47 protein-coding genes are annotated in these 41,037 nt (G+C 69.6%); 20 read left to right on the top strand and 27 right to left on the bottom strand.

From position 1 onward, the window contains the following. Nucleotides 1-1,142: DUF222 domain-containing protein (locus ABZU72_RS09950; RefSeq protein ID WP_355018694.1), on the bottom strand; the 1,142-nt coding region annotated here is incomplete at its 3' end. A 421-nt stretch (nt 1,143-1,563) separates the two neighbouring features. Here ABZU72_RS09950 and ABZU72_RS09945 point away from each other — a divergent pair. Then, nucleotides 1,564-2,802, top strand: coding sequence for an inositol monophosphatase family protein (locus ABZU72_RS09945; RefSeq protein WP_355018693.1), 1,239 nt, complete (start codon nt 1,564-1,566; stop codon nt 2,800-2,802). A 10-nt stretch (nt 2,803-2,812) separates the two neighbouring features. Here ABZU72_RS09945 and ABZU72_RS09940 read toward each other — a convergent pair whose 3' ends face one another. The 3 genes from ABZU72_RS09940 to ABZU72_RS09930 are packed head-to-tail and all read right to left on the bottom strand — an operon-like array spanning nt 2,813 to nt 4,923. Then, a complete protein-coding gene (locus ABZU72_RS09940) occupies nt 2,813-3,385 on the bottom strand; it encodes a hypothetical protein (RefSeq protein ID WP_355018692.1) in 573 nt (190 codons plus the stop codon). An 18-nt stretch (nt 3,386-3,403) separates the two neighbouring features. Further along, nucleotides 3,404-4,048 (bottom strand): methyltransferase domain-containing protein, encoded by a 645-nt coding sequence (locus tag ABZU72_RS09935; RefSeq protein WP_355018691.1) that lies wholly within the window; start codon nt 4,046-4,048, stop codon nt 3,404-3,406. Next, nucleotides 4,045-4,923: an alpha/beta hydrolase gene (locus ABZU72_RS09930; protein ID WP_355018690.1), complete on the bottom strand. Its 879-nt coding sequence runs from the start codon at nt 4,921-4,923 to the stop codon at nt 4,045-4,047. The genes ABZU72_RS09935 and ABZU72_RS09930 overlap by 4 nt, the downstream gene beginning before the upstream one ends. Nucleotides 4,924-4,968: 45 nt before the next feature. Between ABZU72_RS09930 and cls the strand changes: the two genes are divergently transcribed. From cls to ABZU72_RS09915, 3 genes are read left to right on the top strand one after another with little or no spacing between them, the layout of a single operon-like run. Further along, a complete protein-coding gene (cls, locus tag ABZU72_RS09925; RefSeq protein ID WP_355018689.1) occupies nt 4,969-6,417 on the top strand; it encodes a cardiolipin synthase in 1,449 nt (482 codons plus the stop codon). Between the two features lie 44 nt (nt 6,418-6,461). Beyond that, entirely contained in the window at nt 6,462-6,941 is a 480-nt protein-coding gene (locus ABZU72_RS09920; RefSeq protein ID WP_355018688.1) for a thioredoxin family protein, read from the top strand. Continuing rightward, a complete protein-coding gene (locus tag ABZU72_RS09915) occupies nt 6,938-7,672 on the top strand; it encodes a cytochrome c biogenesis protein CcdA (RefSeq protein ID WP_355018687.1) in 735 nt (244 codons plus the stop codon). The genes ABZU72_RS09920 and ABZU72_RS09915 overlap by 4 nt, the downstream gene beginning before the upstream one ends. Here ABZU72_RS09915 and ABZU72_RS09910 read toward each other — a convergent pair. From ABZU72_RS09910 to ABZU72_RS09885, 6 genes are all read right to left on the bottom strand, one after another. After that, entirely contained in the window at nt 7,656-8,423 is a 768-nt protein-coding gene (locus ABZU72_RS09910) for a 2-phosphosulfolactate phosphatase (RefSeq protein ID WP_355018686.1), read from the bottom strand. The genes ABZU72_RS09915 and ABZU72_RS09910 overlap by 17 nt on opposite strands. Nucleotides 8,424-8,442: 19 nt before the next feature. Next, nucleotides 8,443-9,057, bottom strand: a complete 615-nt coding sequence (rdgB, locus tag ABZU72_RS09905; protein ID WP_355018685.1) for an RdgB/HAM1 family non-canonical purine NTP pyrophosphatase — start codon at nt 9,055-9,057, stop codon at nt 8,443-8,445. Further along, nucleotides 9,047-9,754 carry a ribonuclease PH gene (gene rph / locus ABZU72_RS09900; RefSeq protein ID WP_355018684.1) on the bottom strand — a complete coding sequence of 236 codons (708 nt, stop codon included), beginning with the start codon at nt 9,752-9,754 and terminating at the stop codon, nt 9,047-9,049. Before rph ends, rdgB begins: the two co-directional genes overlap by 11 nt. A 9-nt stretch (nt 9,755-9,763) precedes the next feature. Beyond that, nucleotides 9,764-10,552, bottom strand: coding sequence for an SGNH/GDSL hydrolase family protein (locus ABZU72_RS09895; RefSeq protein ID WP_355018683.1), 789 nt, complete (start codon nt 10,550-10,552; stop codon nt 9,764-9,766). A gap of 73 nt (nt 10,553-10,625) precedes the next feature. Next, complete coding sequence (locus ABZU72_RS09890) at nt 10,626-11,462, bottom strand: hypothetical protein (RefSeq protein ID WP_355018682.1); 837 nt, start codon at nt 11,460-11,462, stop codon at nt 10,626-10,628. After that, on the bottom strand, nt 11,459-12,388 hold the full coding sequence (locus ABZU72_RS09885; protein ID WP_355018681.1) for an ATP-binding cassette domain-containing protein: 930 nt from the start codon (nt 12,386-12,388) through the stop codon (nt 11,459-11,461). The genes ABZU72_RS09890 and ABZU72_RS09885 overlap by 4 nt, the downstream gene beginning before the upstream one ends. 132 nt (nt 12,389-12,520) lie before the next feature. On the opposite strand from ABZU72_RS09885, the gene ABZU72_RS09880 reads away from it, so the two are divergent. Both ABZU72_RS09880 and ABZU72_RS09875 read left to right on the top strand, forming a co-directional pair. After that, nucleotides 12,521-13,681, top strand: coding sequence for a histidine kinase (locus ABZU72_RS09880; protein ID WP_355018680.1), 1,161 nt, complete (start codon nt 12,521-12,523; stop codon nt 13,679-13,681). Next, complete coding sequence (locus ABZU72_RS09875; protein WP_355018679.1) at nt 13,678-14,364, top strand: response regulator transcription factor; 687 nt, start codon at nt 13,678-13,680, stop codon at nt 14,362-14,364. Before ABZU72_RS09880 ends, ABZU72_RS09875 begins: the two co-directional genes overlap by 4 nt. Nucleotides 14,365-14,481: 117 nt before the next feature. Here ABZU72_RS09875 and ABZU72_RS09870 read toward each other — a convergent pair whose 3' ends face one another. Together ABZU72_RS09870 and murI are read right to left on the bottom strand one after the other, a co-directional pair. Continuing rightward, nucleotides 14,482-15,252 (bottom strand): MBL fold metallo-hydrolase, encoded by a 771-nt coding sequence (locus ABZU72_RS09870; protein WP_355018678.1) that lies wholly within the window; start codon nt 15,250-15,252, stop codon nt 14,482-14,484. Beyond that, entirely contained in the window at nt 15,249-16,106 is an 858-nt protein-coding gene (gene murI, locus ABZU72_RS09865; protein ID WP_160024693.1) for a glutamate racemase, read from the bottom strand. The genes ABZU72_RS09870 and murI overlap by 4 nt, the downstream gene beginning before the upstream one ends. A gap of 118 nt (nt 16,107-16,224) precedes the next feature. On the opposite strand from murI, the gene ABZU72_RS09860 reads away from it, so the two are divergent. The 4 genes from ABZU72_RS09860 (at nt 16,225) to ABZU72_RS09845 (ending at nt 19,986) form a co-directional block, all read left to right on the top strand. After that, nucleotides 16,225-17,223, top strand: a complete 999-nt coding sequence (locus ABZU72_RS09860) for an alkaline phosphatase family protein (protein WP_355018677.1) — start codon at nt 16,225-16,227, stop codon at nt 17,221-17,223. A 42-nt stretch (nt 17,224-17,265) separates the two neighbouring features. Further along, complete coding sequence (locus tag ABZU72_RS09855; RefSeq protein ID WP_355018676.1) at nt 17,266-18,312, top strand: alkaline phosphatase family protein; 1,047 nt, start codon at nt 17,266-17,268, stop codon at nt 18,310-18,312. A gap of 75 nt (nt 18,313-18,387) precedes the next feature. Continuing rightward, complete coding sequence (locus tag ABZU72_RS09850; RefSeq protein WP_355018675.1) at nt 18,388-19,611, top strand: FAD-dependent monooxygenase; 1,224 nt, start codon at nt 18,388-18,390, stop codon at nt 19,609-19,611. Nucleotides 19,612-19,641: 30 nt separating this feature from the next. Continuing rightward, nucleotides 19,642-19,986 carry a hypothetical protein gene (locus ABZU72_RS09845; RefSeq protein WP_355018674.1) on the top strand — a complete coding sequence of 115 codons (345 nt, stop codon included), beginning with the start codon at nt 19,642-19,644 and terminating at the stop codon, nt 19,984-19,986. Between the two features lie 138 nt (nt 19,987-20,124). On the opposite strand, the gene ABZU72_RS09840 is transcribed toward ABZU72_RS09845, so the two are convergent. After that, nucleotides 20,125-21,072 (bottom strand): pyridoxal-phosphate dependent enzyme, encoded by a 948-nt coding sequence (locus tag ABZU72_RS09840; RefSeq protein WP_355018673.1) that lies wholly within the window; start codon nt 21,070-21,072, stop codon nt 20,125-20,127. 90 nt (nt 21,073-21,162) lie between these two features. Between ABZU72_RS09840 and ABZU72_RS09835 the strand changes: the two genes are divergently transcribed. Genes ABZU72_RS09835 through ABZU72_RS09820 form a run of 4 tightly spaced genes read left to right on the top strand, consistent with a single transcriptional unit; the run spans nt 21,163 to nt 24,704 of the window. Next, nucleotides 21,163-22,110, top strand: a complete 948-nt coding sequence (locus tag ABZU72_RS09835; protein ID WP_355018672.1) for an ABC transporter ATP-binding protein — start codon at nt 21,163-21,165, stop codon at nt 22,108-22,110. Further along, nucleotides 22,107-22,850, top strand: a complete 744-nt coding sequence (locus ABZU72_RS09830; protein WP_355018671.1) for an ABC transporter permease — start codon at nt 22,107-22,109, stop codon at nt 22,848-22,850. The genes ABZU72_RS09835 and ABZU72_RS09830 overlap by 4 nt, the downstream gene beginning before the upstream one ends. 13 nt (nt 22,851-22,863) lie before the next feature. Further along, nucleotides 22,864-24,078, top strand: a complete 1,215-nt coding sequence (locus tag ABZU72_RS09825) for a sensor histidine kinase (protein WP_355018670.1) — start codon at nt 22,864-22,866, stop codon at nt 24,076-24,078. After that, complete coding sequence (locus ABZU72_RS09820) at nt 24,075-24,704, top strand: response regulator transcription factor (RefSeq protein WP_355018669.1); 630 nt, start codon at nt 24,075-24,077, stop codon at nt 24,702-24,704. Before ABZU72_RS09825 ends, ABZU72_RS09820 begins: the two co-directional genes overlap by 4 nt. Before the next feature lie 5 nt (nt 24,705-24,709). Here ABZU72_RS09820 and ABZU72_RS09815 read toward each other — a convergent pair whose 3' ends face one another. From ABZU72_RS09815 to clpS, 4 genes are all read right to left on the bottom strand, one after another. Beyond that, the gene (locus tag ABZU72_RS09815) at nt 24,710-24,985 is read right to left on the bottom strand and encodes a MoaD family protein (RefSeq protein WP_008358635.1); all 276 of its coding nucleotides are present in this window, start codon (nt 24,983-24,985) and stop codon (nt 24,710-24,712) included. A gap of 32 nt (nt 24,986-25,017) precedes the next feature. Then, complete coding sequence (locus tag ABZU72_RS09810) at nt 25,018-25,446, bottom strand: M67 family metallopeptidase (RefSeq protein ID WP_355018668.1); 429 nt, start codon at nt 25,444-25,446, stop codon at nt 25,018-25,020. 85 nt (nt 25,447-25,531) lie between these two features. Beyond that, the gene (locus ABZU72_RS09805; RefSeq protein ID WP_355018667.1) at nt 25,532-26,122 is read right to left on the bottom strand and encodes a DUF2017 domain-containing protein; all 591 of its coding nucleotides are present in this window, start codon (nt 26,120-26,122) and stop codon (nt 25,532-25,534) included. Then, nucleotides 26,122-26,415, bottom strand: coding sequence for an ATP-dependent Clp protease adapter ClpS (clpS, locus tag ABZU72_RS09800; RefSeq protein ID WP_040755277.1), 294 nt, complete (start codon nt 26,413-26,415; stop codon nt 26,122-26,124). The genes ABZU72_RS09805 and clpS overlap by 1 nt, the downstream gene beginning before the upstream one ends. 26 nt (nt 26,416-26,441) lie before the next feature. On the opposite strand from clpS, the gene ABZU72_RS09795 reads away from it, so the two are divergent. Genes ABZU72_RS09795 through ABZU72_RS09785 form a run of 3 tightly spaced genes read left to right on the top strand, consistent with a single transcriptional unit; the run spans nt 26,442 to nt 29,637 of the window. Next, on the top strand, nt 26,442-27,734 hold the full coding sequence (locus tag ABZU72_RS09795; protein WP_355018666.1) for a nicotinate phosphoribosyltransferase: 1,293 nt from the start codon (nt 26,442-26,444) through the stop codon (nt 27,732-27,734). Between the two features lie 27 nt (nt 27,735-27,761). Then, a complete protein-coding gene (locus tag ABZU72_RS09790) occupies nt 27,762-28,337 on the top strand; it encodes an isochorismatase family protein (protein ID WP_355018665.1) in 576 nt (191 codons plus the stop codon). 55 nt (nt 28,338-28,392) lie between these two features. Beyond that, entirely contained in the window at nt 28,393-29,637 is a 1,245-nt protein-coding gene (locus ABZU72_RS09785) for an MFS transporter (RefSeq protein ID WP_355018664.1), read from the top strand. Between the two features lie 10 nt (nt 29,638-29,647). Here ABZU72_RS09785 and ABZU72_RS09780 read toward each other — a convergent pair whose 3' ends face one another. Further along, the gene (locus ABZU72_RS09780) at nt 29,648-30,250 is read right to left on the bottom strand and encodes a TetR/AcrR family transcriptional regulator (protein WP_355018663.1); all 603 of its coding nucleotides are present in this window, start codon (nt 30,248-30,250) and stop codon (nt 29,648-29,650) included. A gap of 85 nt (nt 30,251-30,335) precedes the next feature. Here ABZU72_RS09780 and ABZU72_RS09775 point away from each other — a divergent pair, with 85 nt between their 5' ends. Further along, nucleotides 30,336-31,817: an NAD(P)/FAD-dependent oxidoreductase gene (locus ABZU72_RS09775; RefSeq protein ID WP_355018662.1), complete on the top strand. Its 1,482-nt coding sequence runs from the start codon at nt 30,336-30,338 to the stop codon at nt 31,815-31,817. Between the two features lie 25 nt (nt 31,818-31,842). Here the strand turns inward: ABZU72_RS09775 and ABZU72_RS09770 are convergent, their stop codons facing one another. After that, a complete protein-coding gene (locus tag ABZU72_RS09770; RefSeq protein ID WP_355018661.1) occupies nt 31,843-32,382 on the bottom strand; it encodes a DUF1697 domain-containing protein in 540 nt (179 codons plus the stop codon). 58 nt (nt 32,383-32,440) lie between these two features. On the opposite strand from ABZU72_RS09770, the gene ABZU72_RS09765 reads away from it, so the two are divergent. Beyond that, nucleotides 32,441-32,905, top strand: a complete 465-nt coding sequence (locus tag ABZU72_RS09765) for a MarR family transcriptional regulator (RefSeq protein WP_355018660.1) — start codon at nt 32,441-32,443, stop codon at nt 32,903-32,905. Here ABZU72_RS09765 and ABZU72_RS09760 read toward each other — a convergent pair. From ABZU72_RS09760 to ABZU72_RS09740, 5 genes are all read right to left on the bottom strand, one after another. Next, nucleotides 32,902-33,633, bottom strand: coding sequence for a copper homeostasis protein CutC (locus ABZU72_RS09760; protein ID WP_355018659.1), 732 nt, complete (start codon nt 33,631-33,633; stop codon nt 32,902-32,904). The genes ABZU72_RS09765 and ABZU72_RS09760 overlap by 4 nt on opposite strands. Nucleotides 33,634-33,680: 47 nt before the next feature. Next, entirely contained in the window at nt 33,681-35,462 is a 1,782-nt protein-coding gene (locus tag ABZU72_RS09755; protein ID WP_355018658.1) for a DEAD/DEAH box helicase, read from the bottom strand. Then, entirely contained in the window at nt 35,459-35,737 is a 279-nt protein-coding gene (locus ABZU72_RS09750; protein ID WP_160024715.1) for a DUF3039 domain-containing protein, read from the bottom strand. Before ABZU72_RS09750 ends, ABZU72_RS09755 begins: the two co-directional genes overlap by 4 nt. 21 nt (nt 35,738-35,758) lie before the next feature. Then, the gene (locus ABZU72_RS09745) at nt 35,759-36,325 is read right to left on the bottom strand and encodes a YqgE/AlgH family protein (RefSeq protein ID WP_355018657.1); all 567 of its coding nucleotides are present in this window, start codon (nt 36,323-36,325) and stop codon (nt 35,759-35,761) included. 154 nt (nt 36,326-36,479) lie between these two features. Further along, complete coding sequence (locus ABZU72_RS09740; RefSeq protein WP_355018656.1) at nt 36,480-37,010, bottom strand: hypothetical protein; 531 nt, start codon at nt 37,008-37,010, stop codon at nt 36,480-36,482. 124 nt (nt 37,011-37,134) lie between these two features. Here ABZU72_RS09740 and ABZU72_RS09735 point away from each other — a divergent pair, with 124 nt between their 5' ends. Further along, entirely contained in the window at nt 37,135-37,824 is a 690-nt protein-coding gene (locus ABZU72_RS09735; RefSeq protein WP_355018655.1) for a TetR/AcrR family transcriptional regulator, read from the top strand. A gap of 18 nt (nt 37,825-37,842) precedes the next feature. Here the strand turns inward: ABZU72_RS09735 and ABZU72_RS09730 are convergent, their stop codons facing one another. The 3 genes from ABZU72_RS09730 to ABZU72_RS09720 all read right to left on the bottom strand — a co-directional run bounded on the left by ABZU72_RS09730 (nt 37,843) and on the right by ABZU72_RS09720 (nt 40,992). After that, complete coding sequence (locus ABZU72_RS09730; RefSeq protein ID WP_355018654.1) at nt 37,843-38,883, bottom strand: DUF3048 domain-containing protein; 1,041 nt, start codon at nt 38,881-38,883, stop codon at nt 37,843-37,845. Between the two features lie 99 nt (nt 38,884-38,982). Continuing rightward, the gene (gene fabG, locus ABZU72_RS09725; RefSeq protein ID WP_355018653.1) at nt 38,983-39,750 is read right to left on the bottom strand and encodes a 3-oxoacyl-ACP reductase FabG; all 768 of its coding nucleotides are present in this window, start codon (nt 39,748-39,750) and stop codon (nt 38,983-38,985) included. A gap of 90 nt (nt 39,751-39,840) precedes the next feature. Continuing rightward, nucleotides 39,841-40,992: a glycerophosphodiester phosphodiesterase gene (locus tag ABZU72_RS09720; protein ID WP_355018652.1), complete on the bottom strand. Its 1,152-nt coding sequence runs from the start codon at nt 40,990-40,992 to the stop codon at nt 39,841-39,843. Nucleotides 40,993-41,037: the final 45 nt, after the last annotated feature.

The following is a 41,037-nucleotide window of genomic DNA, read 5'->3' as shown; positions in this document are numbered from 1 at the left end:
CCGCCTTCGGACCAGGGTTTGAGGTGGTGGGCTTCGGTCCAGGCTGCTGGGGCGTCGCAGTCTTCGGCTTGGCAGCACTTGTCTCGTAGCCGGAGTGCGCGGTGTTGGATCGGATACGCCAACCGAGCCGTCCTGCCGAAGTCGAGGATCTCGGAGTCCGTGCCCAACACCACCGGGACGAGGTCTGCGTTGCAGGCCATCCGGCGGGCCTCGGCGGCGGTGATCTGCTCGCCGTCGAAGCCTAGGGCTGCGGTGCCGAGGTCGTTGCGGAGGTCCTCGACGTTCATGGTGATGAACATCGTGGTCCCGTGGCCGCCGTGCCTGGGGAGTTGGTCGACGTCGTAGGTCTCGATGACGCGGGCGAAGGCCTGACCCAACAGCCGGTCGTAGGGGGCTTTGCGGCCCTTGTCCTCGGCGGACAGCTTCCGGGGCTGGGCCAGGGAGTCCAACTGGGTGCGCAGCCGCATTCCGACGGCACGGGAGACGCGGGCGTGGATGTCGATGGTGCCGTCGCCGTTGTCGCGGGAGGAGAAGAAGGTGCGCCGTTGGGCGCGCTCTTCTTCCTGATGGAGGGCTTTGGCCTCAGCAGCCTCGAACCGCTCAGGGTCGATCTCGGCGAGGATCCGGCGCCCCACGATCTTCAACTCGTTCGCCGTCAACCGGGTCGCGTAGTCGACCAACAGCTTCTCGGCCAGGACCAGGTCCTCGGCGCTGGCGGCGGGGTCGGTCTCGATGGCATCGAGGGCTCGGGTGATCACCCGTGCCTTGTCCTGGGACACGACACCCTCGGCAAGGCCGGTGGCGACGAGGTCGTACTTCGCGACCCCGGCGGCAAGCTTGACCTGGGAACGAGCGACGCCCTTGTCGACCAAGAGCTCGGTCCGCATCCACCCCGAGGCGTCCTTCGCGCCAGTCTCTTCGGCGATATCACCAGCCGTGGCCAGCACGCGAAGTTTCAACGCAGCCTGCTGAGCCTGCAGCTTCTCCAGCCGTGCCAGCAGGTCCTTCTTCTGCCCGGTGCGCCAGTAGGCGGGGTCGGTGGCCAACAGGTCTTGGAGGGCGGTCTCGATGGCCTTCAAGGCAGCGTCGATCAAGTCGCCGAGGTTGGTGCCCCACGGGTCGATCTCGCGGCCGAGACTCATCGCCGTCCCTCCACTTCAAAGAGGTGTTGTGATGGGGCTGATTCTACGCCTCCAGCCCTTCTCTGGCCATCTATTTCCCCAGGTCAACCACTGTTTTCGCGGTGAGCGAACGGCCTAGCATCTGTGGATGATAAGTGGCCCGAAGGGCCACCCTCCCGCCCCATCAACCTCACCTCACCCAAGCAAGATTCCGCTGCGCCACACCCCGGCCGCCGCCCCGATAGCCAGCCAATATTTTCTCGATCTGGTCCGGAGTCCAGGACCGCGAAGCGGCCGGCGAAGCCGGCGCCCGAAGGGCGTCCTTGACGCCGGTCCAGATCGAGAGACCCTCAAAGAACGGGTCGGCGGCCCACCCCAACCCCGAAGCAACAGCCGAAAAGCACTCCCCCAAGAGACAACCGCACCGATAGATTCCCCCAGCGTGGACCAGTGGACAACGATGGACGAGATCCTCGCGGCAAGATCAAGGTTCGAGTCAGCGATCGACGGCTGGACGCCCCCGAACGCCCACGGCGTCGGCCTCCGCCCATCGACAGCACCCGACCACAAGCCAGAGCATTTCCCCCTGGTCAACGCCTACGGCCACCGCCTCCCGGCGGTGGTGATCGCGACAGTCGTCGGACACAAGCGCGGAACCGCGGCGTACCGGCTGACCCGAGAGGAGCTCGAGCAGGCAATCGAGCTGATCTCGCCGGCGGAGGCGTACCTCGACTATGACCACCCCAACGTACGGAGCTGGCGCGACAGGATCCTGCCGGCGCTGACCGAGGATCCCGAGGCCGAGGTGGTGGCGGTGTTCATCGGCGACGAGCCGGAGGAGTCCCCCGATCCGGCGATCGACGCGTTCCGGGCGGCGTTCCCAGACCAGGCCGTCGCTATCGCGGCGGCTACGGCAGGGGCGGCGGTCGTCAGGGAGATGTACGGCACCGACCTGAGCCACTTCGACAAGTCCCCTACAGACTTCGCGACCGAGGCGGACATCGCCTCGGAGAAGGCGATCCGGGAGACGATCGCGACGTACCGGCCGGAGGATGCCTTCGAGGGCGAGGAGACCGGGCGCAGCGGCGACAGCGAGCGGCGATGGTTGGTCGACCCGCTCTGCGGGACCCTCAACTACGCCGCGCAGACCCCGCTCGCCGCGGTGAACGTCGCGCTCGTGACACCCGACGGCGTGAAGACGGCGGTCTCGGCGGACCCGATCAGCGAGGAGATCTTCTGGACCGACGCCACTTCCGCCTGGTTACGCCAGGGAGGCGGCGACACCGTCCTGACCCCGAGCCCGCGCACCCGGCTCGTCGACATCCAGTGCGACGGCCCGCTCGACCGGCCGTTCGTCGGCGGGCAGCTCGTCGCCGACCCGCGCCTGCGGGCCCAGTTCGGCCCGCGCGTGATGTCCTCCACCCTCGCGGTCGCCTGGGTGGCGGCCGGGCGGCGGGCGGCGTACGTCACCGATGGCCACCTCGAGGGAAGCGTTCACTTCACCGCCGGCATCGCGCTGTGCCAGGCCGCCGGCTGCGTCGTCACCGACCTCAACGGCGACCCGATCCACACCGGCCGCGGGATGATCGCCGCGGCCGACGCGGCGACCCACCAACTGCTGCTGGACCTGGTCCGCCCGCACCTGGCAGCGGCGGACCCGGACCGGACGAGCCCAGCCTGAGCCGAGCGGCTCAGCGCTGCATCAGCGCATCCATCGCGACCGCGAGGGCTGCGGCGACCCGGAAGTCGACGCGCGGGTCGTGGACGGTGACCGTGTACTTGTCACGGAAGGCGAAGCGGCGCTCGATCGAGATCAGCGGCTGGCCCTCGGAGGACACGTAGTCGAAGTGGATCGGCATGAAGTCGAACTCGGTGAAGCGGCGCAGGATGGCGACGAGCTGGTTGCGCTCCTGACCGGTGCCGGCGTAGCCGGGGCCCTCGACCTGGAACGTCGAGCGGAGCAGGCTCTTGCCGAAGTCCTTGCGGAAGAAGCCGAGCGCCGCACCGCTCGGGTCGGTGACGTCGTAGCCGGCGTTGAGGTCCATCACCGCACGCGCCTTGAACGCGAAGACGGCCTGCGATTTCGACTCGTCGGCGTAGAAGGTCACCTGCTCCTTGAACGCCAGCCGCTTCTGCTGCGCGAAGGCGAGCACCTGCCCCTCGGAGCCGTCGGCGTTGGCGGCCTGGGCGACGTACTTGTTGGTGAAAGGCGTGACCTTCTGGCGGAGGAAGAAGCGGGGGACGTGGTAGGGCTGCTGCGTCATGCGCGCAACCTATCGTCGTCAGCGACGTCGCGCGACGAGATAGGCCTGCGGCGTCCGCTCCCAGTCCTCGGCGGAGCGCACGACCGTCGCGGTGACCTCGAAACCCGCCTCCTCGAGCAGGGCGCTGGTCGCCTCGACCGGGAGCCGGTAGCCGTCGAAGGTGACGTCGTGGCCGTAGGCGCCGATGTGGCGTACGTGCTCGTCCCCGACCTGGAACGCGGTCACGAACCGGCCGCCGCGGCGGGTGACCCGGGCGAGCTCGGCGATGACCTCGGGCCGGCGCGCAGGCGGGGTGTGGATGAGCGAGTACCAAGCCAGCACCCCCGCGAGCTCACCGTCGCGGAGCGGGAGACGAGCCATGTCGCCGACCTCGAACCGGAGCGCCGGATGCCGTTCCTTGGCCTGCGCGATCATGCCCGTCGACAGATCGACCCCGAAGACGTCGATCCCCCGCTCGGCCAGATAGGCCGTCACCCGCCCGGGCCCGCAGCCGATGTCGCCGACCAGCCCGCCACCGTCCTTGCGTACGTAGCTGACGAAGGTGTCGAGGACACCGGCGTCGAAGGAGGTCTCGGTGATCGTAGGGTCGACGATCTCGGCGTACGCCTTGGAGACGGTGTCGTAGGCAGCCCGGGTCTCGGTGACGTCGTAGGGCTCCGTCACTGACGTCCCCGAAAGAAGGCAGCAGTCATCGCCATCACCGATTCCGCGGCCGGGAAGGTCTGGCCGTGGCGCCAGAAGCCGTGGATCTGGCCGACCGCACGGAAGGCGACCACCTCGACGCCGAGGTCGGCCAACCGGAGCGCGAAGTCCTCGTTCTCATCGGTGAGGATGTCGCCCTCGGCGCTGACGATCAGCGTCGGCGGCAGGCCGCGAAGCTCCTGTTCAGAGGCGAGATAGGGGCCGAGGTCAGGATTGCGGAGATCGGCCTCGGTCGAGGCGTACTGCTTCCAGTACCACGCCGCCTCCTCGTTCCAGCCATCCACCATCGCGTAGCCCGGGGTGCTCATCGACGGGTCGAGGAACGGGTAGACGAGCACCATCGCGCCGAAGACGCCCGGGTTGCGCAGCGCCGCGACGAGGGCGAGGTTGCCGCCGGCGCTGTCACCGTGGACGTACGCCGGCAACGTGCTCAGCAGCGGGTCGTTGCCCAGCCACTTGACGACCGTGTCGACGTCGTCGGGAGCCGCGGGATAGGGGTGCTCCGGAGGCCTGCGGTAATCGACCGACAGCACCCGCAGCCCGCTCCGGTTGGCGAGCCGCCGGCACGCGGCGTCGTGGACCTCGACGTCGTTGAAGACGAAGCCACCGCCGTGGAGGTGGACGATCACCCCCTCGCGTACGTCCTCGGGGGTGTAGAGCCGGCACGGAACCCCGTCGGCGTCGATCCCGGCCACCTCCGCGACCTCCTCCTTCGCCTCAGCTGCGGCCAGCTTGCGGGCCTGGTCCCGCTGAGCGGAGACGTCGACCTCCCAGACCGGCGGCGAGGCCTCCTCGGCAGCGATGGCACGGCGGGCGGCAGGGAAGAGTCGAACCATGTCAGAAGATTCCCACACGAGTGGCGGTGGTGCATGCTGATGCGCATGACAGTGGCGGGGGTCATGGGGACCTCGATCTACATCATCGACCTGCTGGTCAAGGTCATCGCGCTCGGAGTCGTGCCGAAGAACCGGCGTCCGGCCAGCGCGATGGCGTGGCTGCTGGCCATCTTCTTCATCCCGGGAATCGGCCTGATCGGCTACCTGCTGCTCGGTCAGACCCGGCTGGATCGCCGGCGACACGCCCGCCAGCGAGCCCTGAACGACGAGGTGTCCGAGTACGTCCGCGGACTGCCGAGAACGCCGCACCAGACGACGATCTCCGAGGTCGACGCGGCCACGATCGAGCTGAACGAACGGCTCGGCTCACTGCCTGCCAGGTCGGGGAACCGGATCGATCTGATCGACGACTATGCCGCCTCGATCGAGGCGATGACGGCCGCGGTGGACGAGGCCGAGTCGTACGTGCATGCGCAGTTCTACATCACCGCCTGCGACCACATGACCGAGCCGTTCTTCGACGCCCTGGACCGGGCCGCGGCGCGTGGGGTGAGCGTCCGGCTCCTCCTCGACCACCTCGGCTCGCGCGGCATCCCGGTCTGGCGCAAGCTCGTGAAGCGGCTCGACGCCTCCGACATCGACTGGCACCCGCTGCTGCCGATCGACCCCCTCCGCGGCCAGATCCGCCGCCCCGACCTGCGCAACCACCGCAAGCTCCTGGTGGTCGACGGCCGGGTCGCGTTCACGGGCTCGCAGAACCTCATCGAGCCCGGCTACAACAAGCCCAAGAACCACCGGGCCGGCCGCGAGTGGGTCGAGCTGAACGCACGGATCGAGGGTCCGCTGGTGACTGCGCTGAACGTCGTGTTCGCCAGCGACTGGGACACCGAGACCGGGGAGCTGCTGCGGTCCGAGCTGGCCGCCACCGCGCCGCGCGCCGGCGACGTGACCGGCCAGATCGTGCCCAGCGGGCCAGGTGTCGACGCCGAGAACAACCTGCGCGCGTTCACCCATCTCATGTACGCCGCCAAGAAGCGGATCTCGATCACCAGCCCCTACTTCGTGCCGGACGAGTCGCTGCTGTACGCCGTGACCACGGCCGCCCGCCGTGGCGTCGAGGTGGAGCTCTTCGTCAGCGAGGGCAAGGACCAGTTCATGGTCTACCACGCCCAGCGCTCCTACTACGAGGCGCTGCTGGAGGCCGGTGTCCGCATCTATCTCTACCCCAAGCCCGCCGTCCTGCACTCCAAGCACTTCAGCATCGACGACGAGGTCGCCGTGCTCGGATCGAGCAACATGGACATGCGCTCCTTCGCCCTCAACTACGAGATCTCGCTGATGCTCTTCGACGGCGAACCGGTGGCACAGCTGCGGAAGGTCGAGGACAGCTACCGGGCCATCTCGCGCGAGCTGCTGCTCGAGGAGTGGCTCGCGCGGCCGAAGATCGCGGCTTACGTCGACAACGTGCTGCGCCTCACCGCCGCTCTTCAATGAGGTCGATGCACACACCAGTCCGGGGGGACGTACGCTCCGAACCCATGCCCGTGAGCACCCGAATCCTGGCCCTGTTGACCATCCTCTGCGCGGTGACCGTGGGCTGCGGCTCGGCGGAGACCGCCGATGACTCCGCATCGCCGACCACCAGCGCGAGCGTGCCGCCCAGCTCGCCCGCCGCCGGGAACGATCCGTCCCCCTCCTGCGAGGCAACGGGACGCTACGCCGACTACTCCGAGGCGGCCGTCGCCGATGAGTGCTACACCGACACGATCCTCTTCTTCCACGCGCCCTGGTGCCCCGAGTGCCGCGGGTTCGAGGAGGCGATCAAGAGCGGCGAGGTGCCTGACAAGGCCCAGATCCTGAAGGTCGACTACGACTCCGCGACCGACCTGCGCAAGCAGCACGGGGTGACGATCCAGTCGACCTTCGTACGCGTCGACCCCGCCGGCGAGACCGTCAAGCTCTGGTCTGGCTACGGCCAGGACAAGTCGGTCGGCGCCATCCTCGAGAACACCCAGTGACGCTGCTGCTCGCGTCGTTCCTCGCCGGAGCGCTCTCGGTGCTCGCCCCGTGCGTGGTGGCGTTCGTGCCGGCCATATTCTCCCGTGGGTACAGCCTGTCCCGCGGGACCGGCGAGCGCCGGCCGTGGGTGGCGGTGGCCGCGCTCGGCGTCTCCGTCATCGTGTTCAGCATCGTGCTCAAGTCGACGACCCTCTTGATCGACGTCCCGCCACGGTTCTGGAGCGTCGTCTCCGGTGTGATCGTGGCGCTCTTCGGTGTCGTGATGATCTGGCCACGGCTGTGGGACGCGGTGGCGTTCCGGCTCGGGCTCGGATCGCGCGCCCAGGAACGTATGGCCCGGGCGAGCACCCGTCGCGGGATCGGCGGCGACATCCTCCTGGGCGCGAGCATGGGGCCGGTCTTCAGCGCCTGCAGCCCGACGTACGCCTTGATCGTGGCCGCCATCCTTCCGGCTGAGCCGCTGCGCGGGCTCGGCTACCTGCTCGCGTACGTCGCCGGTCTCACTCTCCTGCTCGCCGCGGTCATGGCGGGTGGGCGGGCGCTGATCGCCCGGCTCAGGTGGGCGATCGACCCCGAGGGCGCCTTCCACAAGGTGCTCGGCGTCGTCCTGGTGCTCATCGGGGTCGCGATCGCGACCGGGCTGGACAAGGCCCTGCTCACGCTGCTCGTGGAGCGGGGGCTCTTCGACTGGCAGATCGGCCTGGAGGGCCGGCTCACCACGGATCAGTGAGCCGGTCGGTGGCTGACATGAACGACCGGCCGCTCAGGAGGGGCACCACCGACGAGCCGTCGACCTCGGCGGCCACCATCACGTCGTCGGCGTAGCCCTTGGCGGTCAGCTCCCGGCCACCGGCGCAGGCATGGAGCGCGTCCGGAAGATCGGCCGCACGGAAGGCGTCGCGCGCCATGGCGGCCTCAGGCGAGAGCTCGTCTGGGTCCAGGACGTCCAGGACGGCGCCGGCTCCCCAGAGATCCTCGACCGCGGGGCGGAGTGTGCCGTCCGGCCAGCGCTCCCCCGACGCGATGAAGGCGACGCTCGCGCCGTCAACGCAGCGAGGAGCGAGCCACTCGGCGACCGCGGTCCGGTTGCGGAGCGAGGCACCGACGACCTTGGCACCGCCGTCGGCGAGCAGGGTGCTGATCGTCGACCCGTTGGGCGAGGGCAGCACGAGCCGCCGGACGCCCTCGGCCCGGCGCAGCGATGCGGGAGAGAGCGAGGGCCGGCCCGGCACCGCGTCCTGACGTTGCACCGCGAGAACGGCGTCGTGCTCGCGTGCGTACGCCTCCGCCCGGTCGTCCCGCCACCGGAACGGGAACACCTCGATCCCGCGCTCGACGGCGACCGTCAGCGTCGTGGTGAACGAGAGCACGTCCACCACGACGGCGGTGTCCACCGGCCCGATCGCCTCGGCGCCCACCGGCCCCCAGTCGAGCCGGAACCGGTAGGCGTGCTGACGGTGCTGCGCGTCGAAGGTGGTCACCCGCCGAGGCTAGTGACCCCTAGCCGAGTGCGGCGGCGATCTGCGGGGAGATCTCGCGCAGGGCGCGACCACGGTGGGAGATGGCGTCCTTCTCCTCGATCGACAGCTCGGCAGACGTACGCCCGTCCTCGGTGTCGACCGCGACGAACAGGACGTCGTAGCCGAAGCCGCCGTCACCGCGGACCTCGCGGATGATCCGACCGTCCATGCGGCCCTCGACGACGATCTCGCCACCGTCCCAGACGAAGGCGATCGCGCAGGCGAAGTGGGCACCGCGGCGCTCGTCGGGGACGTCGGAGAGCTGAGCCAGGAGCAGCTCGTTGTTGCGCTCGTCGGACTTGGGTGGGCCGCCCCAACGCGCCGAGAGCACCCCGGGCATCCCGTTGAGCGCGTCGACGCAGAGACCCGAGTCGTCCGCGACGGTCGGCAGACCGGTGGCCGCGAACCCGGCCCGCGCCTTGATCAGCGCGTTGCCCTCGAACGTCGGCGCGTCCTCGACCGGCTCGTCGTAGTGGGTGACGTCGTCGAGGCCGACGACCGAGACCCCGGGCACCAGCGGCGAGAGGATCCGGAACATCTCCTCCAGCTTCTTGGCGTTGCGCGAGGCGACGTGGATCTTCGGCTCAGCCGGCAAGTGCGGCCTCCTGCAGCTTGGTCAGGTCGGCGCAGCCCTTCTCGCCCAGCGCCAGCAGGGCGTCGAGCTCGGCGCGGTCGAAGGCGACGCCCTCGGCGGTGCCCTGCACCTCGACGAACTTGCCCTCGCCGGTCATCACGATGTTCATGTCGGTCTCGGCGCGGACGTCCTCCTCGTAGGGAAGGTCGAGGCGCGGTACACCGTCGATGATCCCGACCGAGATCGCAGCGACGGAGCCGGTCAGTGCCTTCTGCACGCCCAGCGAGGCCACCGCGTCGGACAGCGCGACATAGGCGCCGGTGATGGCTGCCGTACGCGTCCCGCCGTCGGCCTGCAGCACGTCGCAGTCGATGTTGATCGTGTTCTCGCCCAGGGCCTTGTAGTCGATCACCGCGCGCAGCGAGCGCCCGATGAGCCGGGAGATCTCGTGCGTACGTCCGCCGATCTTGCCCTTCACCGACTCGCGCGAGGAGCGCTCGTGGGTCGAGGCCGGCAGCATGGCGTACTCCGCCGTCACCCAGCCCAGCCCGGAGCCCTTGCGCCAGCGCGGCACGCCCTCGGAGGCCGAGGCGGCGCACAGGACGCGGGTCTTGCCGAACTCGATGAGGACGGAACCGGCCGCGTGGTCGAGCCAGTTGCGGGTGATCTTGATGGGGCGCAGCTCGTCGTCGGCGCGCCCGTCAGCTCGTGTGGTCACGGGACCACCCTATGCAACGCTCTCCCGGCTCTGCTCACCACTGGGTCGAACCGGTCGCGCCCAGGCCCGGCGCACCACCCAGGGCCCCAGATCCCGCGCCCGCCGCCCCATCCACGGCACTCCCTCACCGGCCATCCAGGCCAGGTCCTGCCGCCAGGTCGTCGGCAGCCCGCCGGCCGGCTCGAGGCTCGGCGGCTCGAAGGTGAGGCCGTACGTCACCAGCTGCTCGCCGAACGCACGGGCCATCCTCCGGTGGCCGAGCTCGGAGGGATGCAGCCGGTCGGCGGCCCAGAACCTCCGCTCGTGCAGGTCGGGAACCGCACCCAGGTCCAGCCGCAGCCCACCGTAGGTGGCATGGACCTCGTCCCAGATGGCGTTGAGATCGGCCGTACGCCGCTGGATCGACCGCTTCATCCAGCCCGGCATCGGCCACATCACCGAGTGGTCGTGGAAGCGCGCCGTCATCAGCAGCGCACCCTGGCCCGCGAGCGCGTCGGCGCAGGTCATCAGGTCGTTGCGGAGACGCTCGGTGTCCCAGCCGGACCGCATCACGTCGTTGACGCCGACGATCAGCGAGGCCACGTCGGGCCGGTGCGCCACCGCATCGGCGAGCTGCTGCTCGACCACCACGGTCGAGGTCGCCCCGATCACCGCGCTGTTGCAGAAGGAGATGTCGTACGTCTGTCCCAGAGCCTCGGCGAGAAGCCGGGCCCATCCTCGCCAACCCTCAGTGACCGGGTCGCCGAGGCCAACGGTGGCGCTGTCGCCCAGCGCCGCATAACGCAGGTAGGTGCCCACGTCTCACAACGGTGACGGGGGTGGGTGCCGAAGCACCCACCCCCGCGTGTCGTGTCGCGAACAGTCCGATGAACTACTTGAGCTCGGACTTGAGAACCCGCATCGTGCCGAGCACCAGCGGCAGCCCGACCCACAGGGTGATCGAGGTGGCCAGCCTGGCGAACCCGAGCGCTCCGTCCTCGACGGCCATTCCGGCTGCCCTCATCTCGTTCTCCGCGATGTAGGGCATCATCGCCACCTGCATGGAGATCCAGGGGAAGATGTTCTGGGCCCAGTCGAAGATGAAGTAGAGGGCACTGAAGACGGACGCCTCCAGGATCAGCGTGTAGCCGTAGTAGATGACCAGTGCGGCCGGGGTGTTGAGCAGCAGCATCGCGAACCCGAAGCCCATGAGCAGGTAGAGGATCTGCGTCGCCAGGGTCCACGCGAGCGCCTCACCGCTCACGTTCCAGTTCGCCTCGGAACCGGCGATCGCGGCTCCCGCCACCGTCCCGATCGCACCGATGCCGACCGCGATGGCCATGGTCACGATGCCCAGGACGAAGACCGCGACCAGCTTCGCGAAGATGACCTTGAGCCGGCTGGGCTCGAGGGTGAAGGTGACCATATGGGTGCGCTGGCCCCACTCCTGGGTCACGATCATGATCGCCAGCACCGGCACCAGGAGCGAGACCGGGAACGAGAGGGCGCTCATCCAGGTCGATGCGGGCAACGCGGCCATGTCGGACAGCGCCGTGACGAGCAGGATGATTCCCGCGACCAGGGCGATCAGCCCACCGGTGATCATCAGCATGACCCGTCCGGCACGCGTGTCGGTCATCTTGCGCCACTCGACCAGCACCAGGCGGCCGAACGGCACCTTGGTGGCCGTCGGGAGCGGGGTGGAGGGCGCTACGGATACGGCACTCATGCGGAGGCTCCTTCGGCCTGGATGGGCGCGACTTGCTCGCGCTGGGTTGCGGCGGTGAGCTGCAGGAAGATGTCCTCGAGCCCGGCGCCGCCGTCACGCAGGTCGGTGAGCACGACGTTGGCCTCCAGAGCGGCCTTGCCCACCTCTGCCGGGGCGGCGGAGACGCGCATGCCGGTGCCGACCGGCTCGACGCTGTAGCCCTTGGCCTTCAGCGCAACGGTGAGCGCCTCGTTGTCCAGGGAGGTGACCAGAGACTGGCCGGCGGTGCCCTGGCCGGCGAGGATGGCGTCCTTGGTGCCCTCGGCCACGATGCGGCCGTTGCCGATGAGGATCAGCTCGTCGGCGATCTGCTCGACCTCGTGCAGCAGGTGGGAGGAGAGCAGGACGGTGCCGCCGCGGTCGGCGTACTCCTTCAGCAGGCCACGCATCCAGCGGATACCCGCCGGGTCCAGGCCGTTGGCCGGCTCGTCCAGGATCAGCACCTTGGGGTCACCGATCAGCGCGTGCGCGATGCCGAGACGCTGCTTCATGCCCAGCGAGTAGTTCTTGATCCGGCGCTTCGCCTCCGACGGCGTCAGCGAGACCAGCTCGAGCATCTCGTCGACGCGAGACTTGGGCAGGCCCATCGTCATCGCGGCGAGCGTGAGCACCTCGCGGCCGGTGCGGCCGTCGTGCTGGGCGCTGGCGTCGAGCAGCACGCCGACGTGGCGGCCCGGGTTGGGGAGGTCGGCATAGAGACTGCCGTTGATCGTTGCCCGACCCCTGGTGGGGTTGGTCAGTCCGACCATGATGCGCATGGAGGTCGACTTGCCCGCGCCGTTCGGGCCGAGGAAGCCGGTGACTTTGCCGGCCTCGGCGGTGAACGACACGTCGTCGACCGCGGTGAAGGTCCCATAGACCCTCGTCAGTCCTTCGACTTTGATCATGACGTACATCCTGCCGTGCCTCCGGCGCAGACTGCATCGGACATACGGATGACCTGCAACCCGACGAAAGTATTGGCCGGTCGCGACCACGGCATCGGGTCCGTCAGGCTTCGGTTCACTAACGTGTATGCCGTGCAGCAACCGTCACCCGAGGCCTATCAGCCACGCCTGAGCCTGTGGGGGCACGTGTGGCGGTATCTCCTTGCGCTGGGGATCAGCGCCGTTGGCTTGGTCTCCAGCACCGATGGATGGCCGGAGTGGCGCTTCCTGCTCGATCTCAGCCTCGGCGTCCTCTCCATGGTCCTGGTCTTCTGGCGCCGCCGCTGGCCGGTGGCGATCGCCACGTTCACAGTCGTCGCCGGGGCGTTCTCGATCCTCTCCGCCGGGGCGTCAAGCCTCGCCTTGGTCTCGCTGGCGACTCGGCGCCGCTGGCGCGAGATCATCCCGATCTCCCTGCTCAACGTCGCCGCAGGCATGTTCTGGTTCGCGGTGATGGAGACCACCCCCGCGGAGGAGATCCCTGGCATCCCGTTGTGGGGCTTCAACCTCGGCGCCAACGTGTTGATCATCGCCGCGATGGTCGCCTGGGGCATGTACATCGGCTCCCGCCGTGAGCTGATCGCAACGCTCCGGCTCCGCGCCGAGACCGCCGAGGCCGAGCAGGCACTGCGCGTCTCCCAGGCCCGCGAGACCGAGCGCCGACGGATCGCCCGCGAGATGCACGACGTGCTCGCCCACCGCATCTCCCACATCTCCATGCAGGCCGGCGCGCTCGCCTACCGCGAGGACCTCTCCGCCGACGAGGTCCGGGGCGAGGTGGGCACCATCCGCGACGGCGCCCACCGGGCGCTTGACGACCTCCGGACCGTCCTCGGCGTGCTGCGCGGCAACGGCGAGGATCCCGAGACCGCGCCCCAGCCGACGTACGCCGACCTCGGCCGCCTCGTCGAGGAGGCCCGGGCGGGCGGCATGAACATCACCTTCGAGGACGATGTCGAGGGCTCGCCGCCGGAGGCGGTCGGCCGGTCGATCTACCGGGTCGTGCAGGAGGGCATCACCAACGCCCGCAAGCATGCGCCCGGGGCGGCCCTGAAGGTGTCCCTGCAGGGCTCGGAGGAGCACGGGATCGAGGTGTTGCTGCGCAACCGGCTCGGCTTCGACTCCAACACTCCCGGGGCCGGCCTTGGCCTGATCGGGCTGACCGAGCGCGTCGACCTCGCGGGCGGACGGCTCGCGCACCGTACGGAAAAGGATGTCTTCATCCTCGAAGCATGGCTACCGTGGGGCCAGTGAGCAGCCCAGGGACCAACCCAGAGCGTCCGGTGAAGATCAAGGTGGGGATCGTCGACGACGACCCGCTCGTGCGTTCGGCCCTCGGGCTGATGCTCGGCGGTCAGGCCGACATCGAGGTCGTCGGTGAGGCGACCGACGGGCAGGAGGCGCTCGCTCTGGTGCGTACCTCCGCCCCTGACGTGGTGCTGATGGACATCCGGATGCCCCGGATCAACGGGCTCGAAGCGACCCGCCGGGTACTCACCGAGTCACGGTCACCGAGGGTCATCGTGCTGACCACCTTCGGTGCCGACGAGTACGTCGTCGACGCCCTCGCCGCCGGCGCCGACGGGTTCCTCCTCAAGGACACGCCCCCGCCCGAGATCGTCGCGGCGATCCGCGCGGTCGCCTCCGGCGAGCCGATCCTCTCCCCCAAGGCCACCCGCACCCTGATCACCCGGCTCCGCGCCGAGCCGACCGGCGAGCGCGCCGCTGCCGCCAGCCGCCGGCTCGAGGCGCTCACCGACCGCGAGCACGAGGTCGCCCTCGCGGTCGGGCGCGGGCTGAGCAACGCCGAGATCGCCAAGGAGCTCTACCTCTCGATCCCGACCGTCAAGGCGCACGTCTCGCGCCTCTTCGACAAGCTCGGCGCCACCAACCGCGTCCAGATCGCGATCACCGTGCACGACGCCGGCCTGGTCTGAGCGCTCGCCTCACCGACCACTTGCGTCACACCGCTCGGGGTTTTCCTGCACTTCTCGGGTGTTGCAACGCCTGAGAAGTGCAGGGATACCCGGTTAACCGGGTATCCCTGCACGAGCTCAAACCTCGTACACAGCCCCGGTAGCCGCCAGCTCCGTCGGCCCCTCGTACGCCGACCGCGCCTCGCGGAGGGCGTCGGCGGAGTCATGCCAGGGCGGGACGTGAGTGACGACCAGCTTCTTCACATGAGCCTTGGTGGCGTACTCCCCCGCGTGGACGCCGGTGATGTGCACGCCGGGCGGGTTGTCGACGCCGTCGCGAAAGGCGGCCTCGCAGACGAACAGGTCGGCGTCGGTGGCGATGTCGAGCAGCGCCTCGGTCTCGGCGGTGTCACCGCTGTAGGCGATGACCTTGCCGTGCGCCTCGATCCGGAGTCCGTACGCATCGACCGGGTGCTCCACGGCCGTCGGGATGATCCGAAAAGGACCGAGATGGATCGGCCCGGTGTAGGTCGAGAACGCGAACTCCTCGCGCATCCCGGGGCGCTTGGGCAGGTCGTAGGCCTTCGCCAGGCGCCGGCCGGTGCCCTTGGGGCCGTAGACCGGGATCGGCGGCTGCGGGCCGGTCGGGTGCCACTTGCGGAGGACGTAGTAGGAGGTCATGTCGACGCAGTGGTCAGCGTGCAGGTGCGAGAGCAGGACGGCGTCGATCAGCAGCGGGTCGATGTAGCGCTGCAGGACTCCGAGCGCACCGTTGCCCATGTCGAGCACGATCCGCCACGTACGTCCGGCCTCGTCGTCGGCCTCGACGAGATAGCAGGAGGCGGGGCTGTCGGGTCCGGGATAGGAGCCCGAGCATCCGATGACGGTCAGCCGCATCCCGGAGGTCATCCCATCCCCCCGGCGAACTGCTGGGCGGCGGCGAGCTCCGGACCGAGGAACCGGGCACCGATCGCCTTGAACTCGGCGGGGTTGCCGGTGGTCAGGAACGTGTAGGTCGGCTCGCCGCCCTCGCGCATCAGGTCATGCTCGGCCAGGACGCGGTAGACGTCCTTCGCCGACTCCTCGGCACTGCTGACCAGCGTCACGTTGTCGCCCATCACATAAGAGATCACACCAGTCAGAAGCGGATAGTGGGTGCACCCGAGGATCAGCGTGTCGACTCCGGCGCTGGTCAGCGGGTCCAGATACTCGTGCGCGGCGGCCAGGAGCTCGTCGCCGCCGGTGATGCCGGCCTCGACGAACGGGACGAACTGGGGGCACGCCTGGGTGTGCAGCGAGACGTGCGGAGCCGCGGCGAAGGCGTCGTCGTACGCCATCGACTCGGCGGTCGCGTGGGTGCAGATGACTCCGATCCGGCCGGTGCGGGATGCCGCGACGGCGCGGCGGGTCGCCGGCAGGATGACCTCGACGACGGGCAGCGGCTTGTAGCGCTCCCGGGCATCACGCAGCATCGCGGCCGAGGCCGAGTTGCACGCGATGACCAGCGCCTTCACGCCTTGGGCGACGAGATGGTCGAGGCACTCCAGGGCGTACTCGCGCACCTCGGCGATCGGCTTGGGCCCGTAGGGCGCGCGGGCGGTGTCGCCGACGTACAGGATCGACTCGTGGGCGAGCTGGTCGATCACCGACCGCGCCACGGTGAGACCACCGAAGCCCGAGTCGAAGATCCCGATCGGGGCGTCGCGGTCGGGCTGGGCTGAACCCAGGGGCGAGGGCGAACCCAGGGACGAGACGGACTGCACGATCGTCAAGGCTAGGCCCAAACAGCGCAACTTCGCAGTGCTGGGGGTCACTCGACACATACCCGAGATCCATCTCACGTTCATGAGCGGGCCGGATCAGTGTTGTTAACGTCCGGTTATGACGATTTCTCGGCGCTCGCTGGTGCTGATGGTCCTGATCACCCTGTTGGGCCTCACCTTCGCGGTCGTCGAGCTGCCGGGGCGGTCGGCGCAGGCGGTGACCACGACGCGAGTGCTGGCGATCTCCGTCGACGGCCTCAGCGTGACCGCGGTCGAGAAGCTCGGCCCGAACAACCTGCCCAACATCTACCGGCTGATGCGTGGCGGCGCCTCGACCCGCCAGGCGCGCAGCGAGTACGAGCAGAACGTCACCCTGCCCAACCACACCTCGATGGTCACCGGCCGCCGGATCACCCGGTCCGCGCACGGCCACGGGGTCACCTGGAACGACGACCGCCGCTGGATGACGGTGCAGGAGGCCGCCGGCCACCCGGTCTCATCGGTCTTCAGCCAGGTCGAGCGCACCGGCCGGAGCAGTGCCCTGTTCGCGTCGAAGTCGAAGTTCGGCATCTTCGACCGCTCCTGGCCCTCGATCGACCGGTTCGTGGTCGACAGCGACGCCGACCTTGTCAGCCGGGCGGCTGCCGACCTGGCGACCAACGAGCGTGCCTTCACCTTCGTCCACCTGGGCTCCCCCGACCACTACGGTCACCGCGACGGCGGGATGAGCGCTGCCTACCGCGCCTCGGTGATCCGCACCGATGCCCGCATCGGCAAGCTGCTGAAGGCGATCGACTCCTCGATGACGCTGAAGCGGTCGACGTACGTCATCCTCACCGCCGACCACGGCTTCAAGGCTGCCGCCAGGGACCACGGCGCCCACCTCTACTCCAACTACCGGATCCCGTTCGTCGTGTGGGGTCCCCAGGTCGCCCGCGGTGCCTCGCTGTACCGGCTCAACCCCGACTACCTCGCGCCGGGGACGACCCGGCCGACGTACGCCGGCAGGCAGCCGATCCGCAACGGCGACCTCGGCAATCTGGCCCTGGACCTGCTCGGCCTGGGCCCGATCCCCGGCAGCACGCTGAACTCAACTCAGTCACTAGACATTCGCTGAGCGTTCGCCCGGGGTGCCATCGGGTTCACTTAGGGTGTGCCGGTGCGTCGCCTCTTCCCTCTCGTCTCCCTCGGCATCTTCGTCGTCGTGGTGCTCGTCGTGGCGTTCACCGCCCTTCCCGACCGGAACGGCGGCGGTGGCGACAGCGGCGACAAGAGCGACGCTCGCGACCGTGCGGAGCGTGAGCCGACCCAGGTCGAGCGCAAGGTGCTCGCGATCTCGATCGACGGGCTCAATCCGGATGCGCTGGCCAAGCTCGGACCGGCGAACACGCCCAACATCCACCGGCTGATCGACGAGGGCGCCTCGACGCTCAACGCCCGCACCGCCTACGAGAAGAACATCACCCTGCCCAACCACACCGGCATGGTCACCAGCGACCCGATCAACGCCGACGACGGCGGCCACGGGGTCACCTGGAACGTCGGCGACCCGTCGAAGTCGATCTCGAAGAACGAGGACTCGGTGTTCACCGTCGCCCACGAGGCCGGGCTCAGCACCGGGGTCTTCGTGACGAAGCAGAAGTTCGAGCTGTGGCAGCGGGCCTGGGAGGACGACATCGACCTCTACGTGCCGATCGACGACCACGACGAGCTGGTCCCGGAAGCCGCCGAGGACCTCGCAGACGAGCGGCGCGACCTCACCTTCGTACATCTGTCCCTTCCCGACGCCGCCGGGCACGCCTCGGGCGGGATGTCGCCGGAGTATCTGGAGGCCGTCGAGGAGTCCGACGCCCAGGTCGGTGAGTTCCTCGACGTCATCGACGCCGATCCCGGGCTGACCAAGGAGCTCGACGTCATCCTCACCGCCGACCACGGCTTCAAGCCGGGAATCACCAACCACTCCGAGAAGGTCTACGAGAACTACCGGATCCCGTTCATCGTGTGGGGGCCGGACGCCGGCGCCGACAAGGACCTCTACGAGCTCAACGCCGACGACTACCGCGACCCCGGCAAGGACCGGCCCGACTACGAAGGCCCTCAGCCCGTACGCAACGCCGACCTCGGCAACCTGGCCCTGGATCTCCTCGGCCTCGGCCCCATCGGGACCAGCGACATCGGCAAGAAGCAGACGCTCGACGTCAAATGATGTTTGCCGTAACCGTCCACGAGCACACACGCCCCTGAGGTACGTTTCGAACGTAACCTCCCCAAGGAGCGTGCGATGTCAGTCACCCGGATGGCTCGGGCAGCTTTACGCAGGGATCGTCGTGCCCGGCGGGTCACGATCATCGGCGCCGGCATCGGCGGCCTGACCCTCGCCGTCGAGCTGCGCCGCCGGGGCATTGATGTCGAGGTGTACGAGGCCGCGACCGATCCGCGCCCGGCCGGCGACGCCGTGCTGCTACCGGCCAACGCGACCAGGCTCCTGGAGCGCATCGGGCTAGAGCCCGATCTCGGTGAGGCGGCGGCGACCGCCGACGGCTGGGTCTGGCGCGACGGCCACACCGGCGCCGCGATCGGCCGGGTGCTCTCCGCCGCGGAGTATGCCGACCGCGCCGGGGCTCCGTGCTACGGCATCGATCACGCCGACCTGCACGCGCTCCTGAGCGAGGCGTTCGGCACCGAGGGGCTCCACCTCGGCCACCGCCTGGTCGATCTCACCGACCCCGGCGACGGCCCCGTGACCCTGGAGTTCGCCGGCGGCGAGTCGGTCGAGGCCGACCTGGTCATCGGCGCCGACGGCCCGGGGTCGATGCTGCGCGAGCACGTCGTCGGCTACGACGACGCCCAGTTCTCCGGCTGCATCGCCTGGCGTGGGATCGTCCCGCGCTCGCAGCTCACCCTGCTCCCCGACCCTGGCCGGGTGCAGGTGTGGACGGGCGCCGACGGCCATCTGATGCATCACCCGGTCGGCAATGGCGACCACGCGTTCCTGCTGGTCAAACGGCAGCTCGGCCCCTGGGCAGCGGACTCGTGGTCCTGGCCGGCCGACCCGGACGAGCATGTCCATGCGTACGCCGGCTGGCATCCGGCCGTGGTCCAGATGATCTCCGCGGCACCGTGCTCGGAGCACTGGGCTCTCTTCCACCGCCCTCCCCTGGTCACCTGGTCGCGCGGCCGGATCACGCTGCTCGGCGACGCCGCTCACCTGATGGTCCCCCACCACGGCCAGGGTGCCGCCCAGGCGATCGAGGACGCGATCGTCCTCGCCGACTGCCTCGCCACCGACGACTGGGACCGCGCCACCACGACCTACGAGGTACGCCGTCGCGACCGCACCCGCCGCATCCAGATCGCCTCGCTGGCCGCCGCCGACGTCCTCCACCTCCCCGACGGTCCCCGCGCGCAGGCCCGCAACAAGCGACTCGGGTCAGGCGATGCGTACGACCGTCATCTCGCCTGGATCCACGATCACGACGTGGCCGAGCCCGGCCACCGCCCGTAACTCCCAGGCCCGCTGCCGCGTTGTCCAGGAGTGAGAGCCTTCCTCGGACGCAAGGGGTTCCTGGCGCTCGGCATCTGGGCGATGTACGCATCGGCCATCGCCGTAGCGCTGGTGCAGCTCGGCGCCGAGCCCGAGGCAGGCGGCGTCTGGTCGGGGCGCCCGATGGCCCCCGGCAGCCCCGCCGCCCTCATCGAGAAGCACGACTGCTGGAGCGCCGAGGCCCCGCGCGACATGACCGGCAGGCTCCCCGGCCACGCCATCGTCGCCACCGGCCCCGCCCCGCGCTACGTCGACGCCCACCTCACCGGCAAGGCCCTCGACCAGGTGTTCTCCGGCGAGGACCACGGCCTCGTCGTCTACGCCTTCTGCCGCTGAGGCGCCACCGGTGGTCGAGCCGGATTGGCGAGGTACGAGCGAATCCGTGTCGAGACCAACACAGTCCCCTGGCCGCTCGAACGGCTGTGTTGGTCTCGACACGCTCGCTGGCGCTCGCGGCTCGACCAACGGGGGCGGTCAGGCCCAGAGCTGACCCTCGAGGCCTTCCTCGGCGTCGTCGATGGTGCCTTCGTAGGCCCCGGTGGAGAGGTACTTCCAGCCGCCGTCGGCGACGACGAAGGCGATGTCGGCCTTCTCGCCGGCCTTGAGGGACTTGGCGGCCTGGGCGAGGGCGGCGTGGAGGATGGCGCCGGTGGAGATGCCTGCGAAGATGCCCTCGAGCTCGAGGAGCTCGCGGACGCGGCGTACGGCGTCACGGGGGCCGACCGAGAAGCGGGCGTCGATCAGGGACGCGTCGTAGAGCTCGGGGACGAAGCCCTCGTCGAGGTTGCGCAGGCCGTAGACGAGCTCGCCGTAGCGCGGCTCGGCGGCCACGATGCGTACCTCCGGCTTGGCGGCGCGGAAGAAGCGGCCGACGCCCATGAGCGTGCCGGTCGTGCCCAGTCCGGCGACGAAGTGGGTGATCGCGGGGAGGTCGGCGAGGATCTCGGGGCCGGTGCCCTCCTCGTGGGCGCGCGCGTTGGCGGCGTTGCCGTACTGGTAGAGCATCTCCCAGTCGGGGTGCTCGGCGGCGAGGCGCTTGGCGACCCGGACAGCCTCGTTGGAGCCACCTGCGGCGGGCGAGGAGACGATCTCGGCGCCCCACATCCGCAGCAGCTGGCGCCGCTCCTCGGAGGTGTTCTCGGGCATCACGCACACGATCCGGTAGCCCTTGAGCTTGGCCGCCATCGCCAGCGAGATCCCGGTGTTGCCGGAGGTCGGCTCCAGGATCGTGCAGCCCGGGCGGAGCCTGCCGTCCTTCTCGGCCTCCTCGACCATGCGAAGAGCCGGGCGGTCCTTGATCGAGCCGGTGGGGTTCCGGTCCTCGAGCTTGGCCCACAGACGTACGTCGGGAGAGGGCGAGAGGCGGGGCAGCCCCACCAACGGGGTGCCCCCGACCGACGCCAGCAGGTTGTCGTAGCGCATGGGGTCCATCGTCGCATCAACCGATCGTCTGATGCCCACTCGCGCCGATCGCCCGATCCGTGAGACCGCGGATCACGACAGGCTCCGGGTATGCATCAGGAACGAGAACCAGCGGTCGTCGTGGACGGCCTGCGCAAGACCTATGGCGACAAGGTGGCGGTCGACGAGATCAGCCTGAGCGTCCACGAAGGCGAGATCTTCGGCATCCTCGGCCCCAACGGGGCCGGCAAGAGCACGACCGTCGAGTCGATCGCCGGCCTGCGGGTCGGCGACCGCGGCCGGATCCGGGTCCACGGCATCGACCCGTGGGCCGACCGCGCTGCGGTGACGGAGGTGCTCGGCGTACAGCTCCAGGAGGCGAAGCTGCAGCCGAAGATCACCGTCCAGGAGGCGCTGGAGCTGTGGAGCGCCTTCTACCCCGACCCGGAGCCGTGGGCGCCGCTGGCCGAGCGGCTCGGCCTCGGCGGACACCTGCGACAGCGGTTCGAGAACCTCTCCGGCGGCCAGCAGCAGCGGCTCTCGATCGCCCTGGCACTGATCGGCCGGCCGCGGGTCGTCGTGCTCGACGAGCTCACCACCGGCCTGGACCCGCGGGCCCGCCGTGAGGTGTGGGACCTGGTCCGGGACGTACGCGACCGGGGTGTGACTGTCCTGCTCGTCACCCACTCGATGGAGGAGGCGCAGACCCTCTGCGACCGGATCGCCATCGTCGACGCCGGCCGGATCCGGGCGCTGGACACCCCGGCGGGGCTCATCGACTCCGCCTCCGCCGCCACGATCACCACCTTCGAGACCTCGGTCGCGATCGACTTGGCCTCCCTGCGCGACCTCGACGGAGTCACCGCCGCGCGCAGCGAGAACGGCACCATCACCGTCGAGGGCGCCGAAGGGGTCGCGCTCGCGGTCGTCGAGGTGCTGCGTACGCAGGGCGTGGCCCCGCAGCGGCTCCGGGTCGCCGCTGGAAGCCTTGACGCCGCCTACCTCGACCTCACCGAGACCGCGACCGACACAGACACTCGCCAGGAGGCGCTCCGATGACCAGCCCGACCGTTGCCGTGATTCGTACGGAGTCCCGGCTCTTCACCCGGGATCGGCTCGCCCTCTTCTGGATCGTCCTGTTCCCGAGCCTGATCCTCGTGGTGCTCGGAGCCATCCCGGCCTTCCGCGAACCCAACCCCGACTACGGTGGCCGCGCGCTGATCGACGTCTATGTGCCTGTCGCCGTGCTGCTCTCGATGATCATGGCCTCGATCATGACGATGCCGCAGACACTGACCGGCTACCGCGAGACCGGAGTCCTGCGGCGGCTCGGCACCACCCCCGCCCGCCCCGCCTCGATCCTGCTGGGCCAGGTGCTGGTGCACGCCGCCGCGGTCGCCGCCTCCACGGTCATCGCGGTCGCCCTCGGCAGGGTGGTCTTCGGGACCCCGCTACCGGAGTCCCTGGTCGGGTACGTGGTCGCGTATGTCCTGGCGCTGGCCGTCTCGCTCGGGATCGGCGCCGCCATCACCGCGGTCTCGCCCAACGCGAAGACCGGGCAGGTCGTGGGGATGGTGGTCTTCTTCCCCTCGATGTTCACCGCAGGGGTCTACGTCCCGATCGAGTACTTCAGCGGCACAGCGCGCGACATCCTCTCGTTCACGCCCTACGGCGCGGCCTCGAACGCGCTCAACGACGCCGCAGGGGGCGCCTTCCCGCAGCTGGTGGATCTGGCGGTGATGGGCGGATGGGCGGTCGTGCTCTACCTGGTTGCCGTGCGCGCCTTCCGCTGGCAATGAGAAGGTCCTCCACATGACCTCGGCCGTCGAGCACGAGCAGCTCTGGGAGCGAAACCTCAAGGCGCTGCCGTTCGTGCTGCTCGCGCTCGCCACGGTGATCAGCGTCGCGACCATCCCGGAGATGGGCCCGCGCACGCTCGGCATGCGGGTGACGCTCGGCGTGCTGGTGGCGGCGACCGCGGTGTGGATGTGGCGATGGATGTATGTCTACGGCCGCCCACATCCGGTCGGCTACGTCGGGCGCACCCTGCTGGCCGCGGCCCTCACCATCGTCCATCCGCTCTTCTGCATCTTCGCCTGGGTCGGGTTCCTGGACGCCTTCGAGTCCTTCCGCGGCCGCTGGAGATGGGTGGCGATGGCGGCCACCTCGCTGATCATGGCCACCGGCCAGACCGGTGGGCCGCCGCCGTACGACAGCCCGTGGCAGAGCGCGGCGCTGCCCGTGCTCTTCGTCGTCAACTTCGGGCTCGCCACCCTGATGGCCCGCTACAGCATGCACCTCGACGCCGTCAGCCAGGAGCGGGCCGACACGATCGTCCGGCTGGAGCATGCCCTCGCCGAGAACGCCCGCCTCCAGGAGCAGCTCCTAGCGCAGTCCCGCGAAAGCGGCGTACGCGACGAGCGCGAGCGCCTCGCCCGCGAGATCCACGACACCATCGCCCAGTCCCTGGCTGGCGTCGTGGCCCAGCTCCAGGCCGCCGAGGGCTCCGCGGACGCCCAGGACGTACGCCGCCGGGTGGCCCGGGCCACCGAGATGGCCCGCACCGCGCTGGTCGAGGCCCGGCGGTCTGTGCAGGACCTGACCCCCGCCGAGCTGGCCGACGCGTGCCTCGCCGACGCGCTCTCGACGCTGGTCGCGAGCTGGCGCGTCGACCACGGCGTCGAGGCCTCCTTCGTCGTCGTCGGGGATCCCACGGCGCTGCACTCCGAGGTCGAGGCGACGCTGTTGCGGATCGCCCAGGAGGCCCTCGCCAACGTCGCCAAGCACGCCTCCGCCCGACGGGTCGGCGTCACCCTCACCTTCGACGAGTCCGAGGTCATCCTCGACGTACGCGACGACGGCTCCGGCTTCGATCCCGCCGCTCCCCGCCGCTCGTCCTCGTTCGGGCTGGGCGTGATGCGCGACCGCGCCCAGCGCCTGACCGGCACCTTCACCCTGGAGTCCTCCCCCGGCTCCGGCACCGCCGTCTCCGCCAGCATCCCCGCACTCCCCCGAGGACCCGCATGAGCTCACCGATCAGGATCGTCGTCGCCGACGACCACCCCGTCGTACGCGACGGGGTGGTCGGAGTGCTCCGCGCGCAGGGCTTCGAGGTCGTCGGCCAGGCGGGAGACGGGGCGCAGGCCCTGGCCCTCGTCGAGGAACTCGAGCCGGACGTACTCGTGCTCGACCTGCGGATGCCCGGCACAGGCGGGGTCGAGGTGATCGAGCGGCTCCGGGCGTTGGAGTCGCGGATCGGCGTACTGGTCCTGACCACGTTCGACACCGACTCCGACGTGGTCGCCGCGATCGAGGCGGGTGCGACCGGCTACCTGCTCAAGGACGCACCGACACCGGACCTGGTCGAGGCCGTCCGCGCGACGGCGGCCGGCGAGACCGTCCTCTCCCCCGCGGTCGCGACCCGGCTCGCCTCCCGGCTGCGCTCACCCGGCCCGACGGCCCAGCTGAGCCCCCGCGAGCGCGAGGTGCTCACCCTCGTCGCGCGCGGAACGACCAACCGCGCCATCGCGGCGAAGCTCTTCGTCAGCGAGGCGACGGTGAAGACCCACCTGGGTCACATCTTCGACAAGCTCGGCGTCACAGACAGAGCAGCCGCGGTCGCACGAGCGTACGACCGCGGCATTCTGGGCTGAAGGGTTCAGCAGCCGCCGGCGACGGCGGGGAGGACAACTACCTGGTCGCCGTCCTTGAGCTCGGCGTCGAGACCGCCGATGAAACGTACGTCCTCGTCGTTGATGTAGACGTTGACGAAGCGGCGCAGGTCACCGTTGTCGATGAGGCGCTCCTTGATGCCGGAGTGGTTCGCCTCGAGGTCGTCGATGAGCGCGCTCAGGGTCTTGCCCTCGGCGCTGACTGCCTTCTCACCGGCGGTGTAGGTGCGGAGGATGGTCGGGATCTTGACCTCGATGGCCATGGGTTCTCCTAGCTGGATGTTTCTTGGGCGCGTCACGACAACGTCGCGACGATGCTGATTTCTTCCTCGGTGACTTCGCCGTCGACGATCCGGAACGACCGGAACTCGACCGGGCCCTCCTCGGGCCCGTGCTCTCGGGTGCTGACCAGCACGTAGTGCGCGTTCGGCTCCATCGCCAGCCCGATGTCGGTGCGCGAGGGGTAGGCCTCGGTCGCCGTGTGGGAGTGGTAGACGATCACCGGCTCCTCGTCGTTCGCGTCCATCTCCTTGTAGAGCTGGAGCAGATCGGTCGAGTCGAACTCGTAGAAGGTCGGCGAGCCGGCGGCGTTGATCATCTCGATGAACCGCTCCGGCCGGTCGGACCCCTCAGGGCCCGCGACGATCCCGCATGCCTCGTCGGGATGGTCGCGCTTCGCGTGGGCGACGATCGCGTCGTACGTCGCCTGGTCGATGGTCAGCACGGGATCAGCCTAGGCGGGCCGAGCAGCGGAGACGTACGTGACCGGGTGCCGGACACGGCCACGACCGCCCCACGACATGGTGTAGTCAGGACGCCGCCCACAGCGCCTCGACCATGGTCTCCTGCAGGATCCCGACCCACTGGTAGATCCCGTAGACCTGGCCGGCGGGGTCGTCGTCGGGCAGCGAGTCCCAGAAGTCCTCGTCGCCCTCCTCGACCCCGAGCCGGGTCGCGAGCGCGAGCCGGATGTCGGTGAAGGAGCGCATCCACGCCTCGGCGTCGGGGATCGGGAGCTCGACGTCGATGACCAGCCCGTCCTCGTCGAGCTCGGGCGGGAGGCCCGCCTCCTCGAGCGAGTCGATGATCGTGGACGCGGCCCGCGCCTTGCCGTCGCGCAGCCCACCCTCGGTGAACCGCCGAAACTCCCCGGCGGCCTCTTCGTCGTTCCCGTAGGCGGAGGGGAAGAGCCGCTTCAGGACCGGGTCCTCGGGCTCGGTGGTCGGGCCCGAGAAGTCGAGCAGCGCCTCGAGCGGGTCATCGCTCTCGGCCGGCGCGGCGACCTCGTTGCGCAACAGCTCGACGAGCTGCGAGGCCAGCGAACGGAGCAGGTCGGCCTCGAACCCGGAGAAGGTCGCGATGATCTGCTTGCCGCGGCGGTGGTAGCTGAACCCGCCCATCAATCCTGCTTCTCCAGCGTCGCCCACAGGCCGTATTCGTGCATCGCCTGCACGTCGCGCTCCATCTCCTCGCGTGACCCGGAGGAGACGGCCGACTTGCCGTCGTTGTGCACCTCCATCATCAGCTTCTCCGACTTCTTCTTGGAGTAGCCGAAGTACTTCTGGAAGACGAAGGTGACGTACGACATCAGGTTGACCGGATCGTTCCAGACGATGGTGACCCACGGTGTCGCGGGCGCTACGAGGTCGTCGACCTCGGGCTCGTCGAGCTCCACGGGGCTTGGCGCGCTCATGCCATCCATCGTGCCACGATGTGCCCGTGGACTCGACAGCGGACTCGACCGCGCTCCTGACAGATCACTACGAGCTGACCATGCTCCAGGCCGCCCTGAAGGCGGGCACAGCGGAGCGTCGTGCCGTCTTCGAGCTGTTCCCCCGGCGCCTGGCCGGCGGGCGGCGCTACGGCGTGGTGGCCGGGGTCGGACGGGCGCTCGACGCTCTCGAGGCGTTCCGGTTCGGCTCGGAGCAGCTGGCCATCCTGGAGGGCGTCGTCGACGGCCCGACCCTGGAGTGGCTGGCCGGCTACCGCTTCACCGGCGACATCTGGGGGTACGCCGAGGGCGAGACCTTCTTCCCGCACTCGCCCCTGCTCGTGGTCGAGGCCAGCTTTGCCGAGGCGGTCGTCCTGGAGACGGTGCTCCTCTCGATCTACAACCACGACTCGGCCATCGCCACCGCGGCCTCCCGGATGACGATGGCGGCCGGCGAGCGCCCGTGCATCGAGATGGGCTCGCGCCGCACCCACGAAGCGGCCGCGATCGCCGCCGCCCGCGCGGCCTACGTGGCCGGCTTCACCGCCACCTCCAACCTCGCCGCCCGCGCCCGCTTCGGCGTGCCCACGACCGGCACCTCCGCGCACGCCTTCACCCTCCTGCACGACACCGAGGAGCAGGCCTTCCAGGCCCAAGTCGCCTCCCTCGGCAAGGGCACCACGCTGCTGGTGGACACCTACGACATCGCCGAGGCCGTGGCGAAGGCGGTCGACATCGCCGGTCCCGAGCTCGGCGCGGTGCGGATCGACTCCGGTGACCTGGGGCTCCTCGCCCATGACGTACGCCGCCAGCTCGACGACCTCGGCGCCACCGAGACGAAGATCATCGTCACCAGCGACCTGGACGAGTACGCCATCGCCGGCCTCGCGGCCGCCCCGGTCGACGGCTACGGCGTCGGCACCCAGCTGGTCACCGGCTCCGGCCACCCGACCGCCGGCTTCGTCTACAAGCTGGTCGCCCGCGAGGGCTCCTCGGGCGAGCTGGAGCCGGTCGCCAAGAAGAGCGCGTCCAAGGCGTCGATCGGCGGCCGGAAGTACGCCCTGCGCCGCCGCAACCGCAAGGATGTCGCCGACGCCGAGGTGATCGGCATCGGCACCCCTCCGGACGGTGATGCCAACGACCGGCCGCTGCTCAGCCAGCTGGTGCGCAAGGGTGAGGTCGTCGGCCGCGAGCCTCTCGACACCGCCCGCGACCGCCATCAGGCCTCGGTCGCCGAGCTCCCGGTCATCGCCCACTCGCTCCTCAAAGGCGACCCCGCGATCCCGACGCTGTTCATCTGAGCGGTTCCACCACCTAGGCTGGCGGGCATGACGCGTGCACTGATCGTGGTCGACGTACAGAACGACTTCTGCGAGGGCGGGTCCCTGCCGGTCGACGGCGGGGCCCGGGTGGCCTACGACATCGGTCAGCTGCTGCGGGAGCGGGCAGCGAGCAAGGACCCGGAGCAGACGTACGGGCTGGTAGTGGCGACCAAGGATCACCACATCGACCCGGGCGACCACTTCGGCAACCCGCCGGACTACGTCGACTCCTGGCCGGCGCACTGCGTGGTCGGCACCGACGGCGAGGCCTTCCACCACAACCTCGACCCGGTCACCTTCGACGAGATCTTCCGCAAGGGTGAGTACGCAGCGGCCTACTCCGGCTTCGAGGGCGCGGCCACCGGTGGCGCCACCCTGATCGACTGGCTCCGGGCCCACGGCGTCGAGGAGGTCGACGTGTGCGGGCTGGCGACCGACTACTGCGTACGTGCCACCGCGCTCGACGCCCGAGCCGCCGGTTTCCGCACCACGCTGCTCGCCGACCTGGCTGCGGGCGTGGCCCCGGCGAGCACCTCAGCCGCCATCGACGAGATGCGCTCGGCCGGGGTAACGGTCTCGTGACAGAAATGGGAATTTACCGCAGATAGAAATCACCTGACGGTCTATTCTCTCTCGAATGGCTCGGATCTCGGCGACAGCCCCATTTCGCGAACCCCACTTTCGCTGGTTCTTCGCGTCCCGCTCCATCAACCTGGTGGGCAACTTCATGGCGCCCGTCGCCCTGGCCTTCGCGGTCCTGGAGATCAGTGACGCGCCGATCGCGATCGGCGCCGTCCTCGCGGCCCGCACCATCCCGATGATCGTCTTCATGCTCATCGGCGGCGTGCTCGCCGACCGGATGGGCCGAGCCCGGATCCTGTTCGCCTCCAACCTGGTCTCGGGTCTGAGCCAGGCGGCCGTCGCCGTCCTCGTCATCGCAGGTGTCGCCGAGCTGTGGCACCTGATCGCGCTCTCCGCGCTCAACGGCATCGTCTCCGCCGCCGGCCTGCCCGCCCAGCAGGGGATCATCCCGCTCGTGGTGCCTCGCACCATGCTGCAGGAGGCCAACGTGCTGATGTCGCTGACCCGCGCGATCGTCGCGGTCGCCGGTCCCGGCACCGCCGGCCTGCTCGTCCTCAGCGTCGGCGCGGGCTGGGCGCTCGCGCTGGACGCCGCCACCTGGATCGTCGCCGCGCTCCTGCTGCTGCCGGTCAAGATCAGCGGCGCGGTCGGCAAGGCCTCGGTCATCGGCGATCTGCGCCTCGGCTGGAACTACTTCCGCTCGACGACCTGGCTGTGGCTCTGCGTCGGTGCCGCGACCATGCTCAATGCGCTGTACGAGGGCGGGCTGCTCACGCTCGGCCCGCAGCGGGCCGAGAGCTCAGGGCTGGGCGCGGGCGGCTGGGGCCTGATCCTCACCTTCCAGGGGATCGGCGTGCTCGCCGCGACGCTGGTGCTGATGAGGGTCCGGCTCGAGCGGCCGCTGTTCTACGGCATGATCGGCATGGCCCTGTTCGGGCTGCCGATCGCCGCTCTCGGCCTGTCCACCGAACTCGCCGTGCTGCTGCCCGCGGCCGCCCTCTCCGGCGCCGGCATCCAGGTCTTCAGTCTCGGCTGGCAACTCTCGATGCAGGAGAACGTCCCCAGCGAACTGCTCTCCAGGGCGTCCTCCTACGACCAGCTCGGCACCTACATCGCCATCCCCGTCGGGCAGCTGGCGATGGGGCCGTTGGCCGCTGCGTACGGGATCGAGAACATGCTCGCGATCGCCGGCATCGCCTACGTGGTGATCTCGCTGGCGACGCTGCTGAGTCCGGCCGTACGCCGCCTGAACCGGGTCTCCTTCCCGGCTCCCGAGCGCAACGGCGCCCCGGCGCACTAGCTGTCGCGACCTACGACGCAGGCGTCGCGCTCGCCAGCAGCGATCGCAGCAGGTCGACCAGGCTGGTCACCGAGAGGTCGGGGTCGAACGCACGCTGGACACCGAGCCCGATGCCGAGGGAGAGCAGCTGGACAGCGGCGTCCTCCGCCGGTGAGGCCAGGGTGAGGCCGAGGTCGGTGGCCTGCTGCTCGATGAGGCCGGCGATGGCCGCGGTGAGCTCGCGGCGCCGGCCGGCGAGCTGTTGGCTCACCCCTGGGACGCGGCGGGTGCTGGTCGCGAACTCGACCTCGAGCGCGGTCCAGCCGACGTCGCCGATGTTGGCCTCGGCCCACGCCGCGAAGGCGTCGATCCGGCCCTCGACGGTGTCGACGCCGCTGACGGCGTCCGCCAGGGACTGGGCCCGCTCCCGGTGGATCACGTCGAGCACGGCCAGGCCGAGCTCGTGCTTGGTCGAGAAGTTCGAGTAGACCGCGCCCTTCGAGAAGCCCGCCGTGGTGGCGACCTTGTCGAGCGAGGTCGCGTTGTAGCCGTCGGAGAGGAACAGCCGGTGCGCGGTCGTGACGAGTCGCTCACGCGTCTGCGCGTGCGACTCCTTGCGCGTGATCCGGCCCACGGGTCAGATCTTACCAGTTCGGGCTACCGCCGGTATTCAAATACCATTAGTATCCGAATATGATTCGGCAGCCTAGAACAACCGCATGAGCACCCACCACGAGGTCGTCGTCATCGGCGCCGGCATCTCCGGCATCGCGGCCGCGATCAAGCTGCGCGAGGCGGGCGTCGAGGACGTCGTCATCCTCGAGAAGGCCGACACCTACGGCGGCACCTGGCGGGCCAACACCTATCCGGGGTGCGCGTGCGACGTACCGTCCAACCTCTACTCGTTCTCGTTCGCGCCCAACAGCGACTGGTCCCGGGTCTACGGCAACCAGCCGGAGATCCTCGCCTACATCGACGGCGTCGCCCGGGATCGCGGCCTCGAGGACATCACCCGGTTCGGAGTCGAGGTCCGCGGCGCGACCTGGAACGCCGAGTCCGCCGAGTGGCACCTGGACACCAGCGACGGCGAGATCACCACCCGCTTCCTGGTCGCCGCCGCCGGACCGTGGAACGAGCCGAAGATCCCGGACCTGCCCGGTCTGGCCGATTTCCCCGGCGAGGTCTGGCACTCGGCCCGGTGGAACCACGACGTCGGCCTCGACGGCAAGCGGGTGGCCGTGATCGGCACCGGGGCGTCGGCGGTCCAGTTCGTTCCCGAGGTCCAGAAGGAGGTCGCCGACCTGCACCTCTTCCAGCGCACCGCCCACTGGGTGCTGCCGAAGGTCGACCATCCGGTTCCGGATGCGGAGAAGTGGGTCAAGCACCACGTGCCCTTCTTCGAGAAGGCGCTCGGGGCGGTCGAGTACGCAGCCATGGAGGCCGTCGGCATCGCCTTCCGCCGCCCGCAGCCGCTGATGCAGGGCCTGCAGCAGATCGGCCGGGCCTACCTGCGCGCCGCCGTCCGAGACAGGGAGCTGCGGGCGAAGCTGACGCCCGACTACCTGCTCGGCTGCAAGCGGATCCTCTTCTCCAACAACTACCTCCAGTCGCTGACGAAGCCGAACGTCGAGGTGCACGCGACCGGCGTCGCCCGGGTCGAGGACGCAACCGTGATCGGTGCCGACGGCAGCACGGCGGAGGTCGACGCGATCATCCTCGGCACCGGCTTCCACATCCTCGACATGCCGGTCGCCGACCTGATCCGTGGCGCCGACGGCCGCACGCTCGCCGAGCACTGGGCCGGCTCTCCCGAGGCCTACCAGGGCACGTCGGTCACCGGCTTCCCCAACGCGTTCGTGGTGCTCGGACCCAGCCTCGGCACCGGTCACGGCTCGGCCTTCGCCGTCGCCGAGTCGCAGGTGGCGATGATCACCGAGGCCATCACGACCGCCCGCGCACAGGGCTGGGCGGAGCTCGACGTCAGTCCGCAGGCCCAGGCCGCGTACGTCGCGGACGTGCAGGCCGCGCTCGCCGGCACCGCCTACAGCGGCGCGTCCTGTCACAGCTACTTCATCGACGCCAACGGTCGCAACAGCTTCTCCTGGCCGTGGTCCACCGGCGAGCTGGTCCGCCGGATCAGCCGCTTCGACCCGGCCGACTTCGAGATCACGGTCAACGAGACGGAGGAGATTCCCGCATGACCCGACACTCCAGTCGCCGCAGGCCTCAGGCCCACTTGTCGGCGAGCGTGCGGATCACGTTGAGGTTGCGGTTGGTGCTGATCGAGATGTGGCGCTCGACGACGGCGTTGGTGATCTTCGTCTGCTGGAAGCTGTCGGTGAGCAGGTGCACGGCGCGGCCGATGACATAGACCCGCTCGCCCTCCCCCGCCCGAGCGACCAGCGCGTCCCGGGAGCCGGAGTCGGTGAGCTCCTTGCACAGGAACACGTACTGCTTGCCCTCGTGCCCCATCCCGACCGCGGCGGCGTCGTTGGCGATCACCTTCAGCTCAGCGGGCGTCACACAGATCGTCGGCACCTCGAAGAAGCGGTCGGCCGCGAAGGCCTCCTCGAGGATCGCCTCCATCTCGGCCCGGTCGCCGACCGGGTGGTCGAAGCGTACGTTGCCTGTGTTGATGTAGGTCTCGACGTCGGTTCCGCCCGCCCTCACCACGGCGGCGGAGATCGCCTGTTTCGGGAACTTCCGGTTCGCGCCGAGGTTGATGGCGCGCAGGAACGCGATCCAGGTGTGCCGTTCCGTAGTCATTCTCAGATAGTCTCCACCCGTTCACCGCGCCGCAACCCCCAACTCTGGATTCCGATCGATGCCTTCACAGCAGCTGCTTCCCTCGGAAGCTCCGACCGCCTCGGCGGCGAAGACCCTGGACCTCTCCAGCGACCTCGTCGTCTACGCGGCGCGCCTCATGCGCCTGGTCCGCCGAGCGCTCGACCTTCCGGCCAGCGTCCGGGTCCTCACGATCCTCGACGCCATCGGACCGCTCGGCATCACCGACCTGGCCCGCGCCGACGGCTGCTCGCAACCGACCATGTCGGCCCAGATCGCCCAGTTGGTGGAGACCGGCCTGGTCAGCAAGGAGCCCAACCCCGCCGACGCGCGGGCGAGTCTGGTGACCCTCACCGACGCCGGCCGCGCCGACCTCGCCGACGTACGTGAGCGCATCTCCCATCTCATCGCCGAGCGGCTGGAGTCGCGTCACCGCACTCAGGCCGATCTCGAGGGCGCCGTCGCCGTGCTGCGGGACCTGGTCGAGGGCGACTCCACCGCCTAGACCAACGCGGCGGCCGCTGCGGCGATCACGCCGGGATCGGTCACCCAGTGCCCACCGTCGTCGGCGACTCCCAGGGCCACCCGGCCGGTCGTGACGACCCGTCGCTTGGCGGAGAGATGCACGCCCTCGACGCCGAGCGCCGCGAGCGTCCTGATCGCGTCGACGGTCACGCCGCCTCCGGCCAGTACGTCCGGTCCGCCGACCGCGACCATCTCGGCGATCGTCGCGGCCCCTGCCGCGGCGGCCGGCGCGCCTCCTGAGGTCAGCACCCGGTCGACCACGCCGTCCAGCGCCCGGATGGCCGCGACCGGGTCCGCGCTGAGGTCGATCGCCCGGTGGAACGTCACCGTCGCCTCGTACGCAGCGGCAGCATCCGCCAGCTCCCGGACCAGCTCCACGTCGGGCTCCCCGTGCGGGGTGAGCGCGCCGATCACGATCCCGTCGGCTCCGGCTTCCAGGACCGTCTCGACCTCGCGCCGCAGGAGGTCGCGCTCCTCGTCGGAGTAGCCGAACCCGCCCGGCCGGGGCCGAACGAGCACGTGGACGCCCTGCCAGCCGTCATCGGCGTCGGCGCCGCCGACCTCGTCGAGGACTCCCTCGACCAGCCCTTGCGACGGGGTGACGCCACCGACCTCGAGGGCGGAGCAGAGCTCGACCCGGGTCGCCCCACCCGCACGCGCGGCGAGCGCACCGGCCACCGACGTCACCGCGATCTCGAGCGCTGTCATCGCGTCCTCACGGCACACAGTGTGCCCGACTCCTCGACTCGCCGGAATCAGGCTGACCCGCGCGCGGCCCAGTCACGCAGGGTGTCGATGCGGGCCTTGAGCTGGTCGGCGTTGGCGACCGCGGCGGGCGGGCCGCCGCACTCCTTGCGGAGCCGGTTGTGGGTGACGCCGTGGGGCGCCTTGGTGCGGTGGTGCCAGGCGGCGACCAGGCCGTTGAGCTCGCGGCGGAGCACGGCGAGCTGCTCGTGGGCGGCGACCGCGGCGACGGGCTCGTCGGCAGCGACCGGCCCGGAGGCCGACTTCTGCTTGCGAGCCCGGTCGCTCTGCCGCTGCTGGAGCAGCGTCTTCATCTGGTCGGTGTCGAGCAGCCCGGGGATGCCGAGGAAGTCCATCTCCTCCTCGGAGCCGACGTGCACCTCGCCGGAGTGGCCGAACTCGCCACCGTCGAAGAGCACCCGGTCGAAGCGCGCCTCGGAGCCCATGGCCTCCCAGGCTCCCAGCTCCTCCTCGGAGGCGCCCTCCTCGGCGTTGGCCGCGGCCATCAGCGCGTCCTCGGCCGCGAAGATGTCGTCCTCGCTGGTGACCTTCTTGCCGAGCACATGGTCGCGCTGCAGCTCCAGCTCGGAGGCGAAGCCGAGCAGGTTCGGGACCGACGGCAGGAAGACGGAGGCAGTCTCACCCCGAGTGCGCGCACGTACGAAGCGCCCCACCGCCTGCGCGAAGAAGAGCGGCGTCGAGGTGGTGGTCGCGTAGACCCCTACCGCGAGCCGGGGCACGTCGACGCCCTCGGAGACCATCCGGACCGCGACCATCCAGCGGTCGTCGGACTCGGAGAACTTGGCGATCTTCTTAGAGCCGGCCTTCTCGTCGGAGAGCACCACGGTCGCGCTCTGCCCGGTGATGGTCTTCAGCGTCTTGGCGTAGGAGCGCGCCGAGTCCTGGTCGGTCGCGATGACGAGCCCGCCTGCGTCCGGGACGTGGCGCCGAACCTCGGTCAGGCGCTTGTCGGCGGCGGCCAGCACCGACGGGATCCACGATCCGGCCGGGTCGAGCGCGGTCCGCAGCGCCTGCGAGGTCAGGTCCTTGGTCAGCGGCTCGCCGAGGTGGGCGGCGATCTCGTCGCCCGCCCGGGTGCGCCACTGCATCTGTCCCGAGTAGGCCATGAACAGCACCGGCCGGACGACGTGGTCGCGCAGCGCCTCGGCGTAGCCGTAGGTGTAGTCGGCAGCCGAGCGCGGGATCCCGTCCTCGCCCGGCGCGTAGGTGACGAACGGGATCGGGTTGGTGTCGGAGCGGAACGGCGTACCAGTCAGCGCCAGCCGCCGTGCGGCCGGTTCGAAGGCCTCCCGGACCCCCTCGCCCCACGAGAGCGCGTCGCCGGCGTGGTGCACCTCGTCGAGGATCACCAGCGTCTTGAACCGCTCGGTGCGGATCCGCATCGCGAGCGGGTTGACCGCCACCCCGGCGTACGTCACCGCGATCCCGACGTAGTCGGCCGAGGTCTTGCCCTGCCCGGCCGAGTAGGTCGGGTCGATCGCGATCCCGGCCCGCGCGGCCGCCTCGGCCCACTGGACCTTGAGGTGCTCGGTGGGCGCGACGATGGTGACCCGGTCGATCAGCCTGCGGCCGAGGAGCTCGGCGGCGACGGTCAGCGCGAAGGTCGTCTTCCCGGCGCCGGGCGTCGCGACGGCGAGGTAGTCACGGGGCTGTTCGGACAGGTACTTGGACAGCGCCTCCTGCTGCCAAGCACGCAGCTTGGTCGCAGTACCCCAGGCAGCCTTGTTGGGCCACGCGGGTGTGAGTGCGCCGGGAAGGTCGGCGCGACTCACTCGTCGTCGCCCTCGCCGCCGCTGGGCGGCATCCCCTCGAAGATCTCTTTGCAGTCGGGGCAGACCGGGAACTTGGACCCGTCGCGGCTCGGCACCCACACCTTGCCGCACAGCGCGACCACGGGCGTACCCATGACCATCGCCTCGGTCAGCTTGTCCTTCTCCACGTAATGGGAGTAGCGGTCGTGGTCACCCTCCTCGGTGGGGACGTCCTGCTCGCGGATGTCCTCCCGTTCCTTGACGGCTTCTTTCGTGCCGAATCCCAGGATGCCCATGCCCCCAACCTTACTAGGCCGCTAATTCAGTTCGGGGTCGGGCGGTCGCGTGGCGTGGAAGGCCAGCTCACCGGGCTGGCGCCGGAGCACCGCTGCCCACATCGAGCTCACGTCGTCGAGGAAGGAGTCGTACGGCTCGCCGTCGACGACATACCAGGACCCTTCGTCCACCTCACCCTGGAGCTGAGCCGCGCCCCAGCCGGCGTATCCGGCGAAGATGCGCAGCCGCGACAAGGTGCCGTCGACCAGCTCGACGGGCGTGTCGAGGTCGAGCAGTCCGAGGCGCCCGACCACGGGCCGGAAGCCCAGCGGCGCGTCGTCGGCGTCGACCAGGAGCGCGACCGCGATCGCGGAGTCCTTGCTCACCGGGCCACCCTGGAAGAGGACGTCGGGATCGGCGACGGAGGTCGCCCACGGGTGCAGCACCTCGGCGACCGGCACGGGCGAGGGACGGTTCAGCACCACACCGAGCGCACCGTCGTCGTTGACCTCGATCAGGAGCACCACGGTGTCGACGAAGTTGGGGTCGCGAAGCTCCGGGGTGGCTACCAGCAGCCGCCCGGCGCGTACGTCCTTCTTCTCCGTCATGACGCCATGATCGCACCACCCCGGTCACGTCAGCCGCAACAGGAAACCAACAAAGCACGCCGATCGGATCGAGACAGGAAAAGGCCCCGGGGCCGGCACTTAGGGAGGTGCGGAGGGAGTCCGCGGAGGGAGCGCACCGGCACCCGGGGCCTGGTCAGGCTGCCGAGCGGACCGCTCGGAGCATGTCGACGAGGCCGGCGAAGGGCCCGCGCTCGACGACCTCGACGGCCGGTACGTACTCGGCACGGGCACGCGCCTCGATCATCGAGCCGAGACGGACGCACTCGGCGTCGGCGAACGCGCCGCGGCCGGCCATGACCGCGAGGGTCAGGTGCTCCTTGGCCTGCGACTTGGCCAGCGCGGTCGCCATCGCCTCATCGACAGGGAGCGCGTGGTAGCGATCGAGGACCGTGCGGATGCCGGGCAGGTCGTCGGCAGCGCCGTGCCAGGCCCGGACGACGGCGTCCTCCAGGTCCATCGGCTGGCTGGCGAGCTCGCTCTCGATGCGGCCGGACAGACGGGTGTGCCAGCGCAGCTGAAGGGCGGCGAGCAGATCGAGCTCGTCGGCGAAGGTCTCGGTGACGCCGGGAAGATCCATGGGCAGCAGACCGTCTCGACGCTCGTCGATCACGGCGACCACGCCGCGGAGGATCTCCCCGCGCTTGTGATGGCTGGTCCAGCTCATTGTCGGCTCCTTGCGGAAGGTGAGCACTCACATACCGTGAGTACGTACCTATAGTATTGGACATACTGACGGTATGGCCAACACCTGGGACGGTGATTCCGGACACGGCCGTTAGAGTGGACGAGTGGCAAAGTCGTCCGTGAGCAAGCTCGTCCCCAAGGTTCCTCCGCTTCCGTCGGTGCCGGGGATGTCACGGAGGCAGCAGTTCTCCGCCTCGACCAAGAAGACGCTCGTCGAGGTCGCCGAGAGACTCTTCACCGAGCACGGCTACGCGAGCACCTCGCTGGACGCCATCGTGGCCGGGGCCGAGGTCACCAAGGGTGCGCTCTACCACCACTTCAGCGGCAAGCAGGCGCTCTACGAGGTCGTCTTCGAGAAGGTCGAGGCTGCCACCGCGCAGAGCATCGACGCCGCCATGCGTGAGACGAAGGACCCCTGGGAGCAGGCCCGGGCCGGGCTGCGTACGTTCCTGGAGGCCGTCCAGCAGCCCACCTACCGCCGCATCGTCGTGCAGGAGGGGCCTGCCGTCCTCGGCTACCAGCGCTACCGCGAGCAGGAGGAGCGCTCCACCTTCACCGTCGTCGAGGACATCGTCGCCGCTGTCCTGCGGGCCGGTGACCGGAGCGTCGACGACGAGATGGTCGCGACCTTCGCCCGGCTCTTCTTCGGGGCGATGTCGGCGGCCGGCGAGTCCGTCACCGAGGCCAGCGACCCCGAGGACGCGGCCGAGCGCATCGAGCTGGCCGTGACCTACCTGCTGACCGGGGTCCAGACCCTGGCGAAGCAGGGCGTCAAGGTCGAGGACATGCGCTAAGAGCCCGATCTCTGGGCACTACTTGACGATCACGCCACCGGGCTCGACCTGACCGTTGCCCTTCGGGATCAGGTCCAGCCAGACCTTGCCCGGCGGGATCTCGATCGCGGCGCCACTGGCGTCGGTGAACGTCACCGCGCCCTTCTCGCCCTTCTTCACCCAGGTCGCCTCGACGATCTGCCCGGCGCGCATGATCCACGCCTTGCCCCGGCCGGTGAAGTGGGAGACCGGCACGATCGCGCCGCCCGGGTCCTTGTAGGGGGCGATGGTGGTCTTGGTCTGCGCAACCACGACGGTGTCGGCGAGGAACTGGCCGCTCTTGGACATGTAGTTGTTCTGCAGGCGGTACTTGCCGCCCTTGAAGACCCAGTTGTCCGTGCGTGCCTGGGAGAACTTCACGTCGACGGCCTTGGCGGGCTTGCCACCGGTCAGCTCGGTGGTCGTGTCGCCCCAGGGCATGAAGTCGCCGGGCCGCTTCGCCTTGCCGTCCTTCGCGGCCGCGTTGCCGGCCTTCGCGACCTTGCCGACCACGCTGTGCAGGTAGTCGTGGGGCTTGCTGGTGTCGCGTACGACGTAGGGGGTGGACATGTCGATCCACTCCACATCGTGCTTCTTCAGCTGCGCGAAGGTGTACGGCGCCGCGCCACTGGTCATGATCTTGGCGTCGATCGGCGCGGCGATCCCGGCGTCGGTGGCCCGCATCGAACGGACCGGCCCGGCCTCCTTCGGAAGCTGGGAGTAGTACGCGACGGCCAACCGGGTCACGCCACCCTCGACCAGCTCCTGGACGACCATGTCGGCCTTGGCGAGACCGTACTGCGGGTCGCTGGCCGAGGTGTTGTCGATCTTGACGATGTAGGCGGGATGCTTGCGTGCGGCGGTCTGCCCCTCGGGGAGCTCGACACCCGTCAGCGGCTCGTGGTCGGGCTCAGCGGGCGCGGACGGCGACGCCTTCGCATCCGTCGGCTCCTCCGAGGACCCACAGCCGGTCAGGACCAGACCCGCAGCGGTCAGCGTCGCCGCTGCTCGCAGGAGGAACCCCGGGCGGGACGTACGCATCATCGATCTCCATCTGAATCGGCTCAGTACCAAGACGAGTGACAGACGGTAATCGTTGCGGTCAACAGGCCTGCGCCCGGGGTTCCTTCTTCGAAGGACTCAGGCGACGGTGGCGCCACCGTCGACATAGAGGGTCTGGCCGGTGATGTAGGAGGCCTCGTCGCTGGCCAGGAAGGCAGCAGCGGCGGCGATGTCGGCGGGCTCGCCGACGCGCTTGACCGGGTTGGCGTCGGCCGAGAGCTTGCGGAAGTCGTCCACGTCGAGCCCGAGGCGGGCCGCGGTCTGGTCGGTCATCTCGGTGGCGATGAACCCCGGCGCGATGGCGTTCACGTTGACGCCGAACGGGCCGAGCTCGAGCGCGAGCGTGCGGGTGAAGCCCTGCACGCCCATCTTGGCGGCCGAGTAGTTCGCCTGGCCGCGGTTGCCCAGGGCCGAGGTGGAGGAGACGTTGATGATCTTGCCGTACTTCTGCTTCACGAAGACCGCCTGAGCGGCCTTCGACATCAGGAAGTGGCCCTTGAGGTGGACGTTCATGACCAGGTCCCAGTCGTCCTCGGTCATCTTGAAGAGCAGGTTGTCGCGGGTGATGCCGGCGTTGTTCATCAGGATGTGCAGGCCGCCGAGCTCCTCGACGATGCGGGCGACCGCGGCCTCGGTGTCGTCGGCCTTGGCGACGTTGGCGCCGATGCCGACCGACTTGGCACCCTCGGCCAGCGGAAGCTTGGCGGCGGCCTCAGCGGCGGCGGCCTCGTCGAGGTCGATGATCGCGACCGAGGCACCCTCCTCGGCGAAACGCGTGGCGACTCCGAAACCGATCCCGCGCGCTGCACCGGTGATGACTGCGACGCGTCCGTCGAAACGACCCATGACTCAAACTCCTTTGGTTGTGACCGGGCCCACGAACACGTGCGGCCCCCGCCGACAATAGCGAGGGCCGTACGTCTTGTCTTCAGGGGTCTACTGCTTGGTAACCCAAGCGTCGCGCGCAGCGACGCCCAGGTCGGGGTGGTCGGTGAAGAACGCGTCGACACCGGCGTCGAGGTAGGGACCGACCTCGCAGCCCAGATCACCGATAGCGATCGGGTCGGTGCCGATGCGGCACTCGGTGGGGAGGTTCTTGTTCTCGGCGCGCATGGTCCAGATGACGGTCGGCAGCCCGATGCGCTGTGCGCGGTCGGCGAGGTCGGTGGCCTCCCCCAGGGTGCCGTCCACGTTGCGCGGGATGAAGTAGAACTTGTACGGCGCCACCTGGTCGGCGTACCTCTTGATGCCTCGCAGACCCTTGTTGGTGACCAGGTAGTCGTTGGTCACGCCGGTGCCGGCCACCACCTGGTCGTAGGGCGCGCCGCCGAAGTCGATCAGCTGCACCAGCGGCGTGTCGACCATGCGGTTGAGGTCCTTGAGGTTGCTGACCTCGAAGGACTGGATGACCGCCGCGGCGCGCTTGCCGCCGAGGCCGTGGCGCTTGAGGCTCTTCGCGAGCGGCTCCTCCAGGGAGAGACCGATGGAGTCGAAGTACGTCGGGTGCTTGGTCTCCGGGGCGACGCCGATGGTGCGGCCGGTCTCGGCCTCCTTGGCGTCGACCAGGTCGAGCACCTCGTCCAGGGTCGGCACCTCGTAGAGGCCGTTGTACGCGGTGTTGGCCGGGCGGTCGCCCGGGATGCGCTCCTTGGCGCGCAGCGTCTTCAGCTCGGCGAGGGTGAAGTCCTCGGTGAACCAGCCGGTCAGCGCGTTGCCGTCGATGGTCTTGGTCGTCTTCAGCGCCGCGAACTCGGGGCGGTCGGCGACATCGGTCGTGCCGGAGATCTCGTTCTCGTGGCGGGCGACGAGCACGCCGTCCTTGGTCGAGACCACGTCGGGCTCGATGAAGTCGGCACCCTGCTGGATGGCCAGGTCGTACGCCGCCAGGGTGTGCTCGGGCCGGTAGCCGGAGGCACCGCGGTGACCGAAGACGATCGGGTCGGCGTGCTTGTGCTTGGCCGCCTGGACGGCGGTCGTGGTGGTGGCCGTCGCAGAGGCGGGGTGCGAGACCAGAACGGTCCCGGCGGCGAGCGCCGCGGCGGCGGCAAGCGCGAGAGTACGCATGCGAGTGGGGTTCAGCGTGGTCATGCCCCGATCACACCGGCCCCGGGAGTCCCTGGGGCCGGTGTGCGG

It is taken from the genome of Nocardioides sp. NPDC004968 (genome assembly GCF_040608935.1).
GTDB lineage: Bacteria > Actinomycetota > Actinomycetes > Propionibacteriales > Nocardioidaceae > Nocardioides.
This window is presented reverse-complemented; position numbering and strand designations above follow the sequence as displayed.

Bases quoted from the DNA above. Each gene is read 5' to 3' on its own strand.
- ABZU72_RS09940 (WP_355018692.1), bottom strand. From the start codon at position 3,385: ATGACGCAGCAGCCCTACCACGTCCCCCGCTTCTTCCTCCGCCAGAAG.
- ABZU72_RS09930 (WP_355018690.1), bottom strand. From the start codon at position 4,923: ATGGTTCGACTCTTCCCTGCCGCCCGCCGTGCCATCGCTGCCGAGGAG.
- cls (WP_355018689.1), top strand. From the start codon at position 4,969: ATGACAGTGGCGGGGGTCATGGGGACCTCGATCTACATCATCGACCTG.
- ABZU72_RS09920 (WP_355018688.1), top strand. From the start codon at position 6,462: ATGCCCGTGAGCACCCGAATCCTGGCCCTGTTGACCATCCTCTGCGCG.
- ABZU72_RS09890 (WP_355018682.1), bottom strand. From the start codon at position 11,462: ATGAGTGCCGTATCCGTAGCGCCCTCCACCCCGCTCCCGACGGCCACC.
- ABZU72_RS09885 (WP_355018681.1), bottom strand. From the start codon at position 12,388: ATGATCAAAGTCGAAGGACTGACGAGGGTCTATGGGACCTTCACCGCG.
- ABZU72_RS09870 (WP_355018678.1), bottom strand. From the start codon at position 15,252: ATGACCTCCGGGATGCGGCTGACCGTCATCGGATGCTCGGGCTCCTAT.
- ABZU72_RS09860 (WP_355018677.1), top strand. From the start codon at position 16,225: ATGACGATTTCTCGGCGCTCGCTGGTGCTGATGGTCCTGATCACCCTG.
- ABZU72_RS09850 (WP_355018675.1), top strand. From the start codon at position 18,388: ATGTCAGTCACCCGGATGGCTCGGGCAGCTTTACGCAGGGATCGTCGT.
- ABZU72_RS09840 (WP_355018673.1), bottom strand. From the start codon at position 21,072: ATGCGCTACGACAACCTGCTGGCGTCGGTCGGGGGCACCCCGTTGGTG.
- ABZU72_RS09835 (WP_355018672.1), top strand. From the start codon at position 21,163: ATGCATCAGGAACGAGAACCAGCGGTCGTCGTGGACGGCCTGCGCAAG.
- ABZU72_RS09830 (WP_355018671.1), top strand. From the start codon at position 22,107: ATGACCAGCCCGACCGTTGCCGTGATTCGTACGGAGTCCCGGCTCTTC.
- ABZU72_RS09825 (WP_355018670.1), top strand. From the start codon at position 22,864: ATGACCTCGGCCGTCGAGCACGAGCAGCTCTGGGAGCGAAACCTCAAG.
- ABZU72_RS09820 (WP_355018669.1), top strand. From the start codon at position 24,075: ATGAGCTCACCGATCAGGATCGTCGTCGCCGACGACCACCCCGTCGTA.
- ABZU72_RS09815 (WP_008358635.1), bottom strand. From the start codon at position 24,985: ATGGCCATCGAGGTCAAGATCCCGACCATCCTCCGCACCTACACCGCC.
- ABZU72_RS09805 (WP_355018667.1), bottom strand. From the start codon at position 26,122: ATGGGCGGGTTCAGCTACCACCGCCGCGGCAAGCAGATCATCGCGACC.
- clpS (WP_040755277.1), bottom strand. From the start codon at position 26,415: ATGAGCGCGCCAAGCCCCGTGGAGCTCGACGAGCCCGAGGTCGACGAC.
- ABZU72_RS09790 (WP_355018665.1), top strand. From the start codon at position 27,762: ATGACGCGTGCACTGATCGTGGTCGACGTACAGAACGACTTCTGCGAG.
- ABZU72_RS09785 (WP_355018664.1), top strand. From the start codon at position 28,393: ATGGCTCGGATCTCGGCGACAGCCCCATTTCGCGAACCCCACTTTCGC.
- ABZU72_RS09775 (WP_355018662.1), top strand. From the start codon at position 30,336: ATGAGCACCCACCACGAGGTCGTCGTCATCGGCGCCGGCATCTCCGGC.
- ABZU72_RS09770 (WP_355018661.1), bottom strand. From the start codon at position 32,382: ATGACTACGGAACGGCACACCTGGATCGCGTTCCTGCGCGCCATCAAC.
- ABZU72_RS09765 (WP_355018660.1), top strand. From the start codon at position 32,441: ATGCCTTCACAGCAGCTGCTTCCCTCGGAAGCTCCGACCGCCTCGGCG.
- ABZU72_RS09760 (WP_355018659.1), bottom strand. From the start codon at position 33,633: ATGACAGCGCTCGAGATCGCGGTGACGTCGGTGGCCGGTGCGCTCGCC.
- ABZU72_RS09750 (WP_160024715.1), bottom strand. From the start codon at position 35,737: ATGGGCATCCTGGGATTCGGCACGAAAGAAGCCGTCAAGGAACGGGAG.
- ABZU72_RS09745 (WP_355018657.1), bottom strand. From the start codon at position 36,325: ATGACGGAGAAGAAGGACGTACGCGCCGGGCGGCTGCTGGTAGCCACC.
- ABZU72_RS09740 (WP_355018656.1), bottom strand. From the start codon at position 37,010: ATGAGCTGGACCAGCCATCACAAGCGCGGGGAGATCCTCCGCGGCGTG.
- ABZU72_RS09730 (WP_355018654.1), bottom strand. From the start codon at position 38,883: ATGCGTACGTCCCGCCCGGGGTTCCTCCTGCGAGCAGCGGCGACGCTG.
- fabG (WP_355018653.1), bottom strand. From the start codon at position 39,750: ATGGGTCGTTTCGACGGACGCGTCGCAGTCATCACCGGTGCAGCGCGC.
- ABZU72_RS09720 (WP_355018652.1), bottom strand. From the start codon at position 40,992: ATGACCACGCTGAACCCCACTCGCATGCGTACTCTCGCGCTTGCCGCC.